The 56923-nt window shown below is 45.3% G+C and carries 59 protein-coding genes (1 of these 59 cut by a window edge); 28 read left to right on the forward strand and 31 right to left on the reverse strand.

The features are described 5' to 3' along the window. Positions 1–171 precede the first annotated feature (171 nt). Positions 172–1701: a hypothetical protein gene (locus HQM15_05465; protein ID MBF0492210.1), complete on the forward strand. Its 1530-nt coding sequence runs from the start codon at positions 172–174 to the stop codon at positions 1699–1701. A 137-nt stretch (positions 1702–1838) separates the two neighbouring features. Here HQM15_05465 and HQM15_05470 read toward each other — a convergent pair whose 3' ends face one another. Next, on the reverse strand, positions 1839–3656 hold the full coding sequence (locus HQM15_05470; protein MBF0492211.1) for an APC family permease: 1818 nt from the start codon (positions 3654–3656) through the stop codon (positions 1839–1841). Positions 3657–3880: 224 nt separating this feature from the next. On the opposite strand from HQM15_05470, the gene aspS reads away from it, so the two are divergent. The 4 genes from aspS to HQM15_05490 are packed head-to-tail and all read left to right on the forward strand — an operon-like array spanning position 3881 to position 7321. Further along, positions 3881–5665, forward strand: a complete 1785-nt coding sequence (gene aspS / locus HQM15_05475; protein MBF0492212.1) for an aspartate--tRNA ligase — start codon at positions 3881–3883, stop codon at positions 5663–5665. Between the two features lie 11 nt (positions 5666–5676). Beyond that, positions 5677–6528 carry a methyltransferase domain-containing protein gene (locus HQM15_05480; GenBank protein MBF0492213.1) on the forward strand — a complete coding sequence of 284 codons (852 nt, stop codon included), beginning with the start codon at positions 5677–5679 and terminating at the stop codon, positions 6526–6528. A 53-nt stretch (positions 6529–6581) separates the two neighbouring features. Continuing rightward, positions 6582–6881: a ribbon-helix-helix protein, CopG family gene (locus tag HQM15_05485; GenBank protein ID MBF0492214.1), complete on the forward strand. Its 300-nt coding sequence runs from the start codon at positions 6582–6584 to the stop codon at positions 6879–6881. Then, entirely contained in the window at positions 6878–7321 is a 444-nt protein-coding gene (locus HQM15_05490; protein MBF0492215.1) for a hypothetical protein, read from the forward strand. Before HQM15_05485 ends, HQM15_05490 begins: the two co-directional genes overlap by 4 nt. On the opposite strand, the gene HQM15_05495 is transcribed toward HQM15_05490, so the two are convergent. From HQM15_05495 to HQM15_05505, 3 genes are all read right to left on the reverse strand, one after another. After that, positions 7318–8649 carry a carbohydrate porin gene (locus tag HQM15_05495; protein MBF0492216.1) on the reverse strand — a complete coding sequence of 444 codons (1332 nt, stop codon included), beginning with the start codon at positions 8647–8649 and terminating at the stop codon, positions 7318–7320. The two genes, HQM15_05490 and HQM15_05495, sit on opposite strands and share 4 nt — an antisense overlap. A gap of 64 nt (positions 8650–8713) precedes the next feature. Continuing rightward, on the reverse strand, positions 8714–9982 hold the full coding sequence (locus HQM15_05500; GenBank protein MBF0492217.1) for a competence/damage-inducible protein A: 1269 nt from the start codon (positions 9980–9982) through the stop codon (positions 8714–8716). Beyond that, the gene (locus HQM15_05505) at positions 9979–10428 is read right to left on the reverse strand and encodes a phosphatidylglycerophosphatase A (protein ID MBF0492218.1); all 450 of its coding nucleotides are present in this window, start codon (positions 10426–10428) and stop codon (positions 9979–9981) included. Before HQM15_05505 ends, HQM15_05500 begins: the two co-directional genes overlap by 4 nt. 94 nt (positions 10429–10522) lie before the next feature. Between HQM15_05505 and HQM15_05510 the strand changes: the two genes are divergently transcribed. Continuing rightward, entirely contained in the window at positions 10523–11596 is a 1074-nt protein-coding gene (locus HQM15_05510; protein MBF0492219.1) for a peptidylprolyl isomerase, read from the forward strand. 64 nt (positions 11597–11660) lie between these two features. Here the strand turns inward: HQM15_05510 and HQM15_05515 are convergent, their stop codons facing one another. From HQM15_05515 to gyrA, 3 genes are all read right to left on the reverse strand, one after another. Next, positions 11661–12089 (reverse strand): DUF192 domain-containing protein, encoded by a 429-nt coding sequence (locus HQM15_05515; GenBank protein MBF0492220.1) that lies wholly within the window; start codon positions 12087–12089, stop codon positions 11661–11663. Between the two features lie 16 nt (positions 12090–12105). Beyond that, positions 12106–13083 carry a tetratricopeptide repeat protein gene (locus HQM15_05520; GenBank protein ID MBF0492221.1) on the reverse strand — a complete coding sequence of 326 codons (978 nt, stop codon included), beginning with the start codon at positions 13081–13083 and terminating at the stop codon, positions 12106–12108. A gap of 194 nt (positions 13084–13277) precedes the next feature. Further along, complete coding sequence (gyrA, locus tag HQM15_05525; GenBank protein ID MBF0492222.1) at positions 13278–15767, reverse strand: DNA gyrase subunit A; 2490 nt, start codon at positions 15765–15767, stop codon at positions 13278–13280. Positions 15768–15893: 126 nt separating this feature from the next. Here gyrA and HQM15_05530 point away from each other — a divergent pair, with 126 nt between their 5' ends. Continuing rightward, the gene (locus HQM15_05530) at positions 15894–16499 is read left to right on the forward strand and encodes a hypothetical protein (GenBank protein MBF0492223.1); all 606 of its coding nucleotides are present in this window, start codon (positions 15894–15896) and stop codon (positions 16497–16499) included. A 9-nt stretch (positions 16500–16508) separates the two neighbouring features. Then, entirely contained in the window at positions 16509–17495 is a 987-nt protein-coding gene (locus HQM15_05535) for a serine/threonine protein kinase (protein ID MBF0492224.1), read from the forward strand. 46 nt (positions 17496–17541) lie between these two features. Here the strand turns inward: HQM15_05535 and HQM15_05540 are convergent, their stop codons facing one another. Beyond that, positions 17542–18537 (reverse strand): hypothetical protein, encoded by a 996-nt coding sequence (locus HQM15_05540; GenBank protein ID MBF0492225.1) that lies wholly within the window; start codon positions 18535–18537, stop codon positions 17542–17544. 238 nt (positions 18538–18775) lie between these two features. Between HQM15_05540 and HQM15_05545 the strand changes: the two genes are divergently transcribed. Continuing rightward, on the forward strand, positions 18776–19048 hold the full coding sequence (locus HQM15_05545; protein ID MBF0492226.1) for an HU family DNA-binding protein: 273 nt from the start codon (positions 18776–18778) through the stop codon (positions 19046–19048). A gap of 88 nt (positions 19049–19136) precedes the next feature. On the opposite strand, the gene HQM15_05550 is transcribed toward HQM15_05545, so the two are convergent. The 14 genes from HQM15_05550 to HQM15_05615 form a co-directional block, all read right to left on the reverse strand. After that, positions 19137–19625 carry a hypothetical protein gene (locus HQM15_05550; GenBank protein ID MBF0492227.1) on the reverse strand — a complete coding sequence of 163 codons (489 nt, stop codon included), beginning with the start codon at positions 19623–19625 and terminating at the stop codon, positions 19137–19139. 12 nt (positions 19626–19637) lie between these two features. Next, positions 19638–19997: a response regulator gene (locus HQM15_05555; GenBank protein MBF0492228.1), complete on the reverse strand. Its 360-nt coding sequence runs from the start codon at positions 19995–19997 to the stop codon at positions 19638–19640. Between the two features lie 12 nt (positions 19998–20009). After that, a complete protein-coding gene (locus HQM15_05560) occupies positions 20010–20453 on the reverse strand; it encodes a chemotaxis protein CheX (GenBank protein ID MBF0492229.1) in 444 nt (147 codons plus the stop codon). Between the two features lie 15 nt (positions 20454–20468). Next, positions 20469–21299, reverse strand: coding sequence for a protein-glutamate O-methyltransferase CheR (locus tag HQM15_05565; protein ID MBF0492230.1), 831 nt, complete (start codon positions 21297–21299; stop codon positions 20469–20471). Positions 21300–21309: 10 nt separating this feature from the next. Further along, positions 21310–22368, reverse strand: coding sequence for a chemotaxis response regulator protein-glutamate methylesterase (locus tag HQM15_05570; protein MBF0492231.1), 1059 nt, complete (start codon positions 22366–22368; stop codon positions 21310–21312). A 6-nt stretch (positions 22369–22374) separates the two neighbouring features. After that, complete coding sequence (locus HQM15_05575; GenBank protein MBF0492232.1) at positions 22375–22740, reverse strand: response regulator; 366 nt, start codon at positions 22738–22740, stop codon at positions 22375–22377. Positions 22741–22760: 20 nt separating this feature from the next. After that, the gene (locus HQM15_05580; protein MBF0492233.1) at positions 22761–24182 is read right to left on the reverse strand and encodes a hypothetical protein; all 1422 of its coding nucleotides are present in this window, start codon (positions 24180–24182) and stop codon (positions 22761–22763) included. Between the two features lie 37 nt (positions 24183–24219). Continuing rightward, positions 24220–24648, reverse strand: a complete 429-nt coding sequence (locus HQM15_05585) for a purine-binding chemotaxis protein CheW (protein ID MBF0492234.1) — start codon at positions 24646–24648, stop codon at positions 24220–24222. Then, positions 24641–27019, reverse strand: coding sequence for a chemotaxis protein CheA (locus HQM15_05590; GenBank protein ID MBF0492235.1), 2379 nt, complete (start codon positions 27017–27019; stop codon positions 24641–24643). Before HQM15_05590 ends, HQM15_05585 begins: the two co-directional genes overlap by 8 nt. A 205-nt stretch (positions 27020–27224) precedes the next feature. Next, positions 27225–27467, reverse strand: a complete 243-nt coding sequence (locus HQM15_05595) for a hypothetical protein (protein MBF0492236.1) — start codon at positions 27465–27467, stop codon at positions 27225–27227. A 150-nt stretch (positions 27468–27617) separates the two neighbouring features. Next, a complete protein-coding gene (locus HQM15_05600; protein MBF0492237.1) occupies positions 27618–28133 on the reverse strand; it encodes a hypothetical protein in 516 nt (171 codons plus the stop codon). 47 nt (positions 28134–28180) lie between these two features. Next, positions 28181–29239, reverse strand: a complete 1059-nt coding sequence (gene arsB, locus HQM15_05605) for an ACR3 family arsenite efflux transporter (GenBank protein ID MBF0492238.1) — start codon at positions 29237–29239, stop codon at positions 28181–28183. Between the two features lie 357 nt (positions 29240–29596). Then, a complete protein-coding gene (locus tag HQM15_05610) occupies positions 29597–31642 on the reverse strand; it encodes a hypothetical protein (GenBank protein ID MBF0492239.1) in 2046 nt (681 codons plus the stop codon). Positions 31643–31909: 267 nt separating this feature from the next. Further along, entirely contained in the window at positions 31910–35602 is a 3693-nt protein-coding gene (locus HQM15_05615) for a DUF2339 domain-containing protein (GenBank protein MBF0492240.1), read from the reverse strand. 46 nt (positions 35603–35648) lie between these two features. Between HQM15_05615 and HQM15_05620 the strand changes: the two genes are divergently transcribed. Further along, positions 35649–35825: a hypothetical protein gene (locus tag HQM15_05620; protein MBF0492241.1), complete on the forward strand. Its 177-nt coding sequence runs from the start codon at positions 35649–35651 to the stop codon at positions 35823–35825. Here the strand turns inward: HQM15_05620 and HQM15_05625 are convergent. Together HQM15_05625 and HQM15_05630 are read right to left on the reverse strand one after the other, a co-directional pair. Continuing rightward, on the reverse strand, positions 35803–37527 hold the full coding sequence (locus tag HQM15_05625; protein MBF0492242.1) for a DNA topoisomerase VI subunit B: 1725 nt from the start codon (positions 37525–37527) through the stop codon (positions 35803–35805). The two genes, HQM15_05620 and HQM15_05625, sit on opposite strands and share 23 nt — an antisense overlap. A gap of 147 nt (positions 37528–37674) precedes the next feature. Then, on the reverse strand, positions 37675–38094 hold the full coding sequence (locus HQM15_05630) for an FKBP-type peptidyl-prolyl cis-trans isomerase (GenBank protein MBF0492243.1): 420 nt from the start codon (positions 38092–38094) through the stop codon (positions 37675–37677). 164 nt (positions 38095–38258) lie between these two features. Here HQM15_05630 and ilvC point away from each other — a divergent pair, with 164 nt between their 5' ends. Genes ilvC through HQM15_05675 form a run of 9 tightly spaced genes read left to right on the forward strand, consistent with a single transcriptional unit; the run spans position 38259 to position 44923 of the window. Further along, a complete protein-coding gene (gene ilvC / locus HQM15_05635; GenBank protein MBF0492244.1) occupies positions 38259–39275 on the forward strand; it encodes a ketol-acid reductoisomerase in 1017 nt (338 codons plus the stop codon). 59 nt (positions 39276–39334) lie between these two features. After that, positions 39335–39889, forward strand: coding sequence for a transcription elongation factor GreB (gene greB / locus HQM15_05640; GenBank protein ID MBF0492245.1), 555 nt, complete (start codon positions 39335–39337; stop codon positions 39887–39889). 50 nt (positions 39890–39939) lie between these two features. After that, positions 39940–40452 (forward strand): ORF6N domain-containing protein, encoded by a 513-nt coding sequence (locus HQM15_05645; protein MBF0492246.1) that lies wholly within the window; start codon positions 39940–39942, stop codon positions 40450–40452. Between the two features lie 12 nt (positions 40453–40464). Beyond that, the gene (locus HQM15_05650) at positions 40465–40779 is read left to right on the forward strand and encodes a pyrimidine/purine nucleoside phosphorylase (protein ID MBF0492247.1); all 315 of its coding nucleotides are present in this window, start codon (positions 40465–40467) and stop codon (positions 40777–40779) included. 14 nt (positions 40780–40793) lie between these two features. After that, complete coding sequence (gene gltX / locus HQM15_05655; GenBank protein ID MBF0492248.1) at positions 40794–42194, forward strand: glutamate--tRNA ligase; 1401 nt, start codon at positions 40794–40796, stop codon at positions 42192–42194. Between the two features lie 12 nt (positions 42195–42206). Beyond that, entirely contained in the window at positions 42207–42452 is a 246-nt protein-coding gene (locus HQM15_05660) for a hypothetical protein (protein ID MBF0492249.1), read from the forward strand. Further along, positions 42418–42852: a type II toxin-antitoxin system VapC family toxin gene (locus HQM15_05665; GenBank protein ID MBF0492250.1), complete on the forward strand. Its 435-nt coding sequence runs from the start codon at positions 42418–42420 to the stop codon at positions 42850–42852. The genes HQM15_05660 and HQM15_05665 overlap by 35 nt, the downstream gene beginning before the upstream one ends. A gap of 36 nt (positions 42853–42888) precedes the next feature. Beyond that, positions 42889–43788 (forward strand): sugar kinase, encoded by a 900-nt coding sequence (locus tag HQM15_05670; GenBank protein ID MBF0492251.1) that lies wholly within the window; start codon positions 42889–42891, stop codon positions 43786–43788. 1 nt (position 43789) lies between these two features. Beyond that, positions 43790–44923, forward strand: a complete 1134-nt coding sequence (locus HQM15_05675) for an aminopeptidase P family protein (protein MBF0492252.1) — start codon at positions 43790–43792, stop codon at positions 44921–44923. Positions 44924–45028: 105 nt separating this feature from the next. Here HQM15_05675 and HQM15_05680 read toward each other — a convergent pair whose 3' ends face one another. Beyond that, positions 45029–45880 (reverse strand): SHOCT domain-containing protein, encoded by an 852-nt coding sequence (locus HQM15_05680; protein ID MBF0492253.1) that lies wholly within the window; start codon positions 45878–45880, stop codon positions 45029–45031. 56 nt (positions 45881–45936) lie between these two features. Here HQM15_05680 and HQM15_05685 point away from each other — a divergent pair, with 56 nt between their 5' ends. From HQM15_05685 to HQM15_05725, 9 genes are all read left to right on the forward strand, one after another. Beyond that, a complete protein-coding gene (locus HQM15_05685; protein MBF0492254.1) occupies positions 45937–46368 on the forward strand; it encodes a DUF2752 domain-containing protein in 432 nt (143 codons plus the stop codon). Continuing rightward, positions 46365–46820: a DUF4190 domain-containing protein gene (locus tag HQM15_05690; protein ID MBF0492255.1), complete on the forward strand. Its 456-nt coding sequence runs from the start codon at positions 46365–46367 to the stop codon at positions 46818–46820. Before HQM15_05685 ends, HQM15_05690 begins: the two co-directional genes overlap by 4 nt. A gap of 6 nt (positions 46821–46826) precedes the next feature. Then, positions 46827–47420, forward strand: a complete 594-nt coding sequence (rsmD, locus tag HQM15_05695) for a 16S rRNA (guanine(966)-N(2))-methyltransferase RsmD (GenBank protein ID MBF0492256.1) — start codon at positions 46827–46829, stop codon at positions 47418–47420. Positions 47421–47433: 13 nt separating this feature from the next. After that, positions 47434–47922 (forward strand): pantetheine-phosphate adenylyltransferase, encoded by a 489-nt coding sequence (gene coaD, locus HQM15_05700; protein MBF0492257.1) that lies wholly within the window; start codon positions 47434–47436, stop codon positions 47920–47922. An 80-nt stretch (positions 47923–48002) separates the two neighbouring features. Next, on the forward strand, positions 48003–49199 hold the full coding sequence (locus tag HQM15_05705) for a pyridoxal phosphate-dependent aminotransferase (GenBank protein ID MBF0492258.1): 1197 nt from the start codon (positions 48003–48005) through the stop codon (positions 49197–49199). Positions 49200–49284: 85 nt separating this feature from the next. Next, positions 49285–49557 (forward strand): hypothetical protein, encoded by a 273-nt coding sequence (locus HQM15_05710; GenBank protein ID MBF0492259.1) that lies wholly within the window; start codon positions 49285–49287, stop codon positions 49555–49557. Then, positions 49554–49862, forward strand: coding sequence for a type II toxin-antitoxin system PemK/MazF family toxin (locus HQM15_05715; protein MBF0492260.1), 309 nt, complete (start codon positions 49554–49556; stop codon positions 49860–49862). The genes HQM15_05710 and HQM15_05715 overlap by 4 nt, the downstream gene beginning before the upstream one ends. Then, entirely contained in the window at positions 49748–50077 is a 330-nt protein-coding gene (locus HQM15_05720; protein MBF0492261.1) for a DUF4143 domain-containing protein, read from the forward strand. The genes HQM15_05715 and HQM15_05720 overlap by 115 nt, the downstream gene beginning before the upstream one ends. A gap of 109 nt (positions 50078–50186) precedes the next feature. Beyond that, entirely contained in the window at positions 50187–51182 is a 996-nt protein-coding gene (locus HQM15_05725; GenBank protein ID MBF0492262.1) for a tagatose 1,6-diphosphate aldolase, read from the forward strand. A gap of 4 nt (positions 51183–51186) precedes the next feature. Here the strand turns inward: HQM15_05725 and HQM15_05730 are convergent, their stop codons facing one another. The 6 genes from HQM15_05730 to HQM15_05755 form a co-directional block, all read right to left on the reverse strand. Beyond that, positions 51187–52383 (reverse strand): HDOD domain-containing protein, encoded by a 1197-nt coding sequence (locus tag HQM15_05730; protein MBF0492263.1) that lies wholly within the window; start codon positions 52381–52383, stop codon positions 51187–51189. A gap of 124 nt (positions 52384–52507) precedes the next feature. Then, on the reverse strand, positions 52508–53224 hold the full coding sequence (locus HQM15_05735) for an rRNA pseudouridine synthase (protein ID MBF0492264.1): 717 nt from the start codon (positions 53222–53224) through the stop codon (positions 52508–52510). Further along, the gene (gene scpB, locus HQM15_05740) at positions 53224–54312 is read right to left on the reverse strand and encodes an SMC-Scp complex subunit ScpB (GenBank protein ID MBF0492265.1); all 1089 of its coding nucleotides are present in this window, start codon (positions 54310–54312) and stop codon (positions 53224–53226) included. Before scpB ends, HQM15_05735 begins: the two co-directional genes overlap by 1 nt. Beyond that, positions 54312–55103, reverse strand: coding sequence for a segregation/condensation protein A (locus tag HQM15_05745; protein MBF0492266.1), 792 nt, complete (start codon positions 55101–55103; stop codon positions 54312–54314). The genes scpB and HQM15_05745 overlap by 1 nt, the downstream gene beginning before the upstream one ends. A gap of 109 nt (positions 55104–55212) precedes the next feature. Further along, positions 55213–56193: a tryptophan--tRNA ligase gene (gene trpS / locus HQM15_05750; GenBank protein MBF0492267.1), complete on the reverse strand. Its 981-nt coding sequence runs from the start codon at positions 56191–56193 to the stop codon at positions 55213–55215. A 132-nt stretch (positions 56194–56325) separates the two neighbouring features. Continuing rightward, positions 56326–56923, reverse strand: partial view of a site-2 protease family protein gene (locus tag HQM15_05755; GenBank protein ID MBF0492268.1) — the 3' portion only. It continues 32 nt past the right edge of the window; 598 of the gene's 630 nt are visible here — the last part of the coding sequence; its start codon lies beyond the right edge, outside the window — the gene reads right to left on this strand; the stop codon is at positions 56326–56328.

The following is a 56923-nucleotide window of genomic DNA, read 5'->3' on the forward strand; positions in this document are numbered from 1 at the left end:
AAGATCCGTCGCTATTTTTTAGAGGAAAAAGTGGGTCCCTATCCTTGCGAACCACCGGGTCCCTATCATGCGTACAGGTGGGGCCCTATCATGCGAACTCCAGGCTCCCTGTCATGCGCGCTGACATATCGGACGGTTTTTTATTTGTTAACCATTTTTGATGGAGGAAATATGAAACAAAAACTTATTGGCTGTGCCGTATTGGTATTGGCCTTGCTGGGTGGGGTAAGGCAGGGCTTTGCTAGGCCGGGGGATTTGGATACGAGTTTTGGGAGTGGGGGATTAATAACTCAATCTATATCTATTGCCCCATATTACTGGCTCGTTTCTGCCGCTCTTCAAGCAGATGGCAAATATTTAGTGGCTGGGGAGTCCGGCAACACCAATCTGTCACACCATATTCTCCAAAGATACAATCCTGATGGAAGTTTAGATAGTGACTTTGGCGTTTCTGGTAGCATTAATATTCTGAATGTTTCGAACAGTGTTACATTGCAACCAGATGGCAAAATCTTGATTCAAGCCTCTAGAGATAACCTTTGCTTAGTTGAAAGATTTAATTCTGACGGTAGCATAGACCCTGGTTTTGGTATTGATGGTTTAGCACAGGTAAGTTGCCCTTCAACAAATTTGAATCAAGCCTACCCTATAATGACACTTCAGAGAGATGGGAAAATTCTTCTCCACGCTACCAGAAATTCGAACAGTTGTAGTAATGCCATGGGGACCCATGGAACCCTTTTAGAACTAGCTCGACTAAATGCAAATGGTAGCCTTGATACCACATTTGGCGCTGAGGGCTATACTAATACATGTTTAAGCGTTGCTTCTGCTCTTGATCTTCCAAAAACGATCACTGAATTGACAGATGGTAAACTATTAGTTGCTGGTGGTCATTATTGCGAACCCTATCTCATAAGGTATAATCCAGATGGAAGTTTGGATCGCACTTTTGCAAGTAGCTCATCGACTCCAGGGGTGTGGATCGAAAGAAGAGTAGATCTGGGAAGATCTTCAAGTGGTGCAGGGAGACTTGCAAAGGGCGTTGGAATTTCACCAGAGGGAAAGGTCACCATAGCTTACTCGATGGGAACCACAGATGGAAACAATTTAACAATTTTTCCAACCCCTGAAAGCAATGATCAATATGTGAATTTATACCGATATAATCCTGATGGGAGTCCCGACAATACCTTTGGGGAAAGTGGTTTGCTGAGAATACAAACACCTTATGCAGATATAAGATTCTTTAGCTTACAGAACAATCAGAAGATGTTACTTGTTGGAAGACACTTTTTAGAACAAAGTGGGAACCGGCTGAGTGACTTTACTGTTATGAGACTTAATGTTGACGGGAGTTTTGACTCAGATTTCGGCACTACAGGCAAAGTAACCACCGATTTTGGTGGTAATTTAGATTTTGCAAATGGTTCAATCATCAGTAGCGACAACTGCAAACTAACCGTCGTGGGGAGCTCCTTTGACGTTGTTCCCAGCAGTTTAGAAATGTCCCGTTATCTATTGGGTTGTGAAGACCATCAAGTTGTCCGCCCCCCACCCATCTACCAACAACTGCCACAGCCCATTCCCCATTTTGAACCCAGACCAATCACACCAATCATTAACAGCAGGCCAGCTATACAACCAGTGCAGCAAAAAAATGTTTGGTATAATAGTCTCTTTAATTTTTTCAAGAAATAATAAAGTTGCAATTCAGCAAAAAGGCAGCCCGATGGGGCTGCCTTTTTTTTGCGCCAGACACCAGACAGGAGAAAAACGGAGACATGGCCATCAGTGAAGCTCATGCGTCTTGAAATGTGTCGGAAGCCATAGATTGTCTAATACTCCAAAAAATGCCTCACACTCGTCACCACCACATTCTTTTTGAAGTGCAACATCCCTCGAATGAGTAGCGCGGTTTGATTGTGCAGAATTTGCTGCCACCACTTCGCGGGAACAAATTCTGGGAGCACCACCGTGATGAGTTGATCCGTTTCTTCTCTTTTTAAGGCGTCGATATAATCCACCAAGGGTTCTACAATCGACCGATATTCCGATTCGAGGATGACCAGTTGAACTCCCTGCCCCCACTCCTTCCAAATATCTATAAAGCGCTCGGTACGATCGGGATCGAGGGCGACGTATACGGCTCGAACATCATTCGAAATTGACTTTGCGTAGGCCAGAGCCCGCACTGCGCCTTTGTGATAGGCGGACAAGGGAATAAGCACCCGATGCAGCTTGGGAGGATCTACCGTAAAATCTTTAGGAGAAAGTTGCGGAGATAAAGAATCGTAATGATGGCGGATGGTGAGAAAGATAAAGATCATGAAAGGAATAAATACAATCACCATCCAGGCCCCATGAGTGAATTTGGTGGATCCAATCACGAGGGTGGCCAAGGCTGTGGCCAAGGCGCCCAGGCCATTGATGAAAATCCGGTAAATCCAGCCCTTTCCTTTTTCACGAAACCAATGCATCACCATCCCCGATTGAGAAAGGGTAAAGGAAATAAAAACTCCCACGGCGTAGAGAGGAATCAGCGCATGCACATTGGCTTGAAACAGCACAATGAGAAAGCCTGCAGCGAGACCCAGCGAGATAATGCCGTTGGAAAAAGCGAGTCGGTCACCCAGGCTTGCCAGCTGTCTGGGAAGAAAACCATCTCGGGCAATCAGGGACGATAAACGGGGAAAGTCCGAAAAGCTTGTATTGGCCGCTAATAATAAAATGAGCGCCGTAGAGACTTGCAGCAGATAATAAAAAAAGCCGTGTCCAAAAACCTGGCCCGCCAATTGGGAAACCACCGTTTCTCTTTCCAAAGGGGCAATTTGGTAAAACCGCGCCAGTTCAGTAATTCCTAAAAATAAAATCAGGAGGATGAAGCCCATCCATACCAAAGTCGTAATCGCATTGCGAGGTTCAGGAGCACGAAAGGCGGGGACTCCGTTGGAAATAGCCTCCACTCCCGTGAGAGCGGTACAGCCCGAAGAAAAAGCCCTAAGCAACAAAAAGGCATTCACCATGCCCAAAGATCCGCTCGCTTGTTGAAAGAGCTGTTCGTGTGCGCCCCCTTTAAAATACTGGTAAAAGCCCCATAAAATCATCGCCGAAAAGCTAATAATAAAAAGATAAGTAGGCACAGCAAACACGACACCCGATTCTTTTACCCCGCGGAGATTGATCAGGGTCACCAAAAAGATGCAGCTTAAACAAAGGGCAACACTGTAAGGATAAAGCAGGGGAAAAGCCGAGGTGATGGCCGCTACTCCTGAGGCAGAGCTCACGGCAACAGTGAGCACATAATCGATGAGTAAGGAGGCCCCCGCAATAAGCCCCGGGTATTTGCCCAGGTTTTCCTTGGCAACAATGTAGGCCCCTCCGCCAGAAGGATAGGCCTGAATTGTTTCGCTGTAAGAGATGATCAGAATAAGCAGCAGAAAGGCAATGGCCAGGGCGATAGGAAGAGAGAGATTCAAGGCGCCTGTGCCGGCCAGCATCAACACGATTAGGATTTCCTCAGTGGCATAGGCCACAGAAGAAAGGGCATCGGAGGAAAAAACAGCCAGGGCCACTTTTTTGGAAAGACGTTGATGACACAACTCTTTGCTGGCCAAGGGCCGACCCAGCATAAACTTTTTTAGGGTTCTAAACATAAGTAACTATTTTTCGTCACCTTGAAAGCAGAGTCAATGGAAAGATATTTAACTTGATCTTGAATGTTGAAGGAATTACGGAATCGCCTTGATTGTTTTCTTCTTTCTTAATTTTCCTCCCCTTAAGCTAAGGGGAGGTTAGGAGGGGTTATGGTCCACTTGCACACAATTGCCATAACGCCCCCTGACCCCCTCTTAGCTTAAGAGGGGGAGGCAGGAATCTTATGCCTCTCTTCATAGAACAACTCAAACGTAGTCATCCTTGCGCAGCGTTGCGAGCAAGTGATGAAGGAAAGCAAGTCGTCCTTTTTGGCTGGGTCGCCACCCGACGCGATCATGGGGGCGTCATGTTTGTCGACCTCCGCGACCGTGAAGGGATTACGCAAATTGTGTTCAATCCGGAACTGAATGAAAAAATTCATGAACTGGCCAAAGATCTGCGCAGCGAATATGTTTTGGGAATTCAAGGCAAAGTAAGGCTTCGTCCTCCAGGCATGAGCAATGCGAAACTTCCCACCGGGGAAATTGAAGTTTACGTCGAAGATTTTGAAGTCTTCAATAAATCGAAAACCCCTCCCTTTCCCATAGAAAATGATACCGATGTAAATGAAGAACTTCGTTTGAAATATCGTTATCTCGACCTGCGACGACCGGTGCTGGCCAAAAATTTAATCCTGCGTCATCAGGTGATGCAAATTGCCCGAAATTATCTCAGTGAAAATCACTTTTTGGAAATTGAAACCCCTTTCCTGGGCAAAAGCACCCCCGAAGGTGCACGCGATTATCTGGTGCCCTCTCGCGTGCATCCCGGAAAGTTTTTTGCCCTACCTCAATCGCCCCAACTCTTTAAACAAATTTTGATGGTGTCGGGATTCGACCGCTACATGCAGATCGTCCGCTGTTTTCGGGATGAAGATCTTCGAGCCGATCGACAACCGGAGTTTACGCAAATCGATTTAGAAATGAGCTTCGTCTCTCAAGACGATGTCTTAAAAGTGATGGAAGGCCTCATTGTAAAGGTTTGGAAAGAAGTAGGCGGCGTAGAATTAAAGGCCCCCTTCCCTCGCATGACTTATGATGAAGCCATGGATCGATATGGCCTGGACGCCCCCGACACTCGATTTGGACTGGAACTCAAAAATATTTCTTCGGTTTTTGCAAATACTTCGTTCAAGGTATTTGCCAACATCCTGTCTAAAAAAGGCATTATCAAGGCAATCAAGATTGAAGACGGAGCAAAACTCAGTCGCAGTGAAATCGATGAATTTGAAAAGTTTGCCTCGGTTTATGGAGCCAAAGGCCTGGCCTGGATTAAAGTGTTGGAGAATGAGTGGCAATCGCCCATTGTGAAGTTTTTTTCGGATGCAGAAAAAGCAGACTTATCAAAATTGTTAGACATGAAAGTGGGAGACATCGTCTTCTTCGTCGCCGATAAACCTAAGGTGGTCAACGATGCCCTCGGAAATCTTCGGGAACACCTCGCTGCAAAGTTGAAGAGGATTGATGAAAGCAAGCTCAACTTTTTGTGGATCGTCGATTTCCCGATGTTCGAATACAGTGAAGAAGAAAAACGTCTTACGGCAGTGCATCATCCCTTCACCTCGGCTCGCCCCAGCGATTTGCCTTTGTTAGATTCGGAACCTTTGAAGGCAAAAGCAAATGCCTACGATCTAGTGCTCAATGGAAATGAAATCGGTGGAGGTTCCATTCGTATCCACTCGATGGAAGTGCAGCAAAAAGTTTTTTCACTTTTGGGAATTGGCGAAGAAGAGGCGCGGGAAAAATTTGGTTTCTTGCTCGAAGCCCTGGAATTCGGTGCGCCCCCGCATGGCGGGCTTGCCTTTGGTCTGGATCGCCTCATCATGCTCCTCACGGGAGCTGCCTCTATTCGCGATGTCATCGCTTTCCCCAAAACTCAAAAAGCCGTGTGTCAAATGACAGAAGCACCTTCGGAAGTAAGCGCCAAACAGCTTTTGGAGTTAGGCATAAAAGTTAACAAACAAATCTAAAAACTACCTCTATGAAAATTTACGATCTCGATTACTTAATCAACATCGACAATGAATCCATCCTGTACAACGAAGTCTCTTCGCAGTTTGATGCCATTACGCGAGGCTTCTATGCCCAGGCCAACAATAAGCTGCTGGAAAAATTAGCCCCAAAAGCAGATTCCAGAATTGTGGAATTTTGCTGTGGTACCGGCAATCTGGCGCTGCAGATGGCTAAGATGGTTCCACAGGGAAAAGTGCTCGGCGTGGACATGTCTTCACAGATGATTGCAGAGGCCAAAAAAGCCGCTTCCGAAGCGGGCATTCAAAACGCAGAATTTATACAAAAAAAAATTGAAGAGATCCTCCCGAAAATTCATCCTGGAAATTATGACATCGGCATCAGCTGTTTTGCACTCTCCTATTTAGGTTGTGAATTTGCGCTGAAGAGTTTCCATAAAATTCTGGGGAATCAGGGGCAAGTGGGCATCACCACAAGTTCGGGGAATTCCCTGGTAGAATGGCAGCCCCTGTTTATGGAGTTTATCTCTGAACACATGGAACTGATTGCCGATTTTGATATTCACGAGTTACCGGATATTCCGGCAGATCCAGAAGACATGAAGACAAGAATGATTCAGGCAGGATTTAAAAATCCTCAAGTGGAACCGCTGACCATTTCTTTTCAATTCAAGAATGCCGAAGAAGCCGCTTCTTACTTAATCTCCGCCGGATGGCTTTCCAATTATTTCTTTCGCGTCAAAGACAAAAAACTGCGCCGCGAATTTCTGGATTGGGGAATCCAGCGCGTGGACTCCCATCATCAGAATGACCCGCATATAGCCGCCAGTATTGAGTTTTTAGTGGCTTGGAATGTGTTGTAAACTCTTGACGCCTGACTCAAATGGTAATACCCTCGGTCGACGGAGGTATTACCATGCAAACCATGACCCTCAAAATATCAGACACCCTTCTTGAACAGGTTGGACTCTTGGCCGAAGAAAAGGGGCTTTCAAAATCAGAAATAGTCCGACAGGCAATTGCAAAATTATTTAAAGGAAAAAAATCGAAGCAAAGTGATTGGGAAAGAATCGAACTCGCTACAAAAGCCCATTTTCATAACAAAAAGATCAAAAACACAATGACCTTGGAAGATTTTCGAAAAAAATTAAAAGGGATAAAGACGACTATGTCCCCCGAAGAAGAAGTGCTTTTCTACCGCAGGCGCGGGTTATGAAAAGGATTTTTCTCGATACGGATCTCTTCGTCAGATATCTGAGGTATCCGAAAGACGCGCATCGGGCTGACAATAACGCTTTATTGGATAAGATCAAAAATTCTGAAATTCAGGGAGTAACTTCCGTATTCAATGTTCTCGAAACCTGTGGGGTACTTTCTTACAATCTTTCTCAAGAAGACCTGATTTCTCTTTTTGAAGGGTTTCAAGGTTATTTTAACCTGCAAATTCTATTTCCTTCCTCCCGCCAAGATCACCTCAATTACCTTCTTCCCGATGTTTTCGAACAAATCAAAAAAAAGCAAAGCTTTGGTGATGCCCAGGTTTCAATGATCGTAGAGCAATATCATCACCAACTTTCCTGTTTCATTACCTGGAATGCAAAACACTTTGAAGGTAAGCTTTCCATTCCAGTCAAAACACCAAAACAATACCTCTAATACTCGAAATGCACTCGAGCCGAGACAACGCGGACAGGTCCGCGGTCCGCGTTGTAGGCAGGGTTCCAGATGTGCTGAAATCCTGCACTCAGCCATACCCCCTTGAAGGCTCGGAATGAATAGTAGGTATCGAGGATCCGCTCTGGGACATAATTGATACGTCCATCCCCAATGAAATTGCCGAGCCCGCCGGTCGAGAGATAATCGCGGTGAGCAGCAGATAGGCCATTCTGCACAAAGGCCAGACCGAGCGTATCGTTCGGCCGATACCAGGGTTTCCCCTTCATGACACAACCCAGAGTCAGAGACTGGTCAATCTCCGCAAAGGCAAAAGTTTCGGTACGACCATCGTTCCTACTGAAGCGGCCAAAACAACCAAGATCCGTGGTCACGTTTTGTTCCAGAGAGATACCAAAGCCAAGTTTGGCGCGATCTCTGCGCACAGTCGCAACATCGGGTGTACCACCACTACCGCTCGCATTATTCAGCGCGTCTCTAAAACCCCCCATGTTGGCATAATTCAGGAATCCCATGGCACGAAGCTTTCCCGCATGGCCCCAGACGGCATGGTTGTGCTCAACTTCAAGATTGTCTCCAAAGTGGACCCAGAGCCGATAGTCAAGGGCAAGACCATTGGATTCTTTCGGTTGGGCAAAATGTCCAAAGCGGAAAACCCAGTTGTCATGATAGTACTCGAGGGCGGCCCCAACGGTATAGCCTCGTGCATCTGCAGCGTAATCCGATGCCCCATAGGCAAGTAGCGCCCAATTGAAAAACTGGGTTCGTGAATCGTGGGCAAAAGAGTTGTTGTCAAAAATATCAGTCAGCGCCATCTGCCCGACGGTCAGAACAAAACGACGGCTTTGAACCTCCCCACCAAACTGGTTAGGGCCATCTTCGACAGGCAACGATTTACCCCCAAGGCCAATAGTCTGGCGCAAGAATGCCCGGGCGCTATAGATGGATACCGTTGGCCCACCCGTTTTCTGATTTTCACCATTGGTCAAGCCCCCCAAACCGTGGAGATCTGAAAATTCGATACTCTGAATAATCTCCGGATTCGCAAAAATCTCCGCGCCCTTCCACAGACGATGCCCCAGAAACAGCGTTGATGTAAGTGTATAACCAGTTTCCTTGTGAGAGGCAAGGCTGTGAGGGCCATCATAGGCGGCGGGAAAACCAGGGTGTTCCTGCCAGACATAGGTTGCCTGAAAGTGGGCACTCCAATTGTCGCGTTTGAAGACAAGGCGAATCCATTCCGGCTGCTTATCCTGTGAATCCTCTTTCTCAACCACCGCTTCGCTAGCGAAGCAATGGCCAGAAAACATGGCTCCAACAAAAACAATGAGCATCCACATCACAATTTTTATTAAACGGAGCATCAGACATCCTTCATCCTTCCCCGATCAAATCTACAAATAATAACTTTCTTATCCAATTCAAAGCCACCGAGCTCACAATCAATTTAAACCATTCTCGATTGGTGGGATAAAGAAATTGTTTTACTTCGAGGTCTTTATCTTTCTGCGCAAGGGCGATAAACACAGTCCCTACCGGCTTTTCAGCACTTTCCCCTTCAGGACCTGCAATCCCGGTGATAGAAAGACAAAAATCTGCCCCCGTTAACTTTTGCAAACCCAAGGCCATTTCTCGGACGCATTCTTCGGAAACTGCCCCAAAATTTTTCAGGGTTTTTTCACTCACCCCCAATATTTTTTTCTTCAGTTCATTCGAGTAAACCACAGCTCCACCCAAAAAATATTGGGAAGAGCCTGGAATATTGCTGAGACGATTGGCTAAATGCCCTCCGGTGCAGGATTCCGCCACGGCTAAGGTCTTTTGTTTTTCTTTCAAAAGATTTCCCACACATTCTTCCAGGGTTTGATCTTTTTCTCCGTAAATAAAAGCCCCCACTTTTTCGCGCACCAAGGCCTCTGCACTGGCAATCTTTTGCTGGGCCGCTTCTTGCGAGACATCCCAGGCCGACAACTTGATAAAAACATCCGGAAGAGAAACACGAAAAGCGATTTGCGACCCAAACAAATCGACTCGATCTTTCAACAAGGGGCTCAAGAGATGATCGAGCTTCGCTTCTTCGGCTCCAAAACAGCGCAGCATCTGAAAGGCAAAAAAACGCTGGGGAGAATTGTGTTGCTCTAAAAAGGGAAAAACAAAGCCCTTGGAAATTTCCTTCATTTCTTTAGGCACCCCGGGCATGAAAAAAAATTGAGTTTGCTGAAATTGCACACGAACACCCGGCGCAGAGCCGACGGGATTAAGAAAGGCCTCTGCTCCCTCAGGAATGAATGCCTGTTTTTCCTGATTGGGAGTCATGGCCCTGCCACGTACGGTATAGAACTGATGAAGTTGGGCAATCACTTCCGCATTCATTTTCATCGATAAGCCAAAAAATTTTGCGGCCACCTCTAAAGTAAAATCATCTACTGTAGGGCCTAAGCCACCAGTAATCAATACAACTTGTACTTTTTGACTAGCAGCCTGCAGAGCCAAAGCAATCTCCGTTTCATCATCCGCCACAGTCGTATGACGTACGACTTCAAATCCTCTTTGATACAGCTCTGCTGAAAGCCAGGCAGCATTCGAGTTGATAACGTCTCCGCAAAGCACTTCGTTTCCGATGGCAATAATTTCTATTTTCATAAATGAATAATCACCCTCAACAGCAGATTCGCCACGACTCCCGCAAGCACATCATCAATCACCACCCCAAATCCGCCTTTGGTATTTTTTTCTATCCAACAGATGGGAAAAGGCTTCCAGATATCAAACAAACGAAAAAGCCCAAAGCCCAAGGCAATCCAAAGCCAATGGAAAGGAATGGCAAGCATCGTCACCAAAAAACCAGCCACTTCATCAATAACGATTTTTGAACTATCTTTTTCATTGAAATAAGTCTCGGCGAGTGAAGACACCCAAATGGAAAATACAATAAACGTAAATAAAAACAGACTGTAGGAAGTAAGAGGAAGCGCATAGACGGCCCAGTAAAGCAGAATACCTACAAGTGTGCCAAAGGTTCCGGAACCTTTTTTGATATAGCCCAGGCCCCCGGCGGTCGCAAAAAAAAGAATGATTTTTTTATGCATAAATGTTTGACAGTGAGCTATAAAAGAAATTGAATACCCAATCGAAAAAGACTTCTTTTAAGTCTCACAAAAACCTTTAGGAGGCAAAAAAAATATGAAACGGAAAGCATCTTCGCTCTATTTAGCGTTAGCAACAGCGGCTGCGTTGGGAGTAGTTGCCTGCAACTCTTCTTCCTCTATCGACAGATATCTCAGCCAAGGAAAGGCCTTGGCGCGAGTGGGCAACGAGAAAATCAACGAGGGTTATCTATTACTACTTCAAAAAGTAAATCCGGGCATCAAGGCCCAAATCGAAACTCCTCAGGGCAAGAAACGCATTGTAGATAATTTGATTGAACAGGAAATGTTGTACCAGGAGAGCGTTTCCCGAGGGCTCGACAAGCAGGCTGCCATCCAGGAAAAAGTAGACCTCTACAAACGGGTAATGGTGGCGCAGTCGTTGTTGGAAAACGAGTTGGATAAAAAAACACTCGATTATTACAACCAAAATAAAGCCAAGGAATTTGAACGAATAAAGGTTTCGCATATTTTCTTTGCCTCCCAGCCACCTGCTCAAAACATGACTCCTGGAAATCCCCCGCCCCCTCCTCCTAGTGATGAGGAGCGAAAAAAAGCAGAGACCGAAGCAGAAGCAAAGGCAAAGAAGGCCTATGATCGCCTAAAAGCCGGCGAACCCTGGGACACCCTAGTGAAAGACAGCAGCGACGATAAAATGTCTGCCGAAAATGGAGGAGATTTTGGATATATTACCCGTGGAGATCGCCGGATCGAACGTCTGGAGTACCAAGGCTTGGTAGATGCCGCCTTCAAGATGAAAAAAGGTGAATATTCCGAGCCCATCAAGGCGAAGGATGGTTGGCACATTCTAAAGGCGATTGAAGAAAAAGAAATTCAAAGCTTCGAGGAAGCCTCTAATGCCATTAAACTCAAAATGAGAGGCGAAGTAAAAGGCCTGGTGATGGCGGATCTCAAAAAGAAGATGAAGGTGGAATATTTGGACACCTCATTGGCGGATAGCACTCCATCCAATGGCTTGCCAGTACCTCCTGCACATGTGGATGGAGCTCCCACAACTCATCCCACTGCCAAGCCCGAAGCTAAATCTGAAGTAAAAGCAGAAGCAAAGCCTGCTGCCAAACCTGAAGTGAAAAAAGAAGAAAAGAAGTAATTTGTACTACTACCTCTATCCCCCCTCTCCTAGAGTTAGGAGAGGGCCGGGGTGAGGTATTTTCCTAAAACTCCACTTTATCCCCTGCCTTAATTTTATTCTTCTCAACGAAGCCCGCATTGACCTCCAGCACATATCGATACAGATGAGCTGGCTGTATTTCTGTCTCCGAGAAGGCATGGCCTCGAAGAACATCCGTAATTTTTTTATCTCCCCCAATAAAAATAAGGTCTAAATCGACATAGGTGTTTTTCATCCAGAAAGACCGAAGTTGCTCTTGGGGAAAAATAAAAAGCATCCCGGAATCTTTTTCTAAAACTTGCCGATACATTAACCCCCTCATGAGTTCGGCTTCAGTTTGGGCCTTTTCTGCATTTACGACGAGAGGCGCTGAATTAGTTGGAAAAATTTTGATCATAGCAGAAATGTCAGAAGTAGAAGGTCTTGAGCAGGCGAGTACAAAAAATAAAATTAAAAGGACTTTTTTTTTCATAATATTTTTTTAGGAACTACTGATAATTCTTCAAAATATCATCAATAATGGCCTTGGTCTTCTTATCCATGGGAAGCTTTGTTTTTTTGCCCGAATTTAAAGGCATGGGTTTTGTTTCCAAAACAGGCATTTGCTTTTTTTGTTCTAGGATCCCATTTTGATGACGCTTTTCGTATTCCTTTCTTCTCTCCTGATTACGCGCAATCTGTAATTCAATCACCTTAGGATTGGGATAAGTAGACTGAATTTCCTGATAAAGTTTGAGGGCCTTGTCAAATTCTCCACCATCTTCGTAACAACCGGCCATATTGAATTTGGCCTCATCCACTAGATTACTTTTAGGATAATTTTGAATCAGCGATTGATAAACCTCCAAGGCCTGTTTGGAATTTCCTTCTAAAAAATAACTGTTCCCCATTTGAAACAGCACTTGATCGGCCAGAGGAGTCTTTAGATTGTCATCCAGAATGATTTTCAATTCACGTCGTGCGGCTTCAAACTGTTTCAGTTTAATGTGGGAGATCGCCAACTTTAAGCGATATTGAGCGGCTTCCGGTATTTTTGGGAAGTTTTCCAAAACATTTTGATATTCCTTAAGGGCCTTATCAAATTGGGAAGTCTCGAAATAAATTTCACCTTTGTGAATAAAGGCTTGTAAAGCAAAAAGAGTCGCGGGATAGCGGACGGTCACCAACTCATAAGTCTGAAGTGCCCTGGCTACCTGAAGTAGAGAAAGCTGATAAATCTCCCCCACGCGAAGTAGCAAGTCCGGATTTTTAGAATTCTGCGGCTCCCCTTGCACCGCCCCTAAATACTGGGAGATGGCTTCTTCAAACTTATTCTGCTTCCAAAATTTTTCAGCCCTTTTGACGCGGTCGTTGTAGGAGAAGGGTTTAAGGCCATATAAAAAAGTAAGGGCCACGAGGCCCAAGATTAAAAGGACAGCAAAAAACTGCCAGTAACCAAATTTTCGCTTGGAGAAATTTAGACTCATTTCAAAGCCTCAAAATCAGCTTCCTTCAAAACACTTTCACCAGCTTTGGTGAGCAATCGGCCTTTTCCTCTTAAAAGTTCCCAAGGTTTTTTTGTTTTAGTTTCGGAAAATGTACTCATTTTTCCCCTCACCCTGCCCTCTCCCCCAAGGGGAGAGGGTGAAGTACTCGCCAATTAAGAAATCCGCTTTCATACTTACTCCGAAACAATAGGATCAGAACCAGGATTTTCTTCCTCCCCTTCCACACTTACCTCTTCCTCTTCGCTCTCCGCCAGTTTTGCTACTGCGGTTACTTTTTCTTTTTCATCCACATTGAGGAGGCGAACGCCTTGGGTGTTTCTGCCGATGATGGAGATATCTTTTACCTTCAAGCGAATGATTTTTCCGCCATCGCTAATCACCATGATTTCGTCGGTATCCAACACCTGCTGCGCACTCACCACGGGGCCGGTTTTGTCCGTCACTTTCATGGTGATAATTCCTACTCCGCCGCGGCCTTGAATGCGGTATTCATCGGTGGTGGTGCGTTTGCCGTAGCCGTGTTCCGAGACGGTGAGCACGCTGGCGCCTGGATTAAGCACCTGCATGGCTACCACTTTGTCACCTTCCTCCAACCTCATTCCGCGAACGCCCACCGCGTTGCGGCCCATAGAACGGACTTCGTCTTCTTTATAGCGGATACTCATGCCCCCCTTGGTGCTCATCAAGATATCCTGGCTGCCATCGGTGAGTTGAGCATCGATGAGCGCGTCCCCTTCTTCGATGCCCAAAGCGATGATCCCGCCCGCACGAGGGTTGGAATAGGCCATCAAATCGGTCTTCTTTACCGTGCCATTTCGCGTGGCTAAAAACACATATTTATTTTCGACAAATTCCTTCACCGGCAAAACCGCGGCCACACTTTCGTTGCCGGCCATGTTTACCACATTCACAATTGCCTTTCCTTTGGTCGTACGACCCGCCTGGGGGATATCGTACACTTTTAGCCAATAGACTTTTCCGTAAGTGGAAAAAACCAACAGATAGGTATGCGTGGAGGCAATGAAGAGATTTTCCACAAAATCTTCTTCCTTGGTCGTCATCCCGGTTTTTCCTTTTCCACCGCGGCGTTGCGCACGGTAGAGCGAGATGGGATTTCGCTTGATATAACCGGTGTGACTGATGGTCACCACCATGTCTTCTTCCTGAATCATGTCTTCGATGGAAATTTCGCCCGTGCTGCTCTGAATCTCAGTGCGACGAGCATTGGCATAGAGCCTTTTGATTTCTTCGGTTTCGTCGACGATGATTTTGTAGACCTTGCGTTCATCGGCCAGAATGGATTTCAATTCTTTGATGAGGGCCAGAATTTCATTGTACTCCGCAATAATCTTGTCGCGTTCCAGACCAGTTAAACGCTGCAGGCGCATCTCCAGAATGGCTTGGGCTTGTAGGACGGACAGCGTAAAGCGTTTGATCAATTCGTTTTTGGCCTCTTCGGGATTTTTCGATTTTTTGATCAGCTCAATCATTTCGTCGATATTATCCAGTGCAATCTTTAGCCCTTCTAAAATATGTGCCCGGTCTTCGGCCTTACGCAGTTCGAAGAGGGTGCGGCGCGTCACAATTTCTTTGCGATGATCGATAAAAATACCCAGATACTGACGCAGACTCAGCACCTTAGGTTGCCCTTGCACAATGGCCAGCGTAATCACCCCAAAACTCGATTGCATGGCGGTGTGCTTGTAGAGTTGATTGAGGACGACCGCCGCAATGCTGCCTCTTTTGAGTTCTACCACAATGCGCATTCCATCCCGATCGGATTCATCGCGCAGGTCGGAAATTCCCTCCACTTTTGCCTCGCGGACCAGTTCGGCAATTCTTTCAATCAGCTTGGCCTTGTTGACCTGATAGGGGATTTCGGTGACGATGATCGCTTCACGGTCTCCCTTCGCAATTTTTTCAATGGCCGCCTTGGCACGCAGGGTAATAATGCCACGGCCCGTTTGCATGTATTCCCGGATGCCTTCGGTTCCGTAGATGAAGGCACCGGTGGGAAAATCGGGCCCTGGAATAATTTTATAGATTTCTTCCTGCGTCAGCTCGGGGTTTTGGATGAGGGCCACGACGGCTGAACACAACTCCGCCAGATTGTGGGGAGGAATTTTGGTGGCCATTCCTACGGCGATGCCTTCGGAGCCGTTGAGCAGCAGGTTGGGAACTTTGGAAGGAAGCAGATGCGGTTCTGTGGTCGCCGAATCAAAGTTGGGTCCAAAGGCCACCGTGTTTTTATCGATATCTGCCAACATTTCCTCGGCAAGCTTGGTGAGTCGCGCTTCGGTGTAACGATAGGCCGCGGGAGGATCTCCATCCACCGAACCAAAGTTTCCCTGACCGTCGATGAGCAAATGACGCATGTTCCAATATTGGGCCATGCGTACCAAGGCATCATAAACTGAGCTATCGCCATGAGGATGATATTTTTTGAGCACTTCCCCAACCACACCCGCACATTTGGAATAGCGTTTACTGGAGAGCAAACCCTCGCGGAACATGGCGTAGAGGATACGCCGATGCACCGGTTTCAAGCCGTCTCGAACATCCGGCAAGGCGCGGCCTACAATAACGCTCATTGAATAATCGAGGTAGGCCCCTTTCATTTCATCTTCAATATTAATGGGGATAATTTCGGCTGATCCGGCCATAGTCTTCCTTTCAAAAAATTGCTTGGAATCGAGTCGCTGGAATTATCACGGGGAAAGCTAATGTCAATGAGGGAGTGGGATATTTTAACTAGACTAACGCCTTAGAAATAAGACACAATGCCGCCTATGCTGCAAAAGAAATTCAAGCTTTATAGTGAAATAGATTTTAATGAATCTACTTCCTATTCTCGCCTGGCAAAGCCCTGGAATTTGTATGCAAAACATCTCCTCAGCATTTTCCCCACATTAAAACTTTTAAAGAGCTTTTATAAAGTCCCCCACCAAAATTCTGTGGTGGACTTTGTTGCGCTTCGAAAACCCCAGGAACTGGTCTTTGTTTGGTACTGCCCCAATTTGCAATGGTACGGCCTCTCCAAGCTTTTGCCCATTTTTTTGAGGGTTGAAGAAAATTTTAAAGAAATTGTTTCAACCGTTCCCCAGCTCAATGAAAAAGAGCATCCACTCAAACCCATTTTTTTATTGATGACCGCAACCATTGATACGTCGCTACTTTCTTGTCTCAAGTATTTTCAGGGGCTCTCCCTCGAAGTCCTTCAATTTCGCCAGGAAAAAAACAAGATAGAAACCCTCCATCTTTTTTCCAGCAAGGAACCTGCAAATTCTTCAAAGAAAAAAGAATTTGAAATGGTGAGCCTGAGCGAAGAAGAAAGGATGGATTTTATGAGCATCGATTCCGAGGAAATTGACGAGGAAGCAGAGGAATGGAAGTGATGATCCATCATGACTCAAAAATTCTCCAAACCCTTCGAAAAGCTGCTCCCCTCCCTCCTCCTCGATGCTGTGAGCGTTCAGGGTTTTGAGCCTACCGGAATATTCTACTCGCTCAACAGTTACGAAAATCGTGTGTATGAAATTCGTTTGGAAGAAGGAGAGCCAATAGTGGCCAAATTTTACAGGCCCGGGCGCTGGAGCCTGGAGGCCATTCGCGAGGAACATCTTTTTATGGATGCCTTGGACGAACTCGAAATTCCTGTGGTGGCGCCTTATTATTTGGATAAACCCCTTTCAAGCTGTAAAAGTCTGGCAGAAAGGGATGGATTTTATTATGCGCTTTATCCCAAATTCAGGGGCCGCGAAAATCCGGATCTTTCCCTGCAAGACCGTGAATGGCTGGGACGCAGTCTGGCCAGGCTTCACAGGGTAGGTGAAAGTTTTGAGACGAAGCATCGCCTCACTTTAACGCCTCAGACCTATGGTTACGATTCTCTGGAATTTATTTTGAGCCAGACTTTTTTACCCGCAGATCTCGTCCACAACATCAAACATTTACTCACCCAGGCCATCCAACTCAGCGAAACTTTTTTTTCTTCACACACGAGAAATATTTTACTCCATGGCGATTGCCACCTGGGAAATATCCTGTGGAACAAGGAGGGCGCCTTCTTGCTGGATTTTGATGATCTGGTAAGGGCCCCCGCGGTGCAGGATTTGTGGATGCTCTTTCATGGCAGCGAAGAAGAAATTTTTGAACAACGAGAGGCCTTTTTTAAAGGCTATGAAATGTTCTGGGACTTCGATACCCGCGAACTACGACTGAGCGAGGCCTTGCGCACTTTAAGAATGATTCGTTACGCGGCCTGGATAGGCCAACGTTATGAAGAAGAAATTTTTCAGCGGGCGTTTCCTTATTATACCGAGAGAAGATATTGGGAAGATTTTCTGTTGAGTTTGAAGGAACAGATTTCGGCGATGCAGGAGACACGGTAACTCCCTCACCCTCTCCTACTCCAGGAGAGGGTGAGGGTGAGGGAGATCACTTCTTCCTCAACATAAAATTCAAAAGCCCCATCAATCCCGCCATTCCAAGCCCCACCAAGAGGGAAACCACAAAGTCGTGTTCAATACCATAAGAAACCACAAAGCAAAGCACGGCCAGCAGAATATACCAAAAACGAATAGGCTTAATTTCTTCTTTGCCCCAAAGAGCCGCATGTTGTTCCGGAGGAGCCCTAAAACTCTGCATATATCTTAAATATTCGTTCTCATCCAACACCCCGCGACGTTTCAGATAGCTTAATAATTTTTGAGTATTCTCCGTATTAAATTCCTTGGAAAAAATTTGAAGGGCGACCAAAAAATGTTCGGGCTGTTGGGGATTGATTTCTCCCTTCACCATTTCCAAAACCGCCAGGGCCGGATTTCGACTCTGTGCCTCGGGACTTTGATTTTTTTGAAGAAAGGCCCCCAAGGCCTCCGCAGAACCAAAGATATTTTTCACTGCCTCGGGCGATAGGTTTTCCAACTTTTGAAAAAACTGATTTCTCTCCAGGGGAAAGGTTTTCGATAAAAAATCCTGGAAACGCTGATACAAGGCGCCTCCCTGATCGACCCGCAACATGTTGAGCGCTTGCATGATGTCCATGCCCTGGGCAAAAACAGCTTCCCGAACCTGGCGAACCACTTCTCGAAACATAGTCATTTCTCGTTGTAGCTCAGGAGCCTGCTCGCGGATGAATTCCAAACGGGTGGATAAATTTTCTGCGTCACTGCGCGAGGGATCGGGAGGCAAGAGATGATCCAGCAAATCATTGGCCATCTGGTCTAAAATCTGCACACTCTCGGGAGAGTAATTGATGTGCCCACTACCTTCTGGAACAATGCTCATGTCTGGATTTGCTGTTTGCGGGGCACTTGCAGAAATCTCTGCTTTTTTGAAAACATCCATTCTATTTTGAAAGCGATTCTGCATCACGGCATCGTTTGCAGAACTTGGATTGGAAGGAGGGAGTCGATTTTGGACATTGGTCATGTTTGAGATATAACATCAGATTTTAAAAATCTTCCATCATAAACAGGGGGCGACACCTTGCGTTATAAGAATTGTTAAAATTTGCTTAATTAGTCATTGACTTCACTCGGCATCTTCGTAAGATACCATCAATGTTTGCTGTTTATGCAAACAGCAAACTTGCATCAATACTGTACTTCCAAGTTTTATTAATTAACCTTATCCTGCGAATAGCGGGATTCATGACCAGGAGGGTCTCATGACCAAAGCCGAACTCATCAATCAGGTCGCCAAAGAAACTGGCCTCTCAAAGGCAGCTTCCGAAAATGCGATCAACTCACTCACCACCGTCATCACCAAATGTCTTAAGAAAAAAGACAAGATTACCTTAACGGGTTTTGGGACCTTCCAAGTGAGCAAGAGAAAAGCTCGCAAAGGCCGCAATCCTCAGACTGGCGCAGAAATCAACATTAAAGCCGCCAATGTTCCCCGATTCAAGCCAGGTAAAACCCTAAAAGATTCTGTGAAATAGTTTTGTAAGTGAGGAGTGAGAAGTTACAAAAAACCCTACTTCTTTCGAGGTGGGGTTTTTTTATTTTTAAAATTTCTGTTCAATGTTTCTAATAGGCCAAAAGTGCAAACTTGCCCTTTCCATACGAGGCAATTTCAATTTCCACGGCAACAACTTGAGCAGCCTTCTTTTGAAGCAACGTTGTAAATTCTTCAGGCAGGCTTTTGCTGTCAAACATATCCTTCAATTTCAAATGGGCGTAGAATTCCCTGTTGCACAAGGCCAAGGTGATATTCATAATTTCTTTTAAATTATCGAGGATGTTCGGTGTCACCTTGTTCTCTTTAATATCCTCTTTGACTACAGCTGCGGGAATCATCGACAGAGCCCCACCTGCAAAACAAGCGAATGGCAAATCAGTAACTACCAGCACCTTGATTTCCAAACTATTCGAATCAATAAAAGACCCTACCAGGGTAGGCGTGGTGAATGGATAAGAAAAAGCAGGAGCAGTTTCCACTTCTATTTTTTTTGCAAACAAGTCTTCAAAAAATAATTTTATTTCTTTGGGGGCAGGAATATAGATGATTTTTTCCATAGGGCTGACTCTTTATCTTAGAGCCAACAAATTTTGTTTAAAGGCTTCGGGGGTAAACGGTTTTGCAATCAGAAAAAGTGCTCCGGTATCAAAAGCCAGTTTCTTCATCTCTGCTGTGCCTTCCGCGGTGACAAAACCAAATTTGATTTTAATCTCACGTTCATTCATTTTTTGTAGAAATTCAATTCCAGACATCTCGGGCATGTTCCAATCGGACAGAATCAAATCGGGTGTCCAGTTTTCCATCACAGCCAAGGCCTCTTTTCCATTTCCGGCCTCTTTCAGTTCGCTAATCTCTATCCCTGATTGTCGGATATTTCGGCTAACAATCATTCTCATGGCCTTGCTATCGTCGACAATCAAGATTTTCATAACACCAGCTCCTTATCTGCGGCCCTGCAACACAGTCACTTCAAAGGTCTCTTTCTGGGTTTCAAACATCAGGTGACAGATCTGCTCCGTCCTTGGAATAACCACATTCCCCTGAAGGACTGAAGGAAGTGAAAGCTGGCAATTTCCCTCTAGCATCGATTTAAAACTGCCACTCACCATATTCGTCAGCTCCCCCAAGACATCTCGAACTTCATCTTCTGTAGCAGAACCCGGCGCTGAAGCAAACATTGCTTCAGTCGCTTTTTGGGCCAGACTCAGTGGCATTTTAAGAAAAAATTCTCCCTGCCAGGCTCCCGTGATCGAAATATTTCCACAGAGACAACTGGAGTCGTTTTGGCAGCCATTGGACGCCTCTGTCTTAACCACCACCTCCCAGCCTAGCATGGTTTGGCAGATGTTTGTCACTATACTCCCTAATTCTTCTTCGTAAGCCATGAGTCCCCCTCTCTCCTATTTCTTTCTTTTCAATTGATAACAAACTGCCTGATCAAAACGAATTCTTTCAAAATCTTCATCAATCCCAAAGGTGGTTTCCGCACCTCCAAGATACAAATAAGCATCCGGTTTGAGCATCGTTTTAATTCCAGCCAAAACTTTTTTTTTGGTTTCCACATCAAAATAAATCAGCACATTTCGGATAAACACAAGATCCAATGGAGGCAACTGGGGAAGGGGTTGGCAAAGATTGATATTTCTGTATTCAACCATCTTCCGGAGGTCATCTTTCAGCTGCCAGTTCAGTGTTTTTTTTTGAAAATATTTAACCAACAGAGACGCGGGTAAACCCCGGTTGACTTCAAGCTGGGTATAAATTCCTTCTCGGGCCTTGTTCAAAACAGTTTCATTAATGTCGCTCGCTATTATTTTCAGTCTTCCATCATTTTTGAGTTGAGGAAAATTTTCTGCAATCAGCATCGCAATGGTGTAGGGCTCCTGGCCTGTAGAAGAGGCTGCACACCAAATATTTAAAGGCCCCGAAGGACTTCTTCTCGACAACAGATCGGGCAAAATATTTTTTTTTAGTGAATCAAAGGGATAAATATCTCGAAAGAAAAAGGTCTCATTGGTGGTCATGGCCTCCACTACTTTTTGGATCACCAAATACTCACCGACACCTTTCAATTTTTGAATCAGCGTAGATAAATTGGGAAGTTTGAATTCCCTGGCCACAGGATTAAGACGAGCCTCCACCAGATATTCCTTGCCCTCCTCCAAAACGATTGCGGAGCGATCCCTCACCACCTTTCTCACCAAATCAAATTCGTCTTTGCTTAAGGGCATACGCTCTTTCTTAAATTTTTCCCATTTTAACAGCCTGGGTTCTTCTCACCATTTCGGGGACAATCTCGGACAAAGGAAGCACTGCCGATGCCAGACCTGCTTTTGCAACAACTCCTGGCATACCCCACACCACGCTTGTAGCCTCATCCTGAACAATCACACTTCCACCATTTTCCAGAATTTTTTCCGTCCCCCTCAAACCATCCTGACCCATTCCTGTAAAAATAATTCCCAGGATATTCCCCCCAAAAATTTCTGCCGCAGAACGAAACATATAATCTACAGCGGGACGACAGGAGTTTTCCGGAGGATTTTGATTCAACTCAATGCTCACCTGAAAGCCATCCTTGCGAAGCCCCATATGAAAATCCCCAGGTGCAATATAGGCGGTATCACTGAGAAGCGTTAACTTGTTCTCACCTTCCGTAATGTTGTATTTTGACTTGCTGCTCAAACGTTCTGCCAGCAATTTGGTAAACACCGGAGGCATGTGTTGAGTCACCAAAATGGGAGTGGTAAAGCTTGTCGGTATTTTTGAAAAAAATTCCGAGAGGGCATTGGGACCACCCGTAGAGGCCCCCACCACAACTAAATCAATTTTTTTATTGGGACTGGTCGCTTTCACCTGCAAAGAAGCCTGCGCCGCAGACTGCTGGGCCAAACGGGTAACAGGGCTGAGCGTCCTGATTTTTTCAAGCAAAATACAGCGAATGGCCTTTGAAGATTCCTCGATGCTCGAATTGGATGGCTTTTGAGCGTAGTCACTGGCACCCAAAAAGAGGGCCTCAACCGTCTCCTTTGCTCCCGCTCCAGTCAGCGTCGAAAACATAATGACAGGCAACTGTTTGTAGGTTTTCCGAAGTTCTTTTAAAGTTTCTATCCCGTTCAACTCGGGCATCTCCACATCCAGCACAATGACATCGGGATTTACCTGGGGAATCATCTGCAAGGCGAGCCTGCCATTGGCTGCGCGTCCCACCAGCTCCATATCGGGCTCTGCCCCAAGAATATCCCCCACCATCTTCCTGATGACCACTGAATCATCAACGATAAGCACCCGGGTTTTCATACTTTCCTACTCCTTCATCGGCAGAAGACCCAACTGAATCAGTTTGTCAAAGACGATCTCCTTGTTAAAAGGCTTCATGACATACTCATCGGCCCCTTCCGCCAGGGCCAATTTCATTCCACTCATTCCAGACTCGGTAGTCACCATCATGATCTTTGTTTTTTTGAAAAAGGCAATGGAACGTAGCTCCTTCACAAAATCAAGCCCACTCATCACCGGCATGTTCCAATCCACCAGAACGACGTCACAATTCTTCATCTCCCTGAGGCACTTCATGGCATCCCGGCCATTTGCAGCCTCAAAGGTTTCAAAACCGAAGGACTCCATCATTTTTTTCAAAATCGACCGAATCGCTTTAGAATCATCTATGATGAGTGTTTTCATTATATACCTCAAAACTGGGAAACTTTATCTTTCAGATTGAGAGAAGTTTGTGAAAGCATTTCTGCTGAGCTTTGCATTTCAGTAACACCCTGGGTTGTATTTTGTGCGGCCTGGGCAACTCCAGTCACATTGCTGGCAATCTCGAAAGATCCTTTTGCCGCCTCCATCACGTTGCGACTCATTTCATTGGCGGTCGCGCTCTGCTCTTCGATGGCAGAAGCAATGGTATTTTGGATATCATTAATTTTGCCAATAATTGTGGTAATCTGCTGGATAGAGCGAACGGCAGCACCCGTGTCCGATTGTATCACCCCAATCTTCTGCCCAATTTCCTCGGTGGCTTTTCCCGTCTGTTTGGCAAGCTCTTTCACCTCGTTGGCAACCACGGCAAAACCTTTTCCAGCCTCACCTGCCCGAGCCGCTTCAATCGTTGCATTCAGGGCCAGCAGGTTGGTTTGCTCGGCAATGGAGGCAATCACATTCAATACGCTTCCAATTTCGGCACTGCTTTTTCCAAGCTTGGAGATCGTTCGATTCGTTTCTTCTGCCGCTTTTACAGCATCTCCGGCCACCTGGGTTCCATCACCGGTATTTTTTGCAATTTCCTTAATGGTCAAATTCATTTGTTCCACACCTGTTGCCACCGTCTGAACATTCTTGCTCACCTGCTCGGCCGCAGCAGACACCACATTCGCCTGCACTGCTGTCTCTTCGGCATTTGCGCCCAATTGCTGACTAATGTTTTGAAGACCATTTGCCGAAGCGCTGATCTCTTCTTCCACTTTCACAAAGACGCCTCTGAAATTTTTCAAATTGCGATACACCAAATAAGCCGATGTGAGGGATCCCAACAAAACGATGGCAAGGGCAACGATGACAGAAATTCTCAGCATACGCTCTGCACTATTCAGACCCTCCACTGTCTCCCTGAATTCCTTGTCAGAGGCTTCAGAGATCGTATTGTGATCTCTCATGATATCCTCGCGAGCCCCATCAAACTCCCCCCTCAGCTTGACAATTTCTTCTTTGCTTTTTCTAAAACCTTTGAACAGCTCATAACCTTTTTTGTAGTAATCCGGAAGTAGGGTCCTGATGTCTTGTACATAGCCCTGCAGACTTGCCTCTACCAGTGCACCCAATTCCTCGCTTTCCTTGCTTGCCTTGTCGATATTCTCCGAAACATTCGTGTCCATCTCCTCCTTGTCATTCGTCAGAGCGGCATCATTGACCTGTTCTGCAGCCTTGTCCAAATGACTTCGAAGCTCACTCAGCAAAGTTGAGAGGGCCAGCATCTTGTTTACACGCTCATTTTTTTCTTTCAGGTGAGCAAGTTGGACAAAATTGAAAATAGAGGTAATGACCACCACCGCAGCAATCATCAAAACGCTTATAATCACTCTTTTTGAAAGTCTCATTTTTTTTGAAGACATGTTTTACTCCCTTTTTATTGCAATTTGACCCGTCGGATTATTCTACCTGCACCACTTTATTGGTATCGAGGACCAGCAATAGTTTTTCCTTGAGCTTGTAAGTTCCAACAATCAGCTCACGGATAGGCCCGTAAAGCGTTTCAGGACAATTCTCAAAGTTTTCCTCTTCCATTTCTATCACGTCCCCAATTTCATCCACCATCAGACTCACTGCACCCTCATCGGTTTTGATAACAACGTTCATGGCTTTCTTTTCTTTTTTCTTCGACTCCAGACCGAGACGCTTTGCAAGATCCAGAGCCGTGACAATCTGACCCCGAATATTAATCAGGCCCTGTACCACCCCGTTCGCCAGGGGAACCCTGCTCATCACCTGATAGCGAATAATTTCTTGAACCTTTGAGGCCTCCACTCCAAAATAATGTTTGTCTAAATAAAAGGTACAAAAGAGTTTGTTTTTAAACATAAAGCCCCTCCTCTTTTCCCCCACGGCGTATAGCGAAATCCTCAGACTCTTCAAAATTCACTTCTCTTTTCTTTGACAGAAGCCCTTCATGAATTTCTATCAACGACTTGATATCCAGCAGCTCGGTGACACGATTTTGAATGACGATGGATCCCAAAATCCCTTTTCGGGAGGCGTTGCATTGAATTTTTTCTGTAGTCTCCACAATGTCGATCACTTTTTCGATAAGGATTCCCACCCTTGAATCTCCGCGTGAATAGACAATCACCTCGACAAAATCTTTCTCTATTTTCTGAAGACTGGAGGCATTGCGCAACATCTTCCGTCTTTCAGGAAGCAGACCCGAAACACTGATGAGGGGCATAATCTCATTTCGGTATTGAATCACCTGTTGCCCTCCCGCCCACTCGATTTGCTGGGTAGCAAATTTTTCCAATCGGGTAACCTCCGAGAGTGGCACGGCCATTCTTCCATCATCTGAAGAAGCAAAAAGCAGCAAGGCCAGCGCATCTTCCTTCTTTCCCAGTACTTGTTGTTCCAATTCATGAAGACTAGGGTCTTTCAATTCAGAAACAACATTAGCCATTTTTGCAATTCCCATCACATCGAGTATGAGTATTACATTGCCATCTCCCAGGATGGTTGCACCGGCATAAATATGGATACCCTTCATTTGTTTTCCAAGCGGCTTAACAACAATTTCCTGCGTGTCGTTGATGGCATCCACGACCAGACCAAACTGTCTTCCATCGGCCTGAAGCACCACAATATTCACCTGATCCTCTTCCATTTCGGAGTAGTCATTTCTGAGTTCATGGTTGAGAAAAACCAGGGGAAGCAGATTGCCTCTCAAACGATAAACCGGAATTCCATGAAGCCTCTCAATCTTTGTACCAGTCCCCCCCTTCTCAACACGCAGCAGTTCAAGCAGAGAGGCCTGGGGAATGGCATATTTCTCTCCCCCGCTCGTCACAATCAGTGCGGGAATAATGGCCAAAGTCAGAGGAATCTTTATTTTGATGGTGGTCCCTTTTCCAAAACTGCTTTGAATCTCCACCAAGCCACCAATTTTTTCGATATTGGTCCTCACCACATCCATCCCCACCCCTCGACCGCTAATGTTGCTCACTCTTTCTGCCGTGGAAAACCCGGGTAAAAAAACAAAATTCGCCACCTGTCTATCACTCATTTGCAAGGCTTCCTCCGGTGTAATCAATCCTCTCTGTAGCGCCTTAGCTTTCACTTTGTCGGGATTGATCCCCCCTCCATTATCACTAATCTCTATATTCACCTGACCCCCTTCGTGGTAGGCGCGAAGTAGAATATATCCCTCCTCATCTTTTCCTTTTGCCAATCTTTCTTTGGGATCTTCAATGCCATGATCAACAGAATTTCGAATAATATGAGTGAGCGGATCTTTGATAGCTTCCAGCAGCGATTTATCCAGTTCAGTCTCCTGACCTTCCATCTGAAGTCGAATTTTTTTATTACAAAGTCCGGCCAGGTCTCTCACCACTCTGGGAAACTTGCCCCAAATATTCCCGATGGGTTGCATGCGGGTCTTCATGACCCCTTCCTGCAGTTCGGAAGTAATCAGGTTTAGGCGCTGGGTGACGGCAAGAAAACCGCTGTCTTCTTGAGGATTGCTGAATTGCAAAATTTGATTACGAGTCAACACCAACTCCCCCACCAGATTCATCAATTTATCGAGCAAATCTACATCCACACGGATATTGGTGTCGGCAATGCTGCCACCTTTCGTCTCCATCTTATTCTCTCCAACTTCTTTTTTAATATCTTCCTTGTGAAGTTGCGGGCGTGGCCCCAGGCGATTTTCTTGTAGAAGCTCTAAAATACTTCTGCCAACTTCAGACTGCACAGCAGGGGTTTTGGTTTTTTCCTCTTTGGCCTGCACTTCAACGAGGGGAGGAGTTTGTTCCATTGCCTTTTCCTGAACCACTTTTGCTGCAGGCAAAGGAGCTACAGGAGCCACAGGAGCGTTCAGGTGAGCGGCCACTTCCTCCACCAAAAGCGAATAATCGGCAGATCCCTCATTTTGGGAACTTTCGATATTTGCCAGCATCGCCCGTATCGCATCTACCATTTTAAGCAGGGTACTCGTAATGCTTGGGGTAAGCAGTATGAGTCCATCCCTCATTTTTGAGAGAAGACTCTCCCCCACATGGGCCACCTTTTCCAATTTGGAATAACCTAAAAAGCCGCAGGTCCCCTTAATCGTATGAATGACTCTAAAGATTGAAGCCAACCTCTCTTTATCCGTAGGGTTTTTTTCAAGTTCTACAAAATTTCTATCTAATTGATCGAGGTTTTCGGCACTTTCAACCAAGAACTCCTTAACGATATCATCCATACTTCCCTCCAAAAAAGGCCAAATTATCGGCTATTTATAACTCGGACAACGGCTCTCTAAGGCAAAAACTTGAGCCCTATTTTGAATGGAATGCTTAAAAAAGTAAGATATTGGGGATCTTTTTTATGAAGCGGGCATTTCACCGTCATGCCTCAAAAAAGAAACAAGTCTCGACGAGTCTTCTTCTGAGCTACTCATTGATTCCTTACTTTTCATTCTCTTCAGTTCTTTCACTATAGTAATAAACTAATTCTGGAAGATTGAATACCGCTCCAAAAAGCCGTGCATACTTAGAGTCATTTTTGGAATCCCTTGTTTCCAAAAAGTCGTTAGAAAAAGTTGTTTCATTTTTTACGCTTATTTCTTTTTGTCTATCCCGAGTCTGAGTCTTATGAACAATTGGATTTAAATTTTCATTTTTAACGGTGCAGGATATTGTATTAGACACACGGCCCTCCTTAGTTTTTAGGGTGGGGAATTCCCCTATTTGTCGATGAGTTCAAGTTCGAAATAAAAAAAGACGATTTTGAAAATAGAGGCTTATCGAAGTCGGGAAGTTAACTCGCGAACTGCGCTGAGACAATTTCGATCAAGAAGTTTACGAAATGAGCGAACATCTTCGTGCAACCTTCCTTAACTCACGAACTCTAATAACTGCTTTCCCTCGCAAAGGAGAATGCATGACAAAGATTCTCGTGTTGTGGATGGGATTTTGCCAACCAAAAGAGAAATCTTTTGATCCGATATATTTTTCATAAGTAACTTTACCAATGAAACATACGACCTGCGGCATCTCAGTCTTTATGATACGGGAGATTTTTCTGCGACCAGACAACTCTTCGCCCTTCTTCAGCTCTGTAATATCGCATGTTGGTCTATTAATAATATTCACGAATCCCAATTGATAGACTGGATTGAATTTATTTTTGTAAATCCTTTTTAGAGTTTCATCATTACAAAACTCGTCCTTTTTTTCCTTAAGAATTCCAGCTTGCGAGAGAAGATACCAAAACATCTTATTATTAGAAAAGGGCACACCCCGGTTGAACGATCCGGGGTGAGGGTTAATCCCAACGAAAAGTATTTTTGGTTTCTTGTAGTGATAGAAGATCATATTTTAGACGTTAGCATGATTCTCGAGGCCATGAGTTGGGTGAATTTTCATCGGCAGACCCCAATCTCGACTTTTTGCTGCTGGAATATTCTCTTTCGGAAATAAAAAGCCACGTGGACGAGAGCAATCATCACGGGCACCTCCACCAGAGGCCCGACCACTGCAGCGAACGCCGCTCCGTGACTAAGCCCAAAGGTTGCAATGGCAACCGCGATGGCCAACTCAAAATTATTAGATGCCGCAGTGAAGGAGAGTGTTGTCGACTCGCTGTAACTGGCGCCCATTTTTTTGCTTATGAGAAATGAGAACACGAACATGATCACGAAATAAAACAAAAGTGGAATGGCAATGCGAAGCACATCCAAGGGTAACTGCACAATGTATTCCCCCTTGAGTGAAAACATAAGGATGATCGTAAAAAGCAATGCGATCAAGGTCATGGGGCTAACGCGAGGCAGAAACTCCCTTTTATACCAGTCAGCTCCTTTTGTTTTGAGCAGGATGAATCGTGTCCACAAGCCACCCAAAAAAGGAATTCCCAGATAAATAAAAACACTCTTGGCAATTTCCAGCATGGTAATGTGTATTTCTACACCCTTAAGCCCCAGCCATGTTGGAATCACCCTCAGAAAAGCATAGGCGTATACCGAAAAAAACAAGACCTGAAAAATGGAATTAAAGGCAACTAGTCCGGCACAGTATTCCGTATTGCCCTCGGCCAGGTCATTCCAGACCACCACCATTGCAATGCACCGCGCCAGACCAATCAGGATGAGACCGGTCATGTATTCGGGTTTGTCCGATAGAAAAAGAACGGCCAAACTAAACATGAGTATGGGGCCAACGATCCAATTTTGAATGAGAGACAGCACAAGAATTCTGTAGTTTTTGAAAACCCGACCCAACTCTTCATATTTCACTTTGGTAAAAGGCGGGTACATCATCAAGATTAAACCAACGGCAATCGGAATGGAAGTATTGCCATATTGGAGATGCTGTAGAATTTCCGACAAAGCGTGGTAAAAGTATCCCAATGCCACGCCGATAGCCATGGCAGCAAAAATCCAGAGTGTGAGAAATCGATCCAAAAATTGAAGTTTTTTCATAAAAATATTTAAAACCTTAAAATCCAAACTCTCTTCTTGTTATTTTTGTACTTAAAAATTTTATACAGTAAAGTGAGAATAGCACGCTTACTGCCATTCCAATGTTAAGTTGCCTGAGAACTAGCCCCAATAAAAATACTGCTACGCTTAAACAGGAATAGATGAGGATTACCCACCAAGCCCATTTTTTATATTTCGAAAGTGAATAGTAACTGATGAGTATAAACAGGTTCATCAAGACAGCGAAGGCAAGAAACAAAAATTCATTTCTTTCATCCAGAAGGGCTAACATAAAAAGAAAGGCTCGGAGAAGAATTCCAAAAATACTGATAAACTGGATAGGCTTCATGCTGTTAATTACTTCCCCTCTCCCCCCTTCGCTAGTCGAAGGGAAAACACCGCCAGCACCACCAGTGCGGCACCCAGGAGAATCCATAGATAAAATTGCTTTTCACCCCCGCCACCCATCTCTCGAGTCACTTGAGAAACTTTCGCTTCCAGTATATTTTTTTGAATAGGCCCTAATTCGCTGGGGGCCTCTTGAAGGTTTTCGATGAGGTCTTTGAATTGCGTAATTTCATAAGTGGGAAACAACACATTGGGGTTTCCAAAATAGAGCGTGTAATCTCCCTTCAGCAAAGCATTGAAAATAGGCGTTTCTACGTTGGAGGTCGCCTGGCTGAGCTCGAGAGCCTGTTCGTTGCCGTCACTCACAATCAGTTCCAAAGATTCAAAACGCAGGCGGCCCAGCGAGATGGAGATATTCGAAGAGGAACCCGGTCGACGATAAAGACTTCCCGTCGAAACCAGCTGTTCTTCCACCTCTCCTCGATGTGAAAAGATTTGGTAGGGCCTGTCGAATAGGAGGTTGTCAATTTTGAGTTGGATGGAACTTAAATCAATTTTGGGATGAGGATTGGTGATTTTATAAATTGTTTTCTGATTCTGAGTATTTTGTTTTTGAATGTTTAATTCCACTTTTACTTCCTGCGTATCCCGCGAAAGCTGATAGGGCCATTGTTGCTGGTCTTTATCCAGAATTCTAAAATCCCCCAGATCTTTTCTGAGATTTTCGAGATGGGCCAAACTGAGGGGAATGGCAACAATGCCACCCGGTTCAGAAACTTTTAAGCTTTGGGAATAAGCAAAAGATTTGGGATCTTCCTGAATGCCCGGCTTGAGAAATTCTTCAAAACTTTTTTCAGCGATATAATCGCCATTGGCTGTCACTGGAGCCAGCTGTACTTCATGAGAGGATAAAAAAAGCTTCTCAATCTCCACACCTTGCGCAAGCTCTTGTAAATCGTAACGTGGAGCTTTGACTCGTGCTCCGCCAAAATAAAGAGAGCCAAAATTGGATTCGAGATTTGCATATTTTTCAGAATCGACAAAAAAGAAAAGCAGATTATTTCGGCTGAGGGCCTCCACAGAGAGGTTTACAAGCGGGGGAGAATCTTCATTCTCTATTTCAATTTTAAGTTTGTCGCCAAAGGTAGAAGACACACGAATTTCCTGATTTCCAGTCTCCCCTAATATCAGCCCATTAAATATTTTCCCCACACCCACCAGACGCACTTCCTGGCCTTTTTTGACATCAAACACCTTCACCGAGCGCGAATAATTACTGTCGCTGTTTTTGAGTAGAATCGATTCAGGCACAATTCCAGAAGGTCTACCCACTATCAAAACTGTTTTCTTTCCCTCTTCGCTTGTGTCAACAATAGACAGCACGTCTTTGCGTGCTTCCTCTGAATGCCCTTCATTCTGCCGGGGAACATTTTCATTTTCCTGCACCCAATGAAAAGTAGGCTCCAGATAATCTCCCTCTCCTTCCAGGCTGAACAAAATTTTATGCACGCCCTTGTGATTCCAATCAATACTCATTTTTTCTTGAGCCCTTCCATAACGAAAGAGTGAGGTTTTTTCGAGCAGTGCCTCTTCGGCGTCGTCTTCTTTGTTTTTAATCTGCACCTGTTTTACAAAATTATCCTGGAGACTTTTGAGGACAATAAAATAATGGGCCTGTTCGTTTAGTGAGCCAGGAAGCTCAATTTCATAGGTTTCCAGAAAAATATTTTCTTTCACTTTTTCGCGCTTGGCATTCAACACCTTCAAAACCTGCTCTTGCGAGGCAGGGACTTCTTTGGGACCTTGATATTGGCCTACAAAAAATGGGGTTTCCTTTCCTTGGGCATCAAAAATTCTCAGGTCGGAATAATCGGATTGTATTTTGGATCGGATCTCCGGCGTTAAATCGATGCGCTGCCAACCGGCTTGGGAGACAGAGAGGTCGGACTTTTGCGGGAAGAGAGTTTTGAGCGAGCCGGGAGTTTGGGCGTGGGAGAGGGTGGCCAGTAATAAAGAAGAGAGAACAATTATTTTATAATTTATTTTCAATTTCATTTTTTCTCCTTTTTTCCTCTACTTTAGTAAGGCTCATTTGCCGTCTATTCCCCTCTCCCTCGAGGGGAGAGGGCAGGGTGAGGGTGATATTGGATGCAATTTGCATTCTTTTTTTTCTATTCTCACTTCATTATTCATTCCTTACAAAAATAGAAAACAGACTAAAAGCTCAAATTAAATCCAGTTACCCCCTCACCCTACCCTCTCCCCCGGATGGGGCGAGGGGACTTTCTTCATCACACCTACTGATAGATAATGCTGGCCCACCTACGGGGAGGGAAACCTAGTAACACCCACATCATCCTTCTTAAACACAAATTTCTGGTATGCCAGCGATACAATAATGAGTGAAAATGCGAGTCCCAAAAGCGACATCACGCGATATAAATCTTTCAATCCCGACAAGTCATACAAAAATACTTTGCCAATGGTAATCATCAACATCACCAAACTCACCCAGCGCAGGCCTTTGCTGACGCGGTACATTCCTATGCCCAACAGGATAAGCGCATAGAGTCCCCAGGCGATGGAGGTGGCCAGATCGCGGGCCTGGTTTTTTTCAAACTGAATCGATAGAAAGGAAGTGGTTCCAAACCAGTCGGCAATGGCCAGATTGATCCAATAAAAAATAACGAGGATGGAAGCCGCACTGCAGAGCATCCCCCAGAAATTCCATCCTTTTTGATAGAGTGCGGCCTCCCAGGCACGTGCCCATTCACGTTCCAGCTTGATCAGGATTTGTCCCGATCCAATCAAGGCCAGTGCAGGTACCCAGTAGGTATAGAGGATCCAATTCAAGATACGCAGGCCTCCACGCTCGTGATAGAGTAAAACCTCGGAGTTGCAAACCAGACGCACAGTAACCGCAGCGAGCAGCAAAAGCGCATAATATTTGAGCCCTACGTGATCCAGTTTCTTCCAAAGGAGGAGCATCATAAATCCTTCGATGGCCCAGCCTATAGTCCACCATTCGTTTTTCAATTGCAGAGGAATGGCCACACTCACAAAGCTGAGGGTAATGGCCAAGAAAAGAACCAGGTAATTTTTCTCTCGCGAAGAAGTGGCAAAAGACATCTGCGAAATTTGACGCGCTGAAAAGAGGGAAAGAACGGCAAGCCCTACAGGCAGCACGGCAATAAAAGCATCGCCCCATTGATGAATAAAAAGGTGTTTGAGAGGGATAAACCAAAGAGGCGCAGCCAGGGCAGAAAAGAGCCAGATCCATTTGTCTTGCAAAAAACGTTTTTTGAAGAGAAAAGGCCAGAGGGTGAAAAAACAGACGGCGGCCAGTTCGATGAAAAACATTTTTTCATAAAGTTCTGGAATCTTCACATCCAGCATCAGCAAGACATGACTGAGCAGCGTCAAGATCATCGCCGCCCCGTACCAAAGCCCCGCCGGTAAACGGCTGGCGGCCAGTACCACCATGAAGGCATACAGGGAAAGCATGCCCATACTCTCCAAGAGGTTCTTGTCCGAAAATTCCCCCAGTGCAAAAAGGATCATTTGAACAATGGCAAAAGCCGCAGCGGCATGCTCGTTAAAAACATTAGGCCATTTGAGGGCAAAGCCCTGGTAGAGCAGCATCCAAAAGAAGACAAAAAGCCAAAAGCTGTGCAAGGCAGGCATTGCCTCGGTCACAGGGCCCAGCAAAAGAGTTTGCACGCTTGTAAAGCCGTAAGAAAGGATGACGGCGCCGATCAGGTTAAAATATTTTTTATCAAAAACATGAGCCTGTCGGAACAACAGCAGGGCGTAGAAACTCCAGCAGAGCATCCAGGTCCAAAAGAATAATTTTTGTTCCTGGAAAAACAGCTCTGCTAAGACTAGGCTGGCAATGGAATAAGTAAGGGCTCCAGTCTTGAGTGACTTTATACTGGAAAAAATTTCTGAAAAAATTTGCAGCACCAAGGCGTAGAGAACAAAGAAGCTCAAGCCCTCCAGAAAAAGGGGATAATGAGCGAGAGGGATTTCCGTGAGCGAAAAATGTGCAAGACGCCCGGCATAAAACCAGAGCGCAAAAGAGATAATCAAATTGATGGCCGTCAGCAGCGACAGCGGCGCCTTTGCATAACGTTTGTTGCTGTGCAGATTGAGGCCTAAGAGTAAAAGCTGCAATAGTCCCAAAGGATAATAATACTCAAAAAGACCAGGTTTGAGCCCCAGGATCCACACAAAAAGAAAGGGCGCCTGCAGGCCGATGAGAGAGGCCAAGGGGATTTCCAGAGCTTCCAGTTTTCCAGCGGAGGGAAGAAAACTGAGAGCAAACAAGGCCATAAAGCCAATAAACTCAAACAGCGAAAACCCTTGATCCCATCGAACCACCAAGGCCACCAGAAATATCAGAAAGGTAAGTCCCGCGGCTGCAGCCCAGGCCCAGACTTTGTTGGATTGATAGGCCACACGACGAATCATGAAGCCAAACAGTAATGATAGCATCCCCACCGGCAGAATCGACAAGCCCGCATGCACATTGCCAATTACAAAAATCAGCAAGAGCATCGAGAACAATAAAGTCACAAGGCTCCCCGACGCAGAAAGTTTGGCATCTCCAATCATCTTGGGAGAAAAATACCAGAGGCTAGAATAAGCCAGCAGACTGCCCATCAACTCCCAGGCCTTGGCGCTATTGAGTGTCTGGGTGGAAAGCCAAATGGAAAAAACCAGCATGGTGGCAAAAGATGCGGAACTGAGCAGAAAGCCATGGCCTTGTTGACGCACGATCCAGATGGCCAGCAGATTCATCACGATCATGAAGGCCGCGATGGGATAGAGATGCAGCCCCATCTGCGCGTTAGACGCAAAATAGAGGGCAAAAACAAAGGGCACTAAAATAGAAAAGCCTTGTTGAAAGAGATTGCCTTCTTTGGAGTCGGAATTTTTAAAATGGTAAAAAGCAAAAACAGCGGCAAAGAGAATAAGCACGCCCAAAATTAATGGAAGACGATCGGGCCCCATTTTGCCGAAGATATACATCGCTTGAATCACAAAGGTTAAAACCAGAGCCAGATTGGAAATGACCGTCCATTTCTGTTTTTGAGCTACCCACAAAAAAGCCAGATCCAGCAAGAGGACATAGCCAAAAAGACCGATTGGATTATCGGAGCCCGAGCTTAAAACCAGAGGCGTTAAAAATCCGCCGACTAAACCCAGCACGGCAACAAAGAGAGACTTGTAACGCTGACACAGCAAGGCACAGGAGAGCGTCACCATCAGCATCAACACAAAGGCCATGGGGAAAGTAATGAGTTCGTAGATAGACTTAGCCGCCCAAAACGACGTATAAAGCGCCACAATCCCTGCCCCACTGAGGGCGTTCGGCACCTGATCAAATTTTCGTTTGCGCAAAAATTCCGAAAAAATAAGGAAAAAAAGCCCCGCGAGGGTTCCCAGGGCCACGCGTACAATAGGTGTGAATTTGATGTATTCATTCTCCACAGCATATTGAAAAAAGAGAAAGGCCGCGATGACCAAAACGATTCCACCCAGCAAAGCCGCGCCACGCACACCAATCCAACGCTCCCACTCGATTTTCTTTCGCGGGGGTGGAGGAGGGGCTGGGGCTGCTTTTGGAATTGGAGGAGGAGGTGGTGGTGGAAGATTTTTTGGTAGAGGTAGATTGGCCTGAGAAGAAGATTCAGATTTTACCTCCTGATGCACTTCCTGAGCTACATTGACATTTTGCGAAGTTCTCAGATCTACAATCGGTGAAACCACTGGGGCAGAAGCTGCCTGGGCTTGAGGCTGAGGCTTCTGCACCGGAGCCTCGGTTTTTACTGGCGGAGAACTGGGAAGCCCCTGATTGAAAAGCTTCTGAAGCTCTTTGATTTCTTCCCGAAAAATTTTGATCTCTCGCTCCAGCGAAGCAATCTTGGAGCCTGCAGAACTGGCCTTGATGAGTGCAATGATAGTAAGAATAATGAAAAAGAAGGTGAAGCAGATCGAAAGACCAAAATCCATAAATTCTCCTTATTCTGAGGCTCAATGCATTTGAGATAAAATAGGCTTGTTTGAAGGATTTGCCAAACTCCTGGGCCAGACGACTTTTACCAATGCGGCGCCTACCCTTAATGACCACCAGACTGGCACTTTTCTTTGCCAACAGGCCCTTCAGCTCTTCCAACTCCTCTTTTCTGCCAATAAATGGCTAGAAATTGAATCTATTTTATTTTTTTGTTTCTAGAATTCTCTTCCAAAAACAATTCCGCCTGACCATTTTTGAATACCGGAGTTTCCATCGGCAGAATACCCGCAACCTGCTCCATCTTCAACAGCGCTTCTTCTGCATGCTCTGTCGCAATCTTAAGTTCTTGTTCAGCAAGGGCGGCGTCGCGGCCCAGAATTTTTGCCAGGCCTTCGAGGGCTTTTTCACGGCGGGCTTTGGGGGATTTGGTAATGCGGCAGGCTCCGTCGACTAGAATTGGAGCAAACATCTCGATGTGTTGACGCTTCTTTTCCAGGTCGGCTTCTTTGTTTTCTCGCTTGATATATTTTGACAACCTTTGACCGGCTTGAATCAGCGTGCGGCGGATTTCTTCGACGAGTTCATCGCTGGCATCCACCGTTTCTTTGGAGGCATTTTTAAATTTAATAAAAGGAGACACCACGCTCACCGCAATAATGAAAGGTCCGAGCGGTAAACTATTTTTGGGCTGATTGAGGCCGTAAGCACGCCAATTGATCGACTCTACCGCCTTGGTCATAGCGCAGGAAGATTTATCAAATTGCAGCGGCACCCGGTTGGCAAAGCGTTGCAGGATAACGGTCTGATCTTCGGACATATTTTTATCCAAGAGCCTGGCAATCGCCACTTCCACCAAAACGGGTTTAAAATCACAAATGGCGGGCTTGCGAGACACCACCGAAAAGAAATCCACCTGACCTACGCGTTGGATACTCTTGGAGAGAGCCGCCTCTCCGATACTGAGTACGCTTTTGGTGGAGGGCGCCATCAGTTTTGCCTTTTGTAGCGCGGCAAATACCTTCTTGAAATCTTCTTCGGTGGCTTTATCCACACTTTTGTCAAAAAGAGTTTGGGTAATTCCGTCTTTCTTCATCTCATCCAAGACCGAATCAGAAATACGCGAAAAACCCTTTCTCAGCCAGGCGCCTAGGGAGACACGACCAAACAGATGCGAATGGGCGATAAATTCACCCAGCTTCATGGTGTGAGGGTGAGGGTCGGTAGAATCAGGAATCTCGGGCAGCACGTCGCTTACCCGTTCGATCTCTACCCAGTCTTGATCCAGAATTTTATAACGCAGACTCAGGTGAGGATTCACCAAGGTGGTACCACTGAGGTAGGCCAGCAGTCCTCCTTCGCCATTTAATTGGATGCGGGCATCAATCACAAATTCACAAGCGACGCCGTGATCTCTATCCCACTCAATAGCTTCCTTGGATTTCATCACCCCTTTGTTGTGCTTGATATCGACTTCTACCACACACTGGCAGGCCTTGCGCATCTTGGCCGTTTTGGTGATGATGTTTGCACCGCGCGCACTCGTCAATTGAGCCCAAGTGGTGACTGCAGAAATACCAATCCCTTGCTGACCTCGACTACATCGGCCTCGGCCGAGTTTGGAACTGGCCAGATACTCGCCAAATACTTTAACGACCTCTTCAACCTCAAGACCCGGGCCATTGTCTTCGACACGAATACGGATGGAATCGGCATTCTTGGCCGTGCCTTCCCCCACTTTTTCAACGAGGACGGAAATCTCCGGAAGGATGCCCGCGTCTTCGCAGGCATCCAAAGAATTATCGACGGCCTCTTTCACGCTGGTGAGCACCGCCTTGGTGTAAGAAGAAAAACCCACCTGTTGGAGGTTCTTTGAAAAATATTCGGCGCTGCTTGAGGAGGTGATGCTTTGTGCTTTTGCCATAATTATTAGACCTCTTGGATAACCGTCACGAGCGGTTCAAGAGCAAGGCGCGGAGGGTCCAAAACACCGGAGTTTACTACTGTAAATGAGGATGTTTTGGATACCGCAACGCCGCAATTGAATCGCGCAGTAGGTTATGCAAGAGGTCTATTTCACTTCAAATAACTCCACATCAAAGATCAAATCCGCATTAGGAGGAATAGCCGCTCCAGCTCCACGAGCCCCGTAGCCTAATTTTGAAGGGATATAGAGCGTGCGTTTTCCGCCTACTTTCATTCCAGCGACTCCTTCATCCCAACCTTTAATGACCTGGCCCGCACCCAGATGAAATTCAAATTTCTGTCCGCGATCAACGGAGCTGTCAAACTTTTTCCCTTTTGCACCCTTTTCATCTAACCAACCTGTATAATGCACGCTGACCGTTTTCCCCGCAGTCGCCACGGCCCCCGTTCCCACTTTCAATTCTGCATATCGAAGCCCGCTGGGATTGGTAGTAATAGGATTGGTGGAACAAAGAGGAAGGGTAAAAAGTGAAAATAAAAAGATGAATAGAAAAATCCTTTTCATGGGGTCTCCTTTTAGTAATAGGTTTTTACAAAAATAGGAGGACGAAACTTATTCAATTTTAAAAAACAAGCAAGTTGAAAGCTCATGAATATGGACTTGCTTCTCATTTCCTCATCCTGTAAGGGTTAGAACTCAATTTTTTTTAACGAATGAAGGAGCAAATTATGGCAACAGTCTACTACGATAGCGATGCAAACCTCGAGCATCTCAAAAACAAAAACATTGTGATCTTTGGATATGGTTCTCAAGGACACGCCCACGCCCTGAATTTGAAGGAAAGTGGACTCCATGTAAAAGTTTCTCTCCAGGCAGGATCCGCCAGCATCGCCAAGGCAAAGGCTGCCGGCCTTGAAGTGTTCAGCGACAACAGCGAGGCCGCCAAATGGGCCGATGTGGCCATGCTTGTGGTTCCCGATGAAGCTCAGAAAGCCCTGTATGACAATCATTTAAAAGCCAATCTTAAAAAAGGTTCTGCCCTCTTTTTCGCGCATGGTTTTAATATTCGCTTCGGACGCATAGTCCCTCGCGAAGATTTAGACGTCATCCTCATTGCCCCCAAAGGCCCCGGGCATCTTGTTCGGGATCAGTTTAAAGAAGGCAAGGGAGTTCCTGCCCTGATCGCTGTACAACAAAATGCCAGCGGAAAGGCCAAAGAAATTGGCCTGGCCTACGCCAAAGGAATTGGCGGAACACGAGCCGGCGTCATCGAAACCACTTTCACCGAAGAATGTGAAACCGATTTATTCGGGGAGCAGGTAGTGCTCTGCGGGGGTGTTTCTGCTCTCATTCAAAAAGGCTTCGAAACCTTGGTGGAAGCCGGTTACCAGCCCGAAGTGGCTTATTTTGAATGCCTGCACGAAGTAAAACTCATTGTGGATCTCATCTATGCCGGTGGCATTGCCAACATGAGATATTCTATTTCGGATACCGCGGAATATGGCGATCTCACTCGCGGCCCTCGAATTATCGATTCTTACGTCAAAAACAACATGAAAAAAATTCTGGGTGAAATTCAGTCCGGTGAGTTTGCCAAAGAATATATCAACGAAAAAGAAAGCGGTGCCGCTAATTTTAACCGTCTTCGCAAAGAAGGTGAAAATCATCCTGTTGAAAAAGTGGGTGCCAAGCTGAGAGCGATGATGCCTTGGTTGGGTGGGGGAATTGATCGAAGTAAGAGATAGTAAAAAAACATGAATCTAACTCACAAAGCCCCTGAATATTTTTAGGGGCTTTGTATTTTATGAGCAAAGCCTTTACCAAAGAAAATGATTCGGAAGATTTAGAAGATATCCCCGAACCCCTTATGCCCAGCGGAGTGAAGAATTACATCACGCCTCAAGGTTTTTCAAAATTGCAGCAAGAACTGCAGCGCCTCAAATATGAAGAAAGACCCAAGGTGACCGCAATCGTTTCCTGGGCTGCGGGAAACGGAGATCGCTCCGAAAATGGGGATTACATTTATGGTAAAAAACGGCTACGGGAAATCGACAGCCGCATTCGTTTTCTCACCAAAAGAATCGAAGCTGCTGAACAAGTAGCCCCTGGCCAAGTGAAGTCGGATCAAATATTTTTTGGCGCCACCGTGACTTATCAGGATGAAGACGGCGAAGAAAAAACTTATTCGATTGTGGGTGTAGACGAAGCCGATATTTCGAAGAAGAAGATTTCCTGGGTGTCTCCCCTCACCTTAAGCCTGCTCAAGGCAAGGGTGGGAGATGTAGTCACCGTGCGAACTCCCAAGGGACCTAAAGAAGTTGAAATTATTAGAATTGAGTATAAGGAGATTGAGGAATAATAAGTGCTTATAATCTTGAAGTCACAAATTGTGACTTCAAGAAAACTCTTATGCCCCAAATAATCCCAGTTCAAAACATTCAGGACAGTATTTACTTATTTCGAGGAGAAAAAGTAATCTTGGATTCAGATTTAGCCAAAATGTATGGAGTAGAAGTCAAAACTCTTAATCAAGCAGTAAAAAGAAATCTTGAGAGATTCCCTTCAGACTTTATGTTTCAGCTTAATTATCAGGAACTTGCATTTCTAAGGTCACAAATTGTGACCTTAGAAACCTCGAATAGGGGCGCTCACCGAAAATACACACCTTACGCCTTTACCGAACAAGGCGTCGCCATGCTCTCAAGCGTGTTGAATAGTCCTCGAGCCATCCAAGTAAACATCGAAATCATGCGAGCTTTCGTCAAAATTCGTCAGCTCATTTCGACTAATACAGATCTATCCAAAAAATTAAACTCCCTTGAAAGAAAATACGACGGTCAATTCAAAATAGTCTTTGAAGCCATCCGTCAACTAATGGAAGAACCGGTAAAACCAAAACGAAAAATGGGATTTCGAAATTAAATGGAGCTATACATGAACCCCATCGAAAATGTCATCGTCCCTCTCAAAGCCAATATTTATTTTGACGGCAAGGTCGTCAGTCACAGCCTGTTATTCAAAGATGGCTCCAAAAAAACATTGGGCCTGATTTATCCTGGCTCGTACACCTTCAACACCACATCTGCCGAAGTAATGCAGATTACCGCAGGCGGCTGCCGCGCAAAAATTGCGGGCTCAAACGAGTGGAAAAATTATAAAGAGACAGAAGCCTTTCAAGTGCCGGCGAATTCTTCTTTTGAGATTGCGGTTGAAAATGGAATCTGCGAATACCTGTGTAGTTTTGAATAGAGGATAAGAATTTTATGACCAAACCCCGACTCCGCTTCGCCCCCTCTCCCACCGGCCATCTCCACATCGGAGGGGCACGCACGGCGCTTTACAATTGGCTGATTGCCCAAAAAACCGGAGGCACTTTTGTTTTGCGTGTGGAAGACACCGATCGTGAACGCTCCACCCAGGAATATGTCGATTCGATTATGCAGGCCATGACCTGGTTGGGCTTAAGCTGGCAAGAAGGTCCCTTTTTTCAAACCCAGCGCTTCGATTTGTATCGCGAGCACATGCAAAAGCTCTTGGCTGAAAAAAAGGCCTATCGTTGTTATTGCACCGCGGAAGAATTGGAAGCCAAGCGTGCACAAGCCACCCAAGAACACCGCAAACCCAAATACGAAGGCACGTGTAGAAATTTGACGGAGGCCGATTGGGCCAAGGAAACCCGGCCCTTCTGTATCCGCTTCAAGGCCCCTCAAGAAGGCAGCACCCTGGTGAAAGATGAAATCAAGGGAAACATCGAATTTCAAAACAAAGAAATGGACGACCTGATTATTTGGCGCACCGATGACAGTCCCACTTATAATTTTACCGTCGTGGTGGATGACGTCACCATGAATATTACTCACGTGATTCGCGGAGACGATCATCTCAACAACACCCCCCGGCAAATTTTACTTTACGAAGCCTTCGATTATCCGCTTCCCATTTTTGCCCATGTGCCGATGATTTTGGGTGCTGATAAAGCGCGTCTGTCAAAACGACATGGTGCTACATCGGTGATTGCTTATCGCGACATGGGATACTTACCCGAGGCCTTGTTGAATTATCTGGCCCGCCTGGGCTGGTCTTATGGGGATAAAGAAGTGATGCGTCTTAAAGAAATGGTGAATTACTTTGAAACCAGCGCGGTGGGAAAATCTCCTTCTATTTTTAATCCGGAAAAATTATTGTGGTTGAATGGCATCTATATTCGCGAATCCAAGCCGGAAGATCTGGCAGAGGAATTGATTCGCCTTTTTAAACTTCGAGAAATTGAAGTTGAAAACAATGCGACTTTGATAGCTGCCATCAAGGCCTCTCAGGAAAAATCGAAAACTTTGGCAGAAATGGCCGATCTGGTGGAATTTGCTTTCTTGGATCATGTCCCCTGGAGTGAAGCAGGGAAAAAGATGCTTGAAAATGAAAAGGTCAAAGATTACTTTGGCAGGCTCATTCCAAAACTGGAAGCCTTGAATACTTTCGATAGAGATTCCTTGCACCAAGTGGTGGAAACTTGCATCGCCGAATTGGGAATTAAACTCAAAGAACTCGCTCAACCCATACGGGCCGCCTTAACAGGAACAACCATTAGCATCGGTATTTATGAGGCGATGTTGTTGCTTGGAAAAGAAAAAAGTTTGGAGAGATTGAAAAATTGTTTAAAAGATTGAAAGGAGAAACTCATGGCCCATAAAACTATTTTGAATTGGGATGAGGAACAATACAGCTATCTTAAAAAAATTTCCAAATCAGAAAAATTGAGCATTCCTGATCTTTTAAAAAACTGGGTAGATGAAAAAAGGAAGAAAAGAAAAGAAAAAAAATATTTTGGAGATTCTCTTTTTAAGATGAAAGGAATTTTTAATAGTGGAAAAAAAGATGTAGGGGAAAAATTTGATGACTACCTCTATGGAAATAAAAAGTGGTAATGCTTGCTTTGTTGATTCCAGTGTATTTTATGAGTGGATGGACCAATCGAGTGTCTACTCCGAGTCCATTTTAAATTTTTTACATCATAAACCTACACCTCTTCTTACATCGAACTTTATTATTGCCGAAACGACCTCCCTTTTGACAAAAAGATTGGGAAAGAAAATAGGAACTTTTTTTCTGCGAGAAATTTTTAATAGCAAGATTGTGGAAATTATAAGAATTTCACAAGCACAAGAAGAACAAGCAATGAGAGACTACTTTAAATATCAAGATAAAGATTTTGATCTCATTGACGCAACAAGTTTTGTCCTCTGCAAAGAAAAAGGCGTTCGTGAAGTACTGACATTAGACAAACATTTTAAGCAAATGGGTTTTAAAACAATTCCAACTTTTTAGAGCCCGCGCAAAAACAACTTATCCTCTGGAGACCCCATGCAAATCCTCGTCGTCGGATCCATCGCCCTAGACAGTGTTGAAACCCCCTTCGGAAAAATCGAGGAGGGTCTAGGAGGCTCTGCTACCCACTTTTCTACTTCTGCCAGTTTTTTAAGCCCACCCTATTTGGTGGGAGTTGTCGGACAAGATTTTCCGCAACAACACCTCGATTTTTTAGCCTCGCGCGGTGTGCACCTCGAAGGCCTGCAGAAAAAAGAGGGCAAAACTTTTCGATGGAAAGGCCGCTACGAATTTGACCTCAACACCGCTCATACTTTAGACACGCAACTGAATGTTTTTTTAAGTTTTTACCCCGAGCTTCCCAGTTCTTATCGCAATAAAGAAATTGTTTTTCTAGCGAATATTGATCCTGAATTACAGATGAAGGTGATTGAACAAGCCCAGAATCCAAAACTCATCGCACTCGATACGATGAATTTTTGGATCTCTTCTAAAAAAGAGGCCCTGATAAAAACTTTGAACAAAGTAAATTTAATGTTCATCAACGAAGGCGAGGCGCGAGAACTCACCGGTGAAAGTAATTTGGTGAAAGCCGCCCGAAAGATTAGGAGCTGGGGGCCTCAAACGATAGCCCTGAAACGCGGCGAATACGGAGCCTTGCTGTTCCACGGGGATGAAATTTTCTCTGCCCCTGGACTCCCTTTAGAAGAAATCAAAGACCCTACCGGAGCGGGAGACAGTTTTGCCGGTGGATTCTTGGGCTATCTCGCCAAAAGCGGCGATTTGAGTTTTAATAATCTCAAAAAAGCTACTATTTATGGATCTGTCATGGCCAGTTTCAATGTCGAAGACTTTAGCCTGGATAGATTCCGTCGACTAAAAAATGAAGAGATTGAGATGCGCTATCAGGAGTTTATGAAGCTCGCTCATTTTTAGAATGAAAAAATCTTCCGCCCTGCTCCTTTATGGAGATTCCGAAAACAACGCCGACCTTTATTATGCCACCAAGTTCCTGGTTCCAGACCCTGTTTATTTTGTTCAAATCAAAAACAAAAAATATCTTTTTTTAAATGATCTCGAAGTCGACCGCGGACGAAGCGAATCTCAAGTAGATGAAGTCGTCTCCATCAGTGAGCTGACGGAGAAATTGAAAAAGGTCAAAAAAGCAAAGGCCTTTCCCCTGCTGGAACTGCTGGAATTTTTCCTCAAAGAAAAAGGGGTTTCTGCGATCACGATCCCCCACAACTTTCCTGCTTATAGCGCGCAAAAATTAAAAAATAAAAAATTTAAACTCCAATTTCAGGCCGATCCCTTCTGGCCCACACGAGTAATTAAAAATCAGGAAGAAAAGAAAAATATTAAACTAGCGCTCAAACATACTGCCAATGCCATCAAGAGGGCCTATGCCATTTTGGCAGAATGCGGGATCAAAAAAAATCTGCTCTATTATAAAGGCAAAAAACTGGGTTCTGAGGGTTTGCGCTCCCTCATCGATCTCTATTTGTTTGAACAGGGATGCCTCGCCCAGCAAACTATTGTTGCCGGCGGTGAGCAGGGCGTGGACCCGCACAATCGGGGAGATGCCTTATTGCATGCTCATGAGTCGATTGTGATGGATGTTTTCCCTCGTCACATCGCCAGCCGATATTATGCCGATATGAGTCGAACGGTAGTGAAGGGCAAGGCCAGCCCCCAACTCAAAAAACAATGGCAGGCCGTAAAAGAGGCTCAGGAATGGACGATGGCCCACCTGAAGGCAGGAGTGAATGGACGGAAAATCCATGAAGGGATCTTGAAACTTTTTGAGAAAAAGGGATTCAAAAGCGGAAATATCAATGGACGCATGCAGGGTTTTTTTCACGGGACAGGCCACGGCCTAGGCCTGGACATTCACGAGGCCCCTCGAATTTCTAAATTCGATCATACCTTGAAAGAAGGCACGGTAGTCACAGTGGAACCCGGGCTTTATTATTCCGGTGTAGGCGGAGTGAGGATTGAAGACGTGGTTTATATTACGAAAGACGGATGCGAGATCCTGTCGAGTTGTCCGAAGATTTTGGAAATTGAGTAATTAATAGACGAGGCGCGAGCGAAGGGGCAACCGGAGCGTAGCAACGCTACGTGAGGATTGCGACTAAGTGAGCAACGAAGTATAAAGGAATTTATGTTCTCATACCTACAAATCCTTCAAAATTTCTTTCTTCTTCGCCTCATATTCTGCAGGGCTAATCAGCCCCTGCTCTTTCAAGGCCTTTAAATCTTTCAAACGTTCTGCGGGGGCTTTTTTCACCTCGGAACTTGGAGCTTTAGTGGAGCTAGCTGCTGTGGAAGTTGTTGAGGAATCACTTCGCTTCACCCTTTTGTTTTTTTCTTTTTCTTTCTCAGTTTCTTCTTCGGCTTTTTTATCCACCAAAGCCGCAAAATCATAATTTAAATCTAAAATCACTTCCTGGGCATCCGCAAAGGACAGCTTTTGGCCCGGTTGCGGCTCCAAACTTATTTTCATACCCTTGGCGCCTTGGATCAGCTTTGTCCCCGTGGTGTGCGCTTGATAATCTCCCGAAAGATGAGAATCGGTCTTCATAAATTTAATATGCATGCCGTCCTGGGCCACAAACATTTTAAAAACACTCAAGCGATCATTCCTTAAGACGAAAAAAGGATCTTTTTGTACCATGGAAACCACCACCACTTGATTGGGGCTAGCTTTTTGGAAGGCCTCCTCAATGCGAGGGGCAAACTTCTTCTCGACCAAATCGGTATCAAAAAAAACCTGCTGGTCTTTAATATCTTTTCGAAACAGCAGGGCCTTGTTATAACGAACCGAAAGCAACATGTCGGTGATTTTCTTGGCGTCGATGTGATAGGGATGATTCAAAATCAGATCTTCTGCCACAGAGTCTTTGATAGATTCCAAATCGATATAATTAGCAGGGTTGTTATTTTGCTTCCAAATTTTTTCTGCAGCCTTTAAGGGCAAGGGGGAAAAGCAAAGAGTGAAAAGAGAAAATAAAATCATCTTACGCATAAGAACTCCTTTAGGTGAAGATCGCCTCTACTGCAGACATTACTCAGAGGTCAAACATGTATTCAATCAAGCCTTCTATTATTTTAAGTCGCCTCTTTCTGTTGATTTCGAGTTCCGGAATCCTTTTGCTTTCCTTTTGGCTAAAGCCTGATACTCGTGGATTTGGCACCCATGAACAGCTGGGCCTTCCCCCCTGCCCTTTTTTATTTTTTACCGGCTACCCTTGCCCTGCTTGCGGTTTGACCACCAGTTTTTCCCATATGGCCCATGGTCACTTTATGGCAGCCTTTTCTTCCCATCCCCTGGGCCCCTTTTTATTCTTGATGAATGTTGCATTAATTTTCATTTCGCTGAAAAATCTCTTGAGCAAAAAAAACTTCTGGGATCTACTGCCCGATAAGCAACTCAATGCCTTTTTAATATTATTTGTCTTTTCTTTTCTATCAAGCTGGGGCTATCGAATTTTACAAATTTGGAGAACTTTATGAGCGATCAACCATTTTCTGAAGACAACGAAGCCACTCAAATGATGTCTGCCCCTCCACCTCTTGCAAATACGGCTCCCCCGGCTCAAGCTCAAAGCCCTACTTTTGCTGGAGCAGGCCCTTCCGGAGGAAATTCAGGTGGAGCGTCAGGACGTGCCATTGCCGCATTAGTTTTAGCCATCGCTTCTTTTTTATGCTGTGGATTCTTTACCGGCATACCAGCGATCATCGTGGGTCGAATAGAAGAAGGAGCCATCAAGCGCGGAGAAGCTCCGGAATCCGGAAGGATGCTGGCGAAGGTAGGATGGATTCTGGGCCTCATTTCCACCCTTCTGAATTGTCTTTTCATGGCTATTTTAGGCATCTACCTGTTGCTCGTCGGGGGAACCATAGGTTCTGGCGTATTGGACATCCTGCATCAGGCCAAACAACAAGACACCCACTTCGCGCCTTAAACCTTTATGCGCGTGATCTCTGGGCTCGCCAAAGGCCGAAAACTTTTCTCACCCACTACCCTCAAGGTAAGGCCTGCCACCGATAAGGTGAAAGAGGCCATTTTCAACATCTTGGGAGATTTAGAAGGCGTAAAGGTATTGGATCTCTTTGCAGGCACGGGATCAGTAGGGATTGAAGCCCTCTCCCGAGCTGCGGCTCACTGCAGCTTTGTCGAGGCCGATCGCAACATCGCTGCCTATATCGAAAAAAATCTGGAACACTGTCGCTTGAAGGAATCCGGGCAGGTCATTAAAATGTTGGTGAATAAAGCGATTCCTTTTTTAGAAAAAAAAGGGGGGAAATTCGATCTGATTTTTATCGATCCTCCCTACGATAAAAATTTACTGAACCCCAGCCTGGAACTATTGCAGCACCATTCTTCAATCCTCACTCCTCATACCCTGATCGTCTGCGAGCACAGCGGACGCGAACTTCCCAAGGCGCAAGAAAAGCTTGAAATTAATGATCAGCGCAAGTATGGGCAAACCTATATTACTTTTCTAAAATTACCCCCTCACCCCACCCTCTCCCTCGAGGGGAGAGGGCCAGGGAGAGGGTGAACAGAGGATTCACTTGAAAAAATCCATCGCCATCTGCCCCGGTTCCTTCGATCCCCCCACGCATGGGCACATCAACATTATAGAACGCAGCCTGAGATTGTTTGAAAAAGTCATCGTCGCCGTTGCCTTCAACACCAGTAAATCCGGGCTTTTTAGCCCAGACGAACGCGTGGAAATGCTGAAGGCCCTTTTCAAAAACCAAAAAAATGTAGTCATCGATTCTTTTGAAGGGCTGTTGGTGGATTACGCCCGCAAAAACAATGCAGGCGCTATTTTGAGAGGGTTGCGCACCGTTCCCGACTACGAATACGAACTGCAAATGTCGCTGGCCAATAAAATGATGGCCCCCGATATCGAAACCGTTTTCATGATGACAGAATCCGCCTATTCGCATATCAGTTCTTCGCTCATTAAAGAGATTGTCCGTTTTGGTGGATCGGTCAAAGGGATGATTCATCCTTTGGTAGAAAAAAGATTAAAAGAAAAAATGAAGAAGGTATAAGGTGTAAGGCATAGGGTATAAGGGAAAAGCATATAAAACCTTAAACCTTAAACCTTAGACCTTAAACCTTAATAACCATGATTAAATTAACTCAACGTATTGCCCGCGTAAAACCCTCTCCCACTTTAGCCATCGACAGCAAGGCCAAGGCCATGAAGGCCGAGGGCATTGATGTGGTAGGCTTTGGTGCCGGTGAGCCCGATTTCGATACTCCGGATCACATCAAACAAGCCGCCATTGATGCACTGAAGGCGGGAAAGACAAAATATACTCCCGTAGGCGGTGTGAATGAACTCAAAGACGCTATTATCGCCAAACTGAAACGCGACAACCACTTAACCTATACTCGAGACGAAGTGCTGGTTTCTTGCGGCGGCAAACATTCGCTTTACAATCTGGCTCAAGTCCTCTTTGAAGCGGGCGATGAGGTGCTGATTCCCGCTCCCTATTGGGTGAGCTATCCCGATCAGGTGCTGCTGAATGATGCCACGCCAGTGATCGTTCAAACACTGGAAAAAAACGGCTTTAAAATTACCGCCCAGGAACTGGAAAAAGCGATTACTCCCAAAACCAAGGCCTTCATCCTGAACAGCCCTTCCAATCCCACGGGATCTGCTTATTCCAAAAAAGAATTAGAGGCCCTGGCGGAAGTGCTGGTGCGGAAAAATGTGCTTTGTATCTCGGACGAAATTTACGAAAAAATTATTTACGATGGATTTCAATTCACCTCCATTGCCTCCCTCAATGACGCAATTAAAAAGATCACCTTCACCGTCAATGGTGCCAGCAAGGTTTATTCGATGACGGGTTGGCGCATGGGTTACGTGGCCGGTCCTGTGGAAGTCATCAAGGCCGCCACCAAGCTGCAAGGTCAAGTCACCACCAACATCGCCACCGCCACCCAATGGGCCTGCGTCGAGGCCTTGAACGGCTCTCAAGAATTTCTAAAAACCTGGGTGACCGAATTCAAAAACCGCCGAGACTACATCCTAAGCCGCTTCGCCGCCATTCCCCAAGTCACTTGCTACAAACCCGAAGGCGCTTTCTACGTCTTCCCCAATCTCAACGCCTACCTGGGCAAGAAAAGCCCCGAAGGAAAAACACTCAGCACCGACACCGAACTCGCCGACTACCTATTAGAAAAGCACCTAGTAGCCGTAGTTGCCGGCTCCGGCTTCGGCGCCCCCGGCTTCGTGCGCCTCTCTTACGCCACTTCGATGCAAAATATTGAAAAGGGTCTGGATCGAATTGCGAAGGGGTTGAGGGATCTGGGTTGATTGTTTTTTGATGGATTAAACGATATCACAAGAAACGATATCCGTATTGATACATCCAATCTGTCACAATAAGATGACATCTATCATGTCTACTTCTTTCTCAAAAAACATTCATATCCCTCTCGATGCTTCCATCCATTTGGAACTCAAAAAAATTGCAGATGCTCTCAAGCTTCCCCTGACTACTCTTGCTCATATGGCCATTCAATACTGGATTAAGGCCAAAAAGCGTTATCAGGTTCAAAAAGAATTAGCGGCCTATGTTTCAAAACATGCAGGGTCTGAACTGGATATGGACACTTCGCTGGAAAAAGAAGCGCTCAAAGAGCTGCAGAAAATTTTTGAGGAACAACAATGAAACGGGGAGACATTTATTGGGCAAATATCTGGCCTCGATCCGGTTCAGAACAAGGCGGTAAACGTCCAGTGCTTTTGATTTCAAATGATGAATTCAATCAACATAAAAATTGGCGTTCGATTATCATCATACCGCTAAGCACTTCGTCCAAACAGGCTATGCAACGAAAAAAACTCATTCACTCCTCTAAATATTTATTTTTCGATTTGGGAGTGAGAAGACTCTGTGCCAAAGAGGGAAGAAAAATGTTGCCCGAGCGCCTGACCGAATTTACTTTTGGAGAGATGCAGATGGACCTGAGGTAGACTGGGTGATTGAAAGAGAGGAAGAATACATCCCTATTGAAGTAAAGTGGTCCGAAGCTCCTCGCCTGAATGACGCCAAACATCTTCAAATTTTTCTCTCCGAATATCCCAATGCAAAAAAAGCATACATTGTTTCGCGTACAGCAAAACCTTATAAATTAAGCCCACGGATTGAGGTGCTGTCTTGGAAAGAATTGTGGAGTTTGTTTGAGTAACCGATCACAAAAGCATATGAAGAACACAAGCAAAGCCATTGACTGCCTATTTTGAATTCGCTAAGGCCCACTAAAACCCATAACCCATTCAAGTCTTCAAGGAGCAGACATGCCGCCATTTAGTGCAAACAAAGTGAAACATCTTGAAAAACTCTCCAACTCAAAAGGCATCATTGCTGCAGCAGCCATGGATCAGCGAGGATCTCTCAAAAAAGGGATTGCCAAAGAAAAAGGCTGTGACCCTTCTTTGGTGACCGATTTGATGATGGAAGAGTTTAAAACGGCCGTCACAAAAATCCTCACTCCTCATGCCACCGCTATTTTGTTGGATCCCGAATGGGGACTCCCCGCTAGTCGGGTTCGTTCCTCGAATGCAGGTTTATTGCTTGCCTATGAATCTACCGGCTACGAACAAAATACCCCGGGGCGCGTGCCTAAATTGATTCCCCATTGGACCGTTTCCAAATCGATTGCCGAAGGAGCCAATGCCATCAAAATTTTGCTCTATTATTCTCCTTACGAAAATAAAAAGGTAAACGACATCAAACATGCCTGGGTAGAACGCATTGGAGCGGAATGTGCCTACCACGATATCCCTTATTTTCTGGAGTTCGTCAGCTATCCCACCCAGGAAGGTGAAGAAGAAAATAGTGTCAGCTTTGCTCAAAAGAAACCCGACATCGTGGCCCGCAGCATGGAAGAGTTTTCCAAGGAGCGTTACAACGTGGATGTCTTGAAGGTAGAAATTCCCGTCAACATGAAATTTGTAGAAGGCAGCAAATCATATAAAGGCGAAAAGGCTTATGGGCTGGCTGAAGCGAAAAAACATTATCAGGTGACCGCCGGTGCCACCAGCAAACCCTTTATTTACCTCTCTGCCGGAGTTTCGGATGATGTATTTCGCGAAAGTCTGGAGCTTGCCGCGGAAGCCGGTGTCAAATACAACGGCGTCCTCTGTGGTCGTGCCACCTGGAAAGACGGGATTCCCATTTACGCCAAATCCGGCATCAAGGCCCTGGAATCCTGGCTATCGGACCGTGGGGTACAGAACATTCAGGCCTTGAATAAGGTGTTGGAGGCGGGGGCCACGAGCTGGAAAAAGTAGGAGTTTAAGCCACTCCCATTTTCTGAGACTGCTGACTCAGCAACTGTTCTCTCATCCATTTATGTAGGGAGAGCATGTGGAAATGCCCTTGTTCGACTAAAGGAGAACTGGCCTTCCAGTCTTTCCAGGAAAGCAATAAAATGCCTTCTTTTTCTATCTTGCGCAGGTGTAAGGGGATCAAGTCTTCGCTGACAATCACTGCAGCTTCTCGAATTTCCTCAAATTGTGTAATCGAGTAATCCACTGCTTCGATCCCCATAGCTGAAAGCAGCAAATTCAAATAACTTTTTTCATCTAAATCACTAATTACCATAGCCACACGAGGGCTATTCGAATCGGGCTTTGCAAAAGCAGCACTCAATTCCAAATCAAAAAAAGCGCCCAGATGATTTAATTCCTCGGGAAGCTGACGAAATATTTTTTTTACATCTTTTTCTTCCAAGCCAATCAGCCTGCAAATTTGAATGGCCTGGATCTCAAAGAAAGGATTTCCACTGTCCCCAACAGGAATAAGTTTGGCTAAATTATTGGCAATTTTAATCACTGTTAAATCTTGATCTTCTACGGGCGCTGGCCATGTTATTTTTATTTTTTCGTGATGCTGTGTGATTGTTTTGGATAACGAGGCAGGAAAATTCCAGTGTTTACACAACACCTTTCCAACTTCAGTGTGATCCAATCCAAAACTTTCATTTTCTAATTCAGTCAACAGGCCTTCCTGTTTTTTAGCCCGAGTAACGGCCAGAGAGAACTCTTTTGGAAAATATTTCATAATCACTATTTTTCCAAAATCGTGCAATAACCCCGCAGTGAAGGCATTTTCAGGATCTTCAAACTTTAACTGTTTTGCAATAAGACGTGCCAAACAGGCCACCACCAAGGAATGCTTCCAGAATTCATCGGGTTTTAAGATTAAATCGGAGCTGGGCCGAAACATTTGAAACAGGCTTACGCTCAGCGCTATATTGCGTGTGGCATCCAGACCAAGTATCATCACCGCCTGACCTACTCGAGTCACCTCGCGGCGAAGTCCATACAGAGGAGAATTTGCCACCAAAAGCACTCTGGCCGTTAAGGAGGGGTCTACGTGAAGGATTTGAACAACTTTCAAGACATCCACCTCTGCATCATTGATACACTCCATAAGCCTTTGGACGTGCTGAGGCAGAACCGGAAGCTGCGTAATTTTTTCAAAAAACATTTTCTTGTTTTGAATCAACAAGACCTCCCCCAAAAAAAAGGTCAATATCGCCCGCCAGTTTAACTGCTATCAAATACTTCTCAAAGCCTTTTCTTTTTTTCGTAAGTTTTTTTCTTGCCCAAACTCATTCCAATCTGAATTCCATCATCTCTTCCGCCGATAGAGTTCTGTATCGTCTTTTATTCAAATCCTTCAAGTCAAAAGGTCCCACTTTCACACGAATGAGACGCAGCACCTTAAGACCTGCCCAGGCAAACATCTTGCGAACTTGGCGTTTTTTCCCTTCGTGGATTTCTATCGAATACCAGATTTCATTCTTTTCACCTTTCAGCGCCCTTATCTGCGCCGGAGCAGTAAGCCCCTCGTCCAACACAATTCCCTTTTCCATTTCCTCGCAGACTTCCTCCTCCAACTCTTGGTTCACCCACACATGATAAAGTTTTTTAATTTGAGAAGAAGGATGCATGAAACGATGAGACAAGGCACCATCATTCGTGAGCAAAATCAAACCTTCCGAATCATAGTCTAAACGACCCACCGCATTTACCGAGGGATGCAGATGAGGAATGAGGTCATACACCGTTTTTCGACCCTGCGGATCCCGCTTGGAAACAATCACCCCACGCGGCTTGTAGAGCAGATAATAGTATTTTTTTTCTTCGCGTTCTATCTTTTTGCCTTGAAGACAGATGCGATCGGTATCGGGATCCACCTTCACACCCAACTCGGACACCACTTTTCCATTGAGGGTAATTTTGCCCTTTAGGATAAGGCCTTCGGCCTTGCGACGAGAGGCAATACCTGCCTGGGAGAGATATTTTTGAAGACGTAGGAGAGGCATTACTCTAAGCTTGAATGTCCTGTTTGTTTTACAAAAGGTTCTTCGACTTTAGGATTCAAGGTCCCTTTTACTTTTTCGTCTAAACTGTGCAGGAGCTGTACCTCCTGATCTAGGGCTGAAAAGGTTTCTTCTTCCTCTTCCTCTAATTCAGCAAAATGAAGTTCCATCTCACTTTCCACTTCCTGGATTTCTTCTTCGATCTCCGTCTCCAAACGGACTACATTTCCAGGTTCCTCGTTGCGCTTCATCTCCTCTTCAATTTGATGCAATTCTTTTAGACTGGGCAAATCTTGAAGAGAATCGAGGTTGAAGATTTCCAAAAATCCTTCTGTGGTACCATAAAGCAGTGGCCGCCCAGGCTCATCTTTTTTACCCACAATGCGAATCAATTCCCTATCACTTAAACTCTTAACTACCCCCCCCGAATCCACTCCTCGAATTTGGTCAACCTCGATTCGAGTAATGGGTTGGCGATAGGCAATAATGGATAACGTTTCCAGGGCAGCCTGCGAAAGTCGAGTAGGAACAGCTTTACTCATCGCTCGGATGTAAGGCGCCAGTGAAGGTTTGCTTCTAAATTGATAGGCCTGGGCCACCTTTACTAAAGTAAAACCCCGTTCGGAATTTTTTTCATATTCCTGCATCAGATCATTGATGGCTTCCTGAATATCTGCACGACCCAACTTTTCTTCTTCTTCATTTTGCTTTTGGAGTAACTGCTCTTCCGCAGAAAGCTCCCGGCCAGCATCTTCTGGGGATAGAACTGCCAAACCCTCTAAACTTTCAGAAGCCGGCAAATCGGAAATGGAAGTTTCACTCTTTCCTTTAGAATCCAACACCATTTCCTCCATAAAACCCTCCTCATCCGAAAAAATATTGGCTATCTGTAGTTTTAAAAGATCCCCTTTCCCCACTTCTTCGAATTGAGCATTTACCTGGGTTTGAAATCCTTCGTTTGTTTTTTTGTCATCCTTTTCAACCTCAGGATCAACGCGCTGAATAATCTTTAAAAGATCAGTGGCATCCAAAGGTTTTTCGCAGGCAAAAAGCAAGGCCTCAACAACAGATTTAAGAGTTTGTGGATTCATTAAAATTCTCCTTGGGGCTTTGGACAGGGGCCTTCGTCAAATTCAGAACTTAATTCAAGATTCGTAGGAATTTCGGTTTGACCACGCAGTTCAATACGGATAGCAGCTTGTGCCTCTGCCTGCCAAACACGAATAAGTTTAAGACGAATCATTTCGAGCAAAGCCAAAAAGGTAACAATGCATTCGCCTTTTGTCTGCGCTGTTTCAAACACTTCTTCAAAGGTAATGGAACTTGCAGTTTTAAAATACTCAATCAGCTGGTAAATTCTTTGACTAACAGATAAACGCTCCATCGCCACTTCATGATACTTTTCGGGCTTTAATCTTTTGAGCACCCCGTTAAAGGCAAGCAAAAGCTTGTAAGAATCTGCTTGCAAGACTGGTTCTTCTATATTTCCCGTTTCGCGGTAAGGAGGATGAATAAAAACATCACGGCCCAAAAAAGGCCGCTCCGCTAATCTCGACGCCACATCTTTAAAGCGCTGATACTCCAGTAAACGCCTGGCCAGTTCAGCCCGAGGATCTTCCCCTTCATCCTCTTCTTCACTTTTTTCTTCGGGTAAGAGCATTTTTGATTTGATGTGAGCCAACTCCGCCGCCATCAAAATAAACTCACCGGCCAAATCGATATTTAATTCCTGCATCAGGTTGATATAGTGCAAGTATTGTTCAAGAATAGTGACAATGGGAATATTCTCTACCTGCACATCATTTTTGCGAATGAGGTGCATGAGCAAATCCAAAGGACCTTCAAAGGCAGGGAGATTGATTTTATAAGCTTCTTGGAGCATTCAGATGTCCCCCCTCTTAAGCTAAGAGGGGGTCAGGGGGCGTTATGGCAATTGGGTGCAAATTGATCATAACCCCTCCTAACCTCCCCTTAGCTTAAGGGGAGGAAATTTAAATTTTCATGACTTCTTTTATTTTTTTTAAATTCGCACTCGCCACTTTTCGAGCACGTTCCACCCCAGCTTCAATAATTTCATTCACCCGTTTGGGATTATTCTCAAATTCCTTACGTCTTTCCTGATGGGCTTTCAAGAAGGGAATTAAAGTTTCCAAGAAAACTTTTTTGCAATCCACACAGCCAATCGCCGCACTGCGGCATCCAGCGGCGAGTTCTGCCTGTTTCGTTTCGGCTGTATAAATTTTATGGTAATCGAATACCGGGCAAAGATCTGGATTGCCTACATCCGTGCGGCGTTTGCGAGCGGGATCGGTCATCATACTCAACACTTTTTTCTGCACGGCCTCGGGATTTTCAGACAAAAACAGTGAATTCCCAAAACTTTTGGACATCTTACGGCCATCGGTTCCCAGTAGCTTGGGAACCTCGGTAAGCATCGCCTCAGGCTCCACAAAGGTTTCGCCGTAGAGATGATTGAAGCGCCGAACCACTTCCCGAGAAAGTTCGATATGTGCCAGCTGATCTTGTCCTACAGGCACTTTGTTGGCTTGATAGAGGATCACATCGGCGGTTTGTAAAAGGGGGTAACCTAAAAATCCATAAGTGGAGAGGTCTTTTTCAGACAGTTCCTTTCGAAGTTCTTTGTAAGAGGGAACGCGCTCCAGCCAGGAAATGGGCGTAATCATCGAAAGCAGCAAGTGCAATTCCGCATGTTCAGGGACACGAGACTGAATAAAAAGCGTTGCGGAGTTTGGATCGATGCCACAAGCCAGCCAGTCGAGCAGCATCTGGTGAGTAAATTCTTTGATCGGACTTGGATTCGCATACTCGGTAGTCAAAGAATGCCAATCGGCTACAAAGAAATAGCAATCGTATTTTTTTTGCAGCTCCAGCCAGTTTTTAAGCACCCCGTGATAATGGCCTAAATGTAAATAGCCTGTGGGACGCATGCCCGAGACGACGCGTTGTTTCATAAAAAGTTCCCCCTCTTAAGCTAAGATCGGGGAAAAACAATAACGATTTATTGTTTTTCGGGGGCGTTATGGCAATTGGATGCAATTGAAACATAAGCCCTCCTAACCTCCCCTTAGCTTAAGGGGAGGCATTCAATTCGGTATCAACCTCTCCGCCAAAAAACTCACCGGTTTGGTAATAAAACCAAAACCCCAAATGTAATACACCGCAAAAATAATCAAAAATCCGTAGCGCGCCACCTGGGCGTAGGCAGGCACCCAGGCTTCGGGAAGCAGACCTTCAATAATTTTTCCACCATCCAAAGGATGCAGAGGAACCAGATTGAAAAACGCCAGACCCAAATTTAACCAGATTCCAATTTCTAAAACTGCAAAGACATAAGGAAAATTCTGAACGAAAAAAATACGCATCAATGCGGCACAAAATATTGCCAGCAGCAAATTAGAAGCAGGCCCTGCCAGTGAAATCCACAAACCATCTTTACGCGGATCTTTAAGCTGGTACGGATTCACCGGAACCGGCTTCCCCCAGCCCCCGATGGGAAAACGAAGTCCGGGGGTGAAAAAAAAGAAAATGGGGAGCAAAAAAGTTCCCACAAAATCCATGTGTCGAATAGGATTTAAACTGATACGCCCCAAATTTTTTGCGGTGTCGTCACCAAACAAAAACGCCACCCAGGCATGCGCGGATTCATGCACCGAAAGGGAGATCAGAAAAGTAGGGAAATAG

The sequence above is a fragment of the Deltaproteobacteria bacterium genome (assembly GCA_015233135.1).
In the GTDB taxonomy this organism is placed as follows: Bacteria; UBA10199; UBA10199; order JADFYH01; family JADFYH01; genus JADFYH01.

Excerpts from the sequence above, each read along its gene's own strand:
- HQM15_05465 (MBF0492210.1), top strand. The coding sequence starts at position 172 with ATGAAACAAAAACTTATTGGCTGTGCCGTATTGGTATTGGCCTTGCTG.
- HQM15_05470 (MBF0492211.1), bottom strand. The coding sequence starts at position 3,656 with ATGTTTAGAACCCTAAAAAAGTTTATGCTGGGTCGGCCCTTGGCCAGC.
- aspS (MBF0492212.1), top strand. The coding sequence starts at position 3,881 with ATGCCTCTCTTCATAGAACAACTCAAACGTAGTCATCCTTGCGCAGCG.
- HQM15_05480 (MBF0492213.1), top strand. The coding sequence starts at position 5,677 with ATGAAAATTTACGATCTCGATTACTTAATCAACATCGACAATGAATCC.
- HQM15_05485 (MBF0492214.1), top strand. The coding sequence starts at position 6,582 with ATGCAAACCATGACCCTCAAAATATCAGACACCCTTCTTGAACAGGTT.
- HQM15_05490 (MBF0492215.1), top strand. The coding sequence starts at position 6,878 with ATGAAAAGGATTTTTCTCGATACGGATCTCTTCGTCAGATATCTGAGG.
- HQM15_05495 (MBF0492216.1), bottom strand. The coding sequence starts at position 8,649 with ATGTTTTCTGGCCATTGCTTCGCTAGCGAAGCGGTGGTTGAGAAAGAG.
- HQM15_05500 (MBF0492217.1), bottom strand. The coding sequence starts at position 9,982 with ATGAAAATAGAAATTATTGCCATCGGAAACGAAGTGCTTTGCGGAGAC.
- HQM15_05505 (MBF0492218.1), bottom strand. The coding sequence starts at position 10,428 with ATGCATAAAAAAATCATTCTTTTTTTTGCGACCGCCGGGGGCCTGGGC.
- HQM15_05510 (MBF0492219.1), top strand. The coding sequence starts at position 10,523 with ATGAAACGGAAAGCATCTTCGCTCTATTTAGCGTTAGCAACAGCGGCT.
- HQM15_05515 (MBF0492220.1), bottom strand. The coding sequence starts at position 12,089 with ATGAAAAAAAAAGTCCTTTTAATTTTATTTTTTGTACTCGCCTGCTCA.
- HQM15_05520 (MBF0492221.1), bottom strand. The coding sequence starts at position 13,083 with ATGAGTCTAAATTTCTCCAAGCGAAAATTTGGTTACTGGCAGTTTTTT.
- gyrA (MBF0492222.1), bottom strand. The coding sequence starts at position 15,767 with ATGGCCGGATCAGCCGAAATTATCCCCATTAATATTGAAGATGAAATG.
- HQM15_05530 (MBF0492223.1), top strand. The coding sequence starts at position 15,894 with ATGCTGCAAAAGAAATTCAAGCTTTATAGTGAAATAGATTTTAATGAA.
- HQM15_05535 (MBF0492224.1), top strand. The coding sequence starts at position 16,509 with ATGACTCAAAAATTCTCCAAACCCTTCGAAAAGCTGCTCCCCTCCCTC.
- HQM15_05540 (MBF0492225.1), bottom strand. The coding sequence starts at position 18,537 with ATGACCAATGTCCAAAATCGACTCCCTCCTTCCAATCCAAGTTCTGCA.
- HQM15_05545 (MBF0492226.1), top strand. The coding sequence starts at position 18,776 with ATGACCAAAGCCGAACTCATCAATCAGGTCGCCAAAGAAACTGGCCTC.
- HQM15_05550 (MBF0492227.1), bottom strand. The coding sequence starts at position 19,625 with ATGGAAAAAATCATCTATATTCCTGCCCCCAAAGAAATAAAATTATTT.
- HQM15_05555 (MBF0492228.1), bottom strand. The coding sequence starts at position 19,997 with ATGAAAATCTTGATTGTCGACGATAGCAAGGCCATGAGAATGATTGTT.
- HQM15_05560 (MBF0492229.1), bottom strand. The coding sequence starts at position 20,453 with ATGGCTTACGAAGAAGAATTAGGGAGTATAGTGACAAACATCTGCCAA.
- HQM15_05565 (MBF0492230.1), bottom strand. The coding sequence starts at position 21,299 with ATGCCCTTAAGCAAAGACGAATTTGATTTGGTGAGAAAGGTGGTGAGG.
- HQM15_05570 (MBF0492231.1), bottom strand. The coding sequence starts at position 22,368 with ATGAAAACCCGGGTGCTTATCGTTGATGATTCAGTGGTCATCAGGAAG.
- HQM15_05580 (MBF0492233.1), bottom strand. The coding sequence starts at position 24,182 with ATGTCTTCAAAAAAAATGAGACTTTCAAAAAGAGTGATTATAAGCGTT.
- HQM15_05585 (MBF0492234.1), bottom strand. The coding sequence starts at position 24,648 with ATGTTTAAAAACAAACTCTTTTGTACCTTTTATTTAGACAAACATTAT.
- HQM15_05590 (MBF0492235.1), bottom strand. The coding sequence starts at position 27,019 with ATGGATGATATCGTTAAGGAGTTCTTGGTTGAAAGTGCCGAAAACCTC.
- HQM15_05600 (MBF0492237.1), bottom strand. The coding sequence starts at position 28,133 with ATGATCTTCTATCACTACAAGAAACCAAAAATACTTTTCGTTGGGATT.
- arsB (MBF0492238.1), bottom strand. The coding sequence starts at position 29,239 with ATGAAAAAACTTCAATTTTTGGATCGATTTCTCACACTCTGGATTTTT.
- HQM15_05610 (MBF0492239.1), bottom strand. The coding sequence starts at position 31,642 with ATGAAATTGAAAATAAATTATAAAATAATTGTTCTCTCTTCTTTATTA.
- HQM15_05615 (MBF0492240.1), bottom strand. The coding sequence starts at position 35,602 with ATGGATTTTGGTCTTTCGATCTGCTTCACCTTCTTTTTCATTATTCTT.
- HQM15_05625 (MBF0492242.1), bottom strand. The coding sequence starts at position 37,527 with ATGGCAAAAGCACAAAGCATCACCTCCTCAAGCAGCGCCGAATATTTT.
- HQM15_05630 (MBF0492243.1), bottom strand. The coding sequence starts at position 38,094 with ATGAAAAGGATTTTTCTATTCATCTTTTTATTTTCACTTTTTACCCTT.
- ilvC (MBF0492244.1), top strand. The coding sequence starts at position 38,259 with ATGGCAACAGTCTACTACGATAGCGATGCAAACCTCGAGCATCTCAAA.
- greB (MBF0492245.1), top strand. The coding sequence starts at position 39,335 with ATGAGCAAAGCCTTTACCAAAGAAAATGATTCGGAAGATTTAGAAGAT.
- HQM15_05645 (MBF0492246.1), top strand. The coding sequence starts at position 39,940 with ATGCCCCAAATAATCCCAGTTCAAAACATTCAGGACAGTATTTACTTA.
- HQM15_05650 (MBF0492247.1), top strand. The coding sequence starts at position 40,465 with ATGAACCCCATCGAAAATGTCATCGTCCCTCTCAAAGCCAATATTTAT.
- gltX (MBF0492248.1), top strand. The coding sequence starts at position 40,794 with ATGACCAAACCCCGACTCCGCTTCGCCCCCTCTCCCACCGGCCATCTC.
- HQM15_05660 (MBF0492249.1), top strand. The coding sequence starts at position 42,207 with ATGGCCCATAAAACTATTTTGAATTGGGATGAGGAACAATACAGCTAT.
- HQM15_05670 (MBF0492251.1), top strand. The coding sequence starts at position 42,889 with ATGCAAATCCTCGTCGTCGGATCCATCGCCCTAGACAGTGTTGAAACC.
- HQM15_05675 (MBF0492252.1), top strand. The coding sequence starts at position 43,790 with ATGAAAAAATCTTCCGCCCTGCTCCTTTATGGAGATTCCGAAAACAAC.
- HQM15_05680 (MBF0492253.1), bottom strand. The coding sequence starts at position 45,880 with ATGCGTAAGATGATTTTATTTTCTCTTTTCACTCTTTGCTTTTCCCCC.
- HQM15_05685 (MBF0492254.1), top strand. The coding sequence starts at position 45,937 with ATGTATTCAATCAAGCCTTCTATTATTTTAAGTCGCCTCTTTCTGTTG.
- HQM15_05690 (MBF0492255.1), top strand. The coding sequence starts at position 46,365 with ATGAGCGATCAACCATTTTCTGAAGACAACGAAGCCACTCAAATGATG.
- rsmD (MBF0492256.1), top strand. The coding sequence starts at position 46,827 with ATGCGCGTGATCTCTGGGCTCGCCAAAGGCCGAAAACTTTTCTCACCC.
- HQM15_05710 (MBF0492259.1), top strand. The coding sequence starts at position 49,285 with ATGTCTACTTCTTTCTCAAAAAACATTCATATCCCTCTCGATGCTTCC.
- HQM15_05715 (MBF0492260.1), top strand. The coding sequence starts at position 49,554 with ATGAAACGGGGAGACATTTATTGGGCAAATATCTGGCCTCGATCCGGT.
- HQM15_05725 (MBF0492262.1), top strand. The coding sequence starts at position 50,187 with ATGCCGCCATTTAGTGCAAACAAAGTGAAACATCTTGAAAAACTCTCC.
- HQM15_05730 (MBF0492263.1), bottom strand. The coding sequence starts at position 52,383 with ATGTTTTTTGAAAAAATTACGCAGCTTCCGGTTCTGCCTCAGCACGTC.
- HQM15_05735 (MBF0492264.1), bottom strand. The coding sequence starts at position 53,224 with ATGCCTCTCCTACGTCTTCAAAAATATCTCTCCCAGGCAGGTATTGCC.
- scpB (MBF0492265.1), bottom strand. The coding sequence starts at position 54,312 with ATGAATCCACAAACTCTTAAATCTGTTGTTGAGGCCTTGCTTTTTGCC.
- HQM15_05745 (MBF0492266.1), bottom strand. The coding sequence starts at position 55,103 with ATGCTCCAAGAAGCTTATAAAATCAATCTCCCTGCCTTTGAAGGTCCT.
- trpS (MBF0492267.1), bottom strand. The coding sequence starts at position 56,193 with ATGAAACAACGCGTCGTCTCGGGCATGCGTCCCACAGGCTATTTACAT.